The organism is Streptomyces sp. NBC_00158, assembly GCF_045160885.1.
In the GTDB taxonomy this organism is placed as follows: Bacteria; Actinomycetota; Actinomycetes; order Streptomycetales; family Streptomycetaceae; genus Streptomyces.
On the sequence record NZ_CP108162.1, the window covers coordinates 449550 to 497602 of the forward strand.

The 48053-nt window shown below is 70.3% G+C and carries 48 protein-coding genes and 7 pseudogenes; 37 read left to right on the plus strand and 18 right to left on the minus strand.

Annotated features, from left to right (window positions below):
• Positions 1-66: 66 nt before the first annotated feature.
• Positions 67-597: a GtrA family protein gene (locus tag OG553_RS37180; protein ID WP_331728569.1), complete on the plus strand. Its 531-nt coding sequence runs from the start codon at positions 67-69 to the stop codon at positions 595-597.
• Between the two features lie 61 nt (positions 598-658).
• Positions 659-1087, plus strand: coding sequence for a protein-tyrosine phosphatase family protein (locus OG553_RS37185; protein ID WP_331728572.1), 429 nt, complete (start codon positions 659-661; stop codon positions 1085-1087).
• Positions 1088-1090: 3 nt separating this feature from the next.
• Here the strand turns inward: OG553_RS37185 and OG553_RS37190 are convergent, their stop codons facing one another.
• Positions 1091-1696, minus strand: coding sequence for a helix-turn-helix domain-containing protein (locus OG553_RS37190; RefSeq protein WP_331728575.1), 606 nt, complete (start codon positions 1694-1696; stop codon positions 1091-1093).
• 163 nt (positions 1697-1859) lie between these two features.
• On the opposite strand from OG553_RS37190, the gene OG553_RS37195 reads away from it, so the two are divergent.
• Positions 1860-3062, plus strand: a complete 1203-nt coding sequence (locus OG553_RS37195) for an NAD(P)/FAD-dependent oxidoreductase (RefSeq protein WP_331728579.1) — start codon at positions 1860-1862, stop codon at positions 3060-3062.
• Between the two features lie 207 nt (positions 3063-3269).
• Here the strand turns inward: OG553_RS37195 and OG553_RS37200 are convergent.
• Positions 3270-3944 (minus strand): annotated as a pseudogene (locus OG553_RS37200) (zinc-binding dehydrogenase); the annotation flags it as partial.
• Between the two features lie 217 nt (positions 3945-4161).
• Here OG553_RS37200 and OG553_RS37205 point away from each other — a divergent pair.
• Both OG553_RS37205 and OG553_RS37210 read left to right on the plus strand, forming a co-directional pair.
• Positions 4162-4860, plus strand: a complete 699-nt coding sequence (locus OG553_RS37205) for a hypothetical protein (protein ID WP_331728582.1) — start codon at positions 4162-4164, stop codon at positions 4858-4860.
• A 53-nt stretch (positions 4861-4913) separates the two neighbouring features.
• Positions 4914-5846: pseudogene (locus OG553_RS37210) on the plus strand (IS5 family transposase).
• A gap of 4 nt (positions 5847-5850) precedes the next feature.
• Here the strand turns inward: OG553_RS37210 and OG553_RS37215 are convergent.
• Entirely contained in the window at positions 5851-6285 is a 435-nt protein-coding gene (locus OG553_RS37215) for a hypothetical protein (protein WP_331728584.1), read from the minus strand.
• 78 nt (positions 6286-6363) lie between these two features.
• Positions 6364-6598: pseudogene (locus OG553_RS37220) on the minus strand (IS630 family transposase); the annotation flags it as partial.
• 127 nt (positions 6599-6725) lie between these two features.
• On the opposite strand from OG553_RS37220, the gene OG553_RS37225 reads away from it, so the two are divergent.
• From OG553_RS37225 to OG553_RS37235, 3 genes and pseudogenes are all read left to right on the plus strand, one after another.
• Positions 6726-7370: an NAD(P)H-binding protein gene (locus OG553_RS37225; protein WP_331728587.1), complete on the plus strand. Its 645-nt coding sequence runs from the start codon at positions 6726-6728 to the stop codon at positions 7368-7370.
• Between the two features lie 45 nt (positions 7371-7415).
• Positions 7416-8635, plus strand: a pseudogene (locus tag OG553_RS37230) (multidrug effflux MFS transporter).
• A 451-nt stretch (positions 8636-9086) separates the two neighbouring features.
• The gene (locus OG553_RS37235; RefSeq protein WP_331728590.1) at positions 9087-9470 is read left to right on the plus strand and encodes a hypothetical protein; all 384 of its coding nucleotides are present in this window, start codon (positions 9087-9089) and stop codon (positions 9468-9470) included.
• A 35-nt stretch (positions 9471-9505) separates the two neighbouring features.
• Here OG553_RS37235 and OG553_RS37240 read toward each other — a convergent pair whose 3' ends face one another.
• Positions 9506-10834 carry a PQQ-binding-like beta-propeller repeat protein gene (locus OG553_RS37240; RefSeq protein WP_331728592.1) on the minus strand — a complete coding sequence of 443 codons (1329 nt, stop codon included), beginning with the start codon at positions 10832-10834 and terminating at the stop codon, positions 9506-9508.
• A 193-nt stretch (positions 10835-11027) separates the two neighbouring features.
• Here OG553_RS37240 and OG553_RS37245 point away from each other — a divergent pair, with 193 nt between their 5' ends.
• Positions 11028-11543, plus strand: a complete 516-nt coding sequence (locus OG553_RS37245; RefSeq protein WP_331728596.1) for an RICIN domain-containing protein — start codon at positions 11028-11030, stop codon at positions 11541-11543.
• Here the strand turns inward: OG553_RS37245 and OG553_RS37250 are convergent.
• A pseudogene (locus OG553_RS37250) lies at positions 11540-12632 on the minus strand (IS630 family transposase). The gene OG553_RS37245 and the pseudogene OG553_RS37250 overlap by 4 nt on opposite strands.
• A gap of 79 nt (positions 12633-12711) precedes the next feature.
• On the opposite strand from OG553_RS37250, the gene OG553_RS37255 reads away from it, so the two are divergent.
• Positions 12712-13143 carry a transposase gene (locus OG553_RS37255; protein ID WP_331728599.1) on the plus strand — a complete coding sequence of 144 codons (432 nt, stop codon included), beginning with the start codon at positions 12712-12714 and terminating at the stop codon, positions 13141-13143.
• A 1-nt stretch (position 13144) separates the two neighbouring features.
• Here OG553_RS37255 and OG553_RS37260 read toward each other — a convergent pair whose 3' ends face one another.
• From OG553_RS37260 to OG553_RS37275, 4 genes are all read right to left on the minus strand, one after another.
• Positions 13145-13672, minus strand: a complete 528-nt coding sequence (locus OG553_RS37260; RefSeq protein ID WP_331728602.1) for a hypothetical protein — start codon at positions 13670-13672, stop codon at positions 13145-13147.
• A gap of 755 nt (positions 13673-14427) precedes the next feature.
• Positions 14428-14784, minus strand: a complete 357-nt coding sequence (locus OG553_RS37265) for a DUF6354 family protein (protein ID WP_331728605.1) — start codon at positions 14782-14784, stop codon at positions 14428-14430.
• Positions 14785-15145: 361 nt separating this feature from the next.
• Positions 15146-15544 carry a hypothetical protein gene (locus tag OG553_RS37270; protein ID WP_331728607.1) on the minus strand — a complete coding sequence of 133 codons (399 nt, stop codon included), beginning with the start codon at positions 15542-15544 and terminating at the stop codon, positions 15146-15148.
• A 1022-nt stretch (positions 15545-16566) separates the two neighbouring features.
• Positions 16567-16815 (minus strand): hypothetical protein, encoded by a 249-nt coding sequence (locus OG553_RS37275; protein ID WP_331728609.1) that lies wholly within the window; start codon positions 16813-16815, stop codon positions 16567-16569.
• Between the two features lie 1048 nt (positions 16816-17863).
• On the opposite strand from OG553_RS37275, the gene mobF reads away from it, so the two are divergent.
• The 8 genes from mobF (at position 17864) to OG553_RS37315 (ending at position 24784) form a co-directional block, all read left to right on the plus strand.
• Positions 17864-19138, plus strand: coding sequence for a MobF family relaxase (gene mobF, locus OG553_RS37280; protein WP_405983256.1), 1275 nt, complete (start codon positions 17864-17866; stop codon positions 19136-19138).
• The gene (locus OG553_RS37285) at positions 19135-19461 is read left to right on the plus strand and encodes a hypothetical protein (protein ID WP_331728611.1); all 327 of its coding nucleotides are present in this window, start codon (positions 19135-19137) and stop codon (positions 19459-19461) included. Before mobF ends, OG553_RS37285 begins: the two co-directional genes overlap by 4 nt.
• A gap of 462 nt (positions 19462-19923) precedes the next feature.
• On the plus strand, positions 19924-20304 hold the full coding sequence (locus OG553_RS37290) for a hypothetical protein (RefSeq protein ID WP_331728613.1): 381 nt from the start codon (positions 19924-19926) through the stop codon (positions 20302-20304).
• Positions 20305-20502: 198 nt separating this feature from the next.
• Positions 20503-20958, plus strand: a complete 456-nt coding sequence (locus tag OG553_RS37295) for a hypothetical protein (RefSeq protein WP_405980855.1) — start codon at positions 20503-20505, stop codon at positions 20956-20958.
• Positions 20959-21030: 72 nt separating this feature from the next.
• On the plus strand, positions 21031-21864 hold the full coding sequence (locus OG553_RS37300) for a transposase family protein (RefSeq protein ID WP_331728617.1): 834 nt from the start codon (positions 21031-21033) through the stop codon (positions 21862-21864).
• Positions 21865-22843: 979 nt separating this feature from the next.
• The gene (locus tag OG553_RS37305) at positions 22844-23224 is read left to right on the plus strand and encodes a hypothetical protein (RefSeq protein WP_331728613.1); all 381 of its coding nucleotides are present in this window, start codon (positions 22844-22846) and stop codon (positions 23222-23224) included.
• Positions 23225-23422: 198 nt separating this feature from the next.
• Positions 23423-23878 (plus strand): hypothetical protein, encoded by a 456-nt coding sequence (locus tag OG553_RS37310; RefSeq protein ID WP_405980855.1) that lies wholly within the window; start codon positions 23423-23425, stop codon positions 23876-23878.
• Between the two features lie 72 nt (positions 23879-23950).
• Entirely contained in the window at positions 23951-24784 is an 834-nt protein-coding gene (locus OG553_RS37315) for a transposase family protein (protein WP_331728617.1), read from the plus strand.
• Between the two features lie 171 nt (positions 24785-24955).
• Here the strand turns inward: OG553_RS37315 and OG553_RS37320 are convergent, their stop codons facing one another.
• A complete protein-coding gene (locus OG553_RS37320) occupies positions 24956-25381 on the minus strand; it encodes a hypothetical protein (protein ID WP_331728619.1) in 426 nt (141 codons plus the stop codon).
• On the opposite strand from OG553_RS37320, the gene OG553_RS37325 reads away from it, so the two are divergent.
• Together OG553_RS37325 and OG553_RS37330 are read left to right on the plus strand one after the other, a co-directional pair.
• Positions 25346-25876, plus strand: coding sequence for a hypothetical protein (locus tag OG553_RS37325; RefSeq protein WP_405983257.1), 531 nt, complete (start codon positions 25346-25348; stop codon positions 25874-25876). The genes OG553_RS37320 and OG553_RS37325 overlap by 36 nt on opposite strands.
• A gap of 22 nt (positions 25877-25898) precedes the next feature.
• Entirely contained in the window at positions 25899-26057 is a 159-nt protein-coding gene (locus OG553_RS37330; RefSeq protein WP_199819257.1) for a hypothetical protein, read from the plus strand.
• A 324-nt stretch (positions 26058-26381) separates the two neighbouring features.
• Here the strand turns inward: OG553_RS37330 and OG553_RS37335 are convergent, their stop codons facing one another.
• A complete protein-coding gene (locus OG553_RS37335) occupies positions 26382-27107 on the minus strand; it encodes a hypothetical protein (RefSeq protein WP_331728624.1) in 726 nt (241 codons plus the stop codon).
• A gap of 156 nt (positions 27108-27263) precedes the next feature.
• Here OG553_RS37335 and OG553_RS37340 point away from each other — a divergent pair.
• The 4 genes and pseudogenes from OG553_RS37340 to OG553_RS37355 all read left to right on the plus strand — a co-directional run.
• Positions 27264-27551: pseudogene (locus OG553_RS37340) on the plus strand (HNH endonuclease); the annotation flags it as partial.
• A 366-nt stretch (positions 27552-27917) separates the two neighbouring features.
• The gene (locus OG553_RS37345) at positions 27918-28352 is read left to right on the plus strand and encodes a hypothetical protein (protein WP_030960581.1); all 435 of its coding nucleotides are present in this window, start codon (positions 27918-27920) and stop codon (positions 28350-28352) included.
• Between the two features lie 319 nt (positions 28353-28671).
• Positions 28672-29103: a hypothetical protein gene (locus OG553_RS37350; protein ID WP_331728628.1), complete on the plus strand. Its 432-nt coding sequence runs from the start codon at positions 28672-28674 to the stop codon at positions 29101-29103.
• 275 nt (positions 29104-29378) lie between these two features.
• Entirely contained in the window at positions 29379-29858 is a 480-nt protein-coding gene (locus OG553_RS37355) for a hypothetical protein (RefSeq protein WP_331728630.1), read from the plus strand.
• A 64-nt stretch (positions 29859-29922) separates the two neighbouring features.
• Here the strand turns inward: OG553_RS37355 and OG553_RS37360 are convergent, their stop codons facing one another.
• The gene (locus OG553_RS37360) at positions 29923-30138 is read right to left on the minus strand and encodes a DUF6207 family protein (RefSeq protein WP_331728632.1); all 216 of its coding nucleotides are present in this window, start codon (positions 30136-30138) and stop codon (positions 29923-29925) included.
• 276 nt (positions 30139-30414) lie between these two features.
• Between OG553_RS37360 and OG553_RS37365 the strand changes: the two genes are divergently transcribed.
• The 3 genes from OG553_RS37365 to OG553_RS37375 all read left to right on the plus strand — a co-directional run bounded on the left by OG553_RS37365 (position 30415) and on the right by OG553_RS37375 (position 32179).
• The gene (locus tag OG553_RS37365) at positions 30415-30630 is read left to right on the plus strand and encodes a hypothetical protein (RefSeq protein WP_331728635.1); all 216 of its coding nucleotides are present in this window, start codon (positions 30415-30417) and stop codon (positions 30628-30630) included.
• Positions 30631-31054: 424 nt separating this feature from the next.
• Positions 31055-31954, plus strand: coding sequence for a hypothetical protein (locus tag OG553_RS37370; protein ID WP_331728637.1), 900 nt, complete (start codon positions 31055-31057; stop codon positions 31952-31954).
• 24 nt (positions 31955-31978) lie between these two features.
• Positions 31979-32179: a hypothetical protein gene (locus OG553_RS37375; RefSeq protein WP_331728639.1), complete on the plus strand. Its 201-nt coding sequence runs from the start codon at positions 31979-31981 to the stop codon at positions 32177-32179.
• Here OG553_RS37375 and OG553_RS37380 read toward each other — a convergent pair.
• Complete coding sequence (locus OG553_RS37380) at positions 32166-32588, minus strand: hypothetical protein (protein WP_331728641.1); 423 nt, start codon at positions 32586-32588, stop codon at positions 32166-32168. The genes OG553_RS37375 and OG553_RS37380 overlap by 14 nt on opposite strands.
• A gap of 423 nt (positions 32589-33011) precedes the next feature.
• Here OG553_RS37380 and OG553_RS37385 point away from each other — a divergent pair, with 423 nt between their 5' ends.
• Positions 33012-33785: a hypothetical protein gene (locus OG553_RS37385; protein ID WP_331728643.1), complete on the plus strand. Its 774-nt coding sequence runs from the start codon at positions 33012-33014 to the stop codon at positions 33783-33785.
• Positions 33786-33845: 60 nt separating this feature from the next.
• Here the strand turns inward: OG553_RS37385 and OG553_RS37390 are convergent.
• A pseudogene (locus OG553_RS37390) lies at positions 33846-35123 on the minus strand (helicase associated domain-containing protein); the annotation flags it as partial.
• Between the two features lie 306 nt (positions 35124-35429).
• Here OG553_RS37390 and OG553_RS37395 point away from each other — a divergent pair.
• From OG553_RS37395 to OG553_RS37405, 3 genes are read left to right on the plus strand one after another with little or no spacing between them, the layout of a single operon-like run.
• The gene (locus OG553_RS37395) at positions 35430-37022 is read left to right on the plus strand and encodes a Mu transposase C-terminal domain-containing protein (protein WP_405983261.1); all 1593 of its coding nucleotides are present in this window, start codon (positions 35430-35432) and stop codon (positions 37020-37022) included.
• Entirely contained in the window at positions 37019-37768 is a 750-nt protein-coding gene (locus OG553_RS37400) for an ATP-binding protein (protein ID WP_331728647.1), read from the plus strand. The genes OG553_RS37395 and OG553_RS37400 overlap by 4 nt, the downstream gene beginning before the upstream one ends.
• Entirely contained in the window at positions 37765-38838 is a 1074-nt protein-coding gene (locus OG553_RS37405; RefSeq protein ID WP_331728648.1) for a hypothetical protein, read from the plus strand. The genes OG553_RS37400 and OG553_RS37405 overlap by 4 nt, the downstream gene beginning before the upstream one ends.
• A gap of 55 nt (positions 38839-38893) precedes the next feature.
• Here the strand turns inward: OG553_RS37405 and tpg are convergent, their stop codons facing one another.
• Complete coding sequence (gene tpg / locus OG553_RS37410) at positions 38894-39994, minus strand: telomere-protecting terminal protein Tpg (protein ID WP_405983258.1); 1101 nt, start codon at positions 39992-39994, stop codon at positions 38894-38896.
• Positions 39995-40032: 38 nt separating this feature from the next.
• Here tpg and OG553_RS37415 point away from each other — a divergent pair, with 38 nt between their 5' ends.
• From OG553_RS37415 to OG553_RS37435, 5 genes are all read left to right on the plus strand, one after another.
• Positions 40033-40449 carry a hypothetical protein gene (locus OG553_RS37415; RefSeq protein ID WP_331728652.1) on the plus strand — a complete coding sequence of 139 codons (417 nt, stop codon included), beginning with the start codon at positions 40033-40035 and terminating at the stop codon, positions 40447-40449.
• A gap of 149 nt (positions 40450-40598) precedes the next feature.
• Positions 40599-40949 carry a hypothetical protein gene (locus OG553_RS37420; RefSeq protein WP_206731265.1) on the plus strand — a complete coding sequence of 117 codons (351 nt, stop codon included), beginning with the start codon at positions 40599-40601 and terminating at the stop codon, positions 40947-40949.
• Positions 40950-41070: 121 nt separating this feature from the next.
• Positions 41071-41811, plus strand: coding sequence for an ATP-binding cassette domain-containing protein (locus OG553_RS37425; RefSeq protein WP_331728658.1), 741 nt, complete (start codon positions 41071-41073; stop codon positions 41809-41811).
• Between the two features lie 3 nt (positions 41812-41814).
• Positions 41815-43074 (plus strand): hypothetical protein, encoded by a 1260-nt coding sequence (locus OG553_RS37430; RefSeq protein ID WP_331728660.1) that lies wholly within the window; start codon positions 41815-41817, stop codon positions 43072-43074.
• Complete coding sequence (locus OG553_RS37435) at positions 43071-43661, plus strand: hypothetical protein (protein WP_331728662.1); 591 nt, start codon at positions 43071-43073, stop codon at positions 43659-43661. Before OG553_RS37430 ends, OG553_RS37435 begins: the two co-directional genes overlap by 4 nt.
• 301 nt (positions 43662-43962) lie before the next feature.
• Here the strand turns inward: OG553_RS37435 and OG553_RS37440 are convergent, their stop codons facing one another.
• Positions 43963-46629 carry a Helicase associated domain protein gene (locus OG553_RS37440; RefSeq protein WP_331728664.1) on the minus strand — a complete coding sequence of 889 codons (2667 nt, stop codon included), beginning with the start codon at positions 46627-46629 and terminating at the stop codon, positions 43963-43965.
• Complete coding sequence (locus OG553_RS37445) at positions 46626-47186, minus strand: hypothetical protein (RefSeq protein ID WP_331728666.1); 561 nt, start codon at positions 47184-47186, stop codon at positions 46626-46628. The genes OG553_RS37440 and OG553_RS37445 overlap by 4 nt, the downstream gene beginning before the upstream one ends.
• A gap of 234 nt (positions 47187-47420) precedes the next feature.
• Here OG553_RS37445 and OG553_RS37450 point away from each other — a divergent pair, with 234 nt between their 5' ends.
• Positions 47421-47732, plus strand: coding sequence for a hypothetical protein (locus OG553_RS37450; protein ID WP_331728668.1), 312 nt, complete (start codon positions 47421-47423; stop codon positions 47730-47732).
• The last annotated feature ends 321 nt before the right edge of the window (positions 47733-48053 follow it).

Genomic DNA, 48053 nt, shown 5'->3' on the forward strand with positions numbered 1-48053 from the left:
TTGCTTTCTTGATTAACGCAACGTAGCGTTTCTCTTGTCAGAAACGAATGTTCGGAGGGGTGGGTCATGGAGGCGGTAGTACTGAACCGGCGGCAGGAGATACCGGGCGCCTTCGCCTCGTTCGCCCGCTTCGTGCTCTGCGGCGGCGGAGTGGGGCTCGTCTCCAGCTTCGCCGTGGTGGTCCTCGGTTCCTGGATGCCCTGGGCCCTGGCCAACGCCGTCATCACCGCGGCTTCCACGCTCCTGGCCACCGAGCTGCACGCCCGGTTCACCTTCGGTGCGGGCGGCCGCGCGACCTGGCGCCAGCACGCGCAGTCGGCCGGATCCGCAGCCGCCGCATACGTCGTCACCTGCATGGCGATGCTGATGCTGCACCACCTGGCCGCGGCCCCCGGCGCGCTCCTCGAACAGGTCGTCTACCTCAGCGCCTCCGCGGTCGCCGGCGTCGCACGGTTCGCGGTCCTGCGCCTCGTGGTCTTCGCGCGCCACCGTCTGCGCGCGGCGCCGGTGCCCGTCCGCGCCGACCGCCCCGTGTCCGCGACCGTTGGGCGCGCCACGGTACCCGCCGGCCCGACGGCGCTCTGCCGCGCCGCCTGACCGCTGCGCCCGGTCCTGGGAACGGCGCTCTCACCCGCAACCGACTGGCTACGCTCGCACCGTGACTACCGCATGGGAACCCGCGACACCGGGCGTGATGACGCTTCCCTCCGGTCGGCTCGTCCGCGGCCGGGGGCTGAGCCGGCCACTCCCACGAGGCCCGCAGCCGGACTTCGCGCTTTACCTGCTGGGCCGTCGGCCACCGGAGGTCGCCTGGGGAAGCCGCTGGCTGCGCTGGCCCGACTTCTGGCTGCCGTCCGACCCCACCACGACCGCCGACGCGCTGCGCGAGGCATGGGCGCGCGCCGAAGCCGAACCCGTAGAGATCGCCTGCGGTGGTGGACGCGGACGGACCGGCACCGCGCTGGCATGCCTCGCCGTGCTCGACGGGGTACCCGGCCGTGAGGCCGTCGCCCACGTCCGGGAGCACTACGCCCCGCGCGCCGTCGAGACGCCCTGGCAACGCCGCTTCGTCACCCGCTTCCAGTAGCGGTCATCCGTCCCGGCCGGGGCGGTCCTCCCGTTCCGCCAGGGGGGTGGCGGCCCAGCCGTGTTCCAGCAGGGTGAACAGGTCGTGCACGGTCCGGGCCGGGTCTTCGCTCGCACGGGCGATGCCGGGTGCTTCCAGGGCGAAGCGTGCCAGGCCGGTGACGGCGGGGTCCTCCGGGGCGAGCCCGCCGGCCTCGGCGAGGGCGGCGGCCAGCGTGTTCTCGTGGCGCGACCACATGCGCCGGGCGTAGTCCCGCAGCGCCGGGGTGGATTCGACGAGGACGAACGTGGGGTCGTCGGTCCGCACGGCGGTCCGGGTGCGCACCATGTGGTCGCGCAGGGCGTGCAGCACGGACTGCCCCGGGGCCCGGTCGCGAACGGCGGCGACCAGGTCGCTCTCCATGTCCGCGTCGAGGTCGAAGACGAGGGCCTCCTTGCCGGGGAAGTGCTTGAAGAGCGTGCTCAGCGAGACGTCGGCCGCCTCCGCCACCTCGCGCACGCCGACGTTGTCGAAGCCCCGCTCCGTGAACAGCCGCACCGCGGCATCCGTCAAGGCCTGCCTCGTCTGGGCCTTCTTGCGTTCGCGGCGTCCTGCCGTCGTCCCGGTCATGTCCCCACCCTACCGCCCTGAGGGGATTCGATCGCAAAGGAGTCTCGATTGAAAATCGGAGCGATTGTACTTTTGGAGCGACTGTGCTTCTGTGAGTGCGGGGGGCCGAACGGCATCCGGACCCCCAGCACCCTCCCCAACCCTCGAACGGAGCGTGACCCCCATGCCCACCCCCGCCCGCATCGCGATCGTCGGCGCAGGCCTCGGAGGCCTCCTCTGCGCACGCGTCCTGCAACGGCACGGCGTCCCGGTCACCGTCTTCGAGCGCGAGAGCGCCCCCCACTCCCGCTCGCAGGGCGGCACCCTCGACATCCACGAAGGAACCGGCCAGGCGGCCCTGCGCGCGGCCGGCCTTTTCGACCGGTTCCTCGCCCTCGCCCGGCCCGAGAGCCAGGAGTGGCGCCTGTACGACCGCCACGCGAACCTGATACGCCACGACCGGGCCGGCGAGGGGGACCTGAGCAGGCCCGAGATCGACCGCGGCGAGCTGCGCGCGCTCCTGCTGGACTCCCTCGCCCCCGGTACCGTCCGCTGGGGCCACTCCGTACGGGCCGTCACCCCACAGCCCGGCGGTACCGCCCGCCCGCACCACCACGACCGCCCGGGCGGCGAAGACTTCGACCTGGTCATCGGCGCCGATGGCGCCTGGTCCCGGGTGCGCCCGGCGCTCTCCGACGCCCAACCCGCCTACTCCGGCGTCACGTTGGTGGAAGCCCACTTCGACGACGTCGACCACCGTCATCCCGGCATCGCCCGCCTGGTGGGCCGAGGCACCATGTCGGCCAAGGCGGGCCGCCGCAGCCTGGTGCTGCAGCGCAACAGCAACGGACACGTCCGCGCCTACGCCAACTTCCGCGGCCCCCAGGACTGGCACGCCGGCCTCGACCTCGCGGACACCCGGGCAGTACGCGCACGCCTGCTCGACCACTACCAGGGCTGGCACGAGAGCCTGCTGGACATCCTGCGCGACAACGAGGGCGGTTTCACCGACCGGCCCGTGTTCGTCCTCCCCGCGGACCACACCTGGCAGCGCGTCCCCGGCATCACCCTGCTCGGCGACGCCGCCCACCTCATGCCACCCGTCGGCGTCGGCGCCAACCTCGCCCTGCTCGACGGCGCCGAACTCGCCCGGGCCGTCATCGACCACCCCACCATCGACCAGGCCCTCGACGCCTACGAAGGCGTCATGCTGCCCCGCGCCGCCGACCACGCGAAGACCGCCCGGCACCTGCTGGCCACCCTCATGCCCGACACCGACTCCGACGACGCCGCCTTCCCCGACAGCCTCTGGCCGGCCGACGCCCTCCCCGCCCCGCGCCCCGCCCACGGCGACCGAGCTGCTGCCGGAGGCGGTCAGCACCCCTGACCCACCCGAGGCGACGCCGGCTGCTGAAGCGCTGTCGCCCGCGAGGGCGAGCGGTCCGCCGCCGGAGTCCGCCCGGTGGCCGGCGACGTGGCGGGCCACGGCCCCGGCTTCCGAGGGGGGCGGGGGCCGGGTGTCGACTCCGCGCAGTGCCAGGCCGGGTGGTGCCGTTGGGCGGCGTCGGCCGACGACGGCACATGCCCCGGTCCGTCATGGTTCGAGGAGCAGCCGGATCGGGTCGCCCTCCTTGCGTTCCAGGGCGTCCACGGCCCGCGCGGCCTCGGCCAGGGGGTAGATCCCGCTGATCGAGGCGGAGAGGTCCAGGCGGCGCATGCCCACCAGGCGGACCAGGTCGACGAGGTCCTCGGGCCTGGACCCGTAGTGGCCCAGCACCTGTTGCCGGAAGCGGCAGAACCAGAGGTCGTCCTTGATGGTGAAGGGCTGGTCGGTGAGGCCGACCAGGACCACCCGCCCGCGCTCGGAGAGGGCGGAGAGCGCCTGGTCCCGCGCGGCCGGGACTCCTGCGAAGTCGAAGGCCGCAGCGACGCCCCCCGCCCCGGCGGCGGAGCGCAGCAAGGTGCCGAACTCGGGGTCGGCCGGATCGAGGGCGGTGTCGGCGCCGAGCCGGAGGGCCCGCTCGCGGGCGGCGGCCAGCGGGTCCACCGCGATGACGGGGCAGGCCCCCACCATGCGGAGCAGCTGGACGGCGTGCGCGCCGAGTCCGCCGACGCCCCACACCGCGACGGCCTCCGCGGGCCGTACGTTCGCACAGGAGGTGATCGCCGCCCACGGGGTGGACACCGCGTCGGGAATGACGCACGCCTGCTCGAACGGGATCCCGGGCGGGAGCGGGACCACCGCGTCGGCCGCGGCGACGGTGTACTCGGTTGGCGCCATCGGCGTGACGGCCGCGCCGGTCCGCTGGACGGGCGTGGCCGCCGGAGTTCTCGGCCTCGGCCCGTGATCAGCGGATTGGGTCTGGCGCGGCGAGGAGATCGACTTGGATGTCGTCGGCCCAGGTGGGCGAAGAGCGTCATCAACTCGACCGTGTTCGGGGTGTCAGAGCGAAAGCCGCGCGGAACAGGCCAGTAGCTTCTGCCTCATGGATAAGAAGGACACGACCTTCGTCGACAAGGCCCTTGAGGACAAGGCCTTCGCGGACCGGCTCATGGGCGACAAGGCTCTCGCCGACGAGCTCATCGCCGCACTCCTCGCCGATGAGTCCCTCGGCGACGTGGACCTTGTCCAACTCGTGCAGGCACTCTTCGAGAAGAAGGGAATCCTGCAGGAGGGCATGGTCGGTCTGGCGGAAAGAGCGAACCACAACGACGACCTCTTCGACTTCAAGACTCTCGTCTGGGCGGTCCAGGCATCGACCATGCAGTTCCCGAAGCCCTTCGCAGAGGACATCCTCAGCCCCACCAGCGGGGTGTACGTCTTCACCGACCGAAACTGCCGGGGCAAGCACGCGGGGTTCGGCGGCGGCCGGCACGACATGGCCGACATCGCGAGGCAGATCGGCAACGATGCGATCTCCAGCCTGTCCATCGCCAAGGGGTGGGGCATCACTCTCTTCACGGGTGCGGGATTCTCCGGCGACAAGACGACCATTGCCCCTCGGCGCGACGGAGTCGGAGGGGATCGGTACAACCTGACCGACGGGTTCGACAACGCAGTCTCCTCCTTCATCATCACCGGTGTCCCCAGGGACCCCTCCCGCCAGAACCAGGTCACGTCCACGTACCACGGCTCAGCCACCGGATACACCCCAGCGGAGGGGCAGAAGGGCTACTCCGACTAGGACCTGTCCGGCCGATCATGTGACTACTTCGTGCCCGAGTCGTTCCTGTGGGCGTGGGGCGGGGTGATCTGAGTGATGCCGAGTGGGAACGGCTTCGGCCGTTCCTGCCGGTCAGCAACGGGCGTTGTGGCAGGTGGCGGGATCATCGGCAGGTGATCGACGGGATTCTGCATCGGGTGCGGACCGGGGTGCGGTGGCGTGATCTGCCCGAACGGTTCGGACCGTGGAAGACCGTCTACGAACGCCACCGCCTGTGGTCGGCCGACGGCACCTGGGAACGTCTGCTCCAGCAGGTTCAGGCCGCGGCCGACGCTGTCGGCGAGATCGACTGGGACATCTCGGTCGACTCCACGATCGTCCGCGCGCATCAGCATGCGGCCGGCGCCCGCACCGATCCGCCTCCGGTGCCGGGGCCAAAGGGGGCCGCAGGGATGGAACACCAGGCCGAGGCGCCGTGGCAGAGTCTCGTCGCCCGCCTGGTGGAGGTGGTGCTGGAGGTGAGGGCTTGGGCCGCTCGCGCGGCGGGTTCACCAGCAAGGTCCACCTGAGTGCAGACGGCCGGTGCCGCCCACTGTCATTGGGTCGTCACTCCAGGTCAGCGGGCAGACTGCACCCAGTTCAAGCCGGTCCTGGAGAAGATCCGAGTGCCCAGACCGGGCCTGGGACGGCCACGCAAGAAGCCCGACAGCCTTGCGGCCGACAAGGGTTACAGCAACGGTCCGATCCGCGAGTACCTGCGACGGCGGGGAATCCGCTACACCATCCCGGAGAAGACCGACAGCCAGGCCGCCCGCCTGGGCAAAGGCGCACGTGGCGGACGGCCACCCGGCTTCGATGAGGACCGTTACAAGAAGCGCAACACCGTCGAGCGGGCGATCAACCGTCTGAAGCAGTCCCGGGCGGTCGCCACTCGTTACGACAAACGCGGCTACGTCTTCCTCGGCACCGCCACCGCGGCGGCCGTCGCCATCTGGCTCCGGACCTGAGCTCCTACGCGACCCAGCAGTAGACGCTCTGGTTCTGGCGCCGGGCGCTAGTGACGAGGCCAGCCAGATCGCCCACCATCCTGTCTGCGGTCTCGGTGTCGATGACTTCGCCGTCCTCCGCACGCAGCTGAGCCCACGAGGCAGCGACGTCACGCAACCTGGAGCGTCCCGCGTCTGCGAGTGCAGTGGTCAGGCGAGGCGAGAACGCGAAGACGACGCACCCGTCGTTGTCTTGGCCAGCGATGATGCGAGGCTCACCGGCTTCGACGAGTTCCTCGAAGCTGCCGCCGGCCAGGAGGCACTCCCACTGGACCACGGCTTCTTCGGGATCGAAGTTGCCGAAGGAGAGCGACTCGAATGCCTGTCCCGGCCCGGACTGGAGGGCCAGATTCGCTGACGTGTCGTCCGGCGCCACGAAGAACTTCACGATGATGCTCACCCGGGCATCATGCCCGACTGCCTACAGCCATGATCGGCCGGACAAGTCCTGGTGACCTGAGTCAGAGATTCGGTGGCAGTAGGCCGCGACTTTGTCCAGGATCAGGTGCACCTCAAGGTCGGCAGGGACTGCCTTGTCCACCTTGGCGAGGACTTCTTGAACTCCGCTGCCCGGTGGCGGCGGTGGAGCGATCCGATGACCTTGCCGGTGGCGACTTCGAGGGCGGCGAACAGGGTCGTGGTGCCGGCCCGGACGCGGTGTGGCTGCGGCGTTCGGGAACGCCGGGCATCATCGGCAGGACCGGCTGGGACCGGGTTCAGGGCCGAACAACCCGACATCGAGCAGCGCTTCCAGCACGCCGCCGACGAGCGCGGCATCACCGCGGCCATCATCGCCGACGGCCAGCCCGTCCTCTGACCATCAGGAACAAGGAGCAACACATGAAGATCGTCCTGTTCGGTGCCAGCGGCAACATCGGCCGGCCCAGCACCGAGGAACTACTGCGTCGCGGCCACACCGTCACCGCGGTCACCCGAGCCGGCCACGTCGAAGGACTCAAGTACAAGGCCCTGACCATGAGCACCGGTGATGTCACAGACGCCGCCGCGGTCGCCGGCTTCGCCGCCTCCCACGACGCCGTACTGTCGGCCGTCGGCCCCCGGATCGGCCAGGAGAACGACCGCGCCACGATCGTCGGTGCCGCCCGTGCGCTGATCGACGGACTCCGCCGAGTCGGCGTCACCCGCCTGGTCACCATCGGCGGTGCCGGTAGCCTGCGCACGCCGACCGGCGCCCGGGTCATGGACGACCCGGACTTCCCCGCGCTGTGGAAGGCCAACGCCGAGGCCCAGTCCGAAGCGCTCGACCTCTACCGCGGCGTGCACGACCTCGACTGGACGTACGTGTCGCCCGCCGCGGTCATCGGAGCGGGCGAGCGGACCGGGACCTACCGCAGCGCCGGGGACACCCTGCTCACCGACGACGACGGCAACAGCCGCATCTCGTACGCCGACTACGCGATCGCCTTGGCCGACACGATCGAGAGCGGCACCGCGATCCGCCGCCGCATCACCGTGGCGTACTGAGCCATGAGCAACGACGCCGCCGGCCGGCAAACCCGATTCATCGTCATGCTCGTGGCCCTGGGACCACTGTCCATCGACGGCTACCTGCCCGGACTGCCGGACCTCGCCGACGACCTGCGCGCCAGCGCCGCGGCCACCCAGCTCACCATCACCGCCTGCCTGGCCGGGCTGGCCATCGGGCAGCTGATCGCCGGGCCGCTGAGCGACACCTACGGCCGGCGGCGTCCGTTGCTGGCGGCCTCGCCCTCTACCCGATCGCCAGCGCGCTCTGCGCGGTGGCGCCCGACCTCCGGACCTTCGTCGGCCTACGCCTGGTCCAGGGCATCGGAGGGGCGTTCGTCATCGTCATCGCCAACGCCATGGTCCGCGACCGCACCTCCGGAACCCGCACCGCACGTCTCTTCTCCGCACTGACCTTGATCACCGGCCTGGCGCCGGTGTTCGCGCCGGTCCTCGGCGGCCAGCTACTGCGCGTCACGGCCTGGCCGGGGATCTTCGTGAGCCTGGCCGTACTCGGCGCCGTGATGCTGGCGGCCTCCGCCGCAGGACTGCCGGAGACCCGGTCCTCCGCGTCACGCCAGCCGCTGCCGGCTGTCGTCGGGCAGCTGCTCAGCGACCAGGTCTTCACCGGGTACGTCCTGGCCAACGGCCTGGTCTTCGCGGCGATGTTCGCCTACATCTCCGGCTCGTCGTTCGTCCTGCAGGAAATCCACGGCCTGTCACCGCAGCAGTACAGCGCCGTGTTCGCCGTCAACGCCGCCGGACTCATTGCGGCCGCCCAGATCAGCGGCCGGCTGGTCGCCCGGGCCGGCGCCCGCGTGCTGCTGATCGCCGGTCTGCTGGGCGCGACAGCCGGTGGCACCACGGTCCTGGGCGCGGTGCTGACACGGGCGCCCCTGCCCGTGCTCCTGATCGGCCTGCTCGTCCTGGTCTCCAGCGTAGGCCTGGTCATGCCGAACGCCGCGGCCCAGGCCCTGGCCGACCACGGCGGACACGCCGGGTCGGCAGCCGCTCTGCTCGGCTTCAGCCAGTTCATGTTCGGCGGGGCACTTGCTCCGCTGGCCGGCGCGGGTGGCGCCACCGACGCTTTACCGATGGGAATCATCGTCGCCGTGCTGCCGGCGCTCGCTCTGCTCACACTAGGCGTCCTCACCCGGTCGATGCCCATCGGCGCTGCGCCCGGCCAGGCCGCGCCCGCAGAGCCTGCGGTGCCCGCGCACCGGCAGCAGCCGGCCCCCGCCCGGTCTTGCGGCCGGAGCCGGTGACGGGCCGCCTGCGGCAGCAGGTTGTCGGGGTGTGGGCGGAGGGGGAGCGGGCGCTCTGGTGGGGGACGCTCTGTGAGCCGGCCGGAGCAGCGCACCGGTGTCCGTGGCCAGTTGCCCGTCGTCCCGTACCGGGGCCCCCGGGGCCCCGCCCGGACCGGCGGGTGTCTGTTCCGGCCCGCTGTGGTGGCGTGGTGAGGTGTCAGGGGAGGAGGGGCTCGGTGGCTTCTGCGTCGTCGGGGTTCTTCAGCCAGATGTGTTGGCTGTAATTCCTGGGGACGGGTTTCCAGTTGGCGGTCAGGGTGGGGTTGCTGTCGGGATCGCCGCCGAGTCGTTCGAGGGTTCCCGCGCCTCGGCGCACCCGTCAATGCAGAACGGGGCCCGACGGCCGGGGCCATGCTTCACGTGGCCGGGTGGGCGGTTACGAGGGCTCGACCTGGTCGTTATGGCGGTCATGACCACCTTTCGAAAGATCGTCACGGGCGTTGCCACGGTCGCTGCGGCCTTCGGCGGCGTCTTCACGGCCGGACCGTCCGCAGTGGCCGACGGCAAGTGGTGCAACCACTCCGTCTGTATCGAGACCTACGACACCGGGACCTACTTGGGCAGGGTGGAGGTGTCGGTCACCAACACCAATCAGCCGAACCGGATCTCCGCACGCGTGTGGACCACCAACGGCTGGAGCGCCAACGCCAAGGCCGAGGACGTCGCCAAGTTCCGCACCTACCGGGACCAGGTGTATCCCCAGCGCCATTTCCCCGCGGGCACCCGACTGTGCGCGGAAGGCTTCCGGGGCGGTTCGAGCGTCGGACTGCCCTGTGTGACGCTCACCAGCTGACCTGGTCACGCAGCGCCCCGCCCCCCTGGCGGCCGTCAGGGGCGGACCGCGTGTACGCCCGCCTCGTTCACGAAGTACAGCAGCCCGTCGGCGACGATGGGCGGGAGGCCTGCAGTGCCCTCTCCCACTCCGACTCGCCAGAGGGCCTCGCCGGTGCCGGCGTCATGGCAGTACCAGTCCCGCAGGTAGGAGATGAACAGGAGGTTTCCGGGCGCCGCGTCCGCCCCGTAGGAGGATTCCCAGCGCTCGCCGCGCCAGCGTTGTCGCCCGGTGTCTGCGGCATGCGCACGCAGCCTCGTGCGGTCGTCGTCGAAGCTGACGTCCTCGTTCCAGCACAGGTACGCGCCTTCGCCGTCCGCGGCGATGAAGGGGCTTTCGTTGAGCGTGGTCGCGAAGGCGGGCGCGGTCCAGCGGCGCCTGCCCGACGCGGCGTCGAAGGCCTGCAGCTGCTGTTCGTCGCCCCGGCGCCGGCCGGGCGCGCTGACGTAGACGGCGTCGCCGTGCGCCACCGGCACCGAGGCGTGAGCCGCCGGTGCGGTCCAGCGGACGTCGCCGGTGCGCGGGTCGTAGGCCACCAGCTTCGAGCCGATGCCGACGTTGCCGTTGCGCCCGAAGAGCAGCCCGGCGGCGGAGGCGTCCAAGGTGCACCGGCCCCCCGGCTTCTCCGGCGGCGCCGACCACCGGACGGCGCCGGTGCGCGGGTCGAGCGCGGTGAGGCTCGCATCCGGCGGGTTGACGTACGCGAGGCCGTCGCGCACCTCGAGGACGGAGGCTTCGGTCTGCCACAGCAGGTTTCCGTTCTCCATGTCGAGTGCGTACAGGACGATGGGCGGCGGGTTGCGGTCCTCGTCGTAGGTGAACGGCTGGAAGCTGACCATCACGACGGAGCCGCCGGCCCACAGGTTCCCCGCGCTGGGTTCGCGCAGGCGGCCTCCCGGGAGCTGACGCCATATCTGCGCGCCGTCCGTGGTGCGCAGCGCGTGCACGGCGCCGCCGTCCGTGGCGACGAACACGGCCCGCGACGTCACGGCCGGTGCGCCGGGTTGGGCGCCGGCCAAGGGTGCGCGCCAGCGCTCGCGCCCGGTGGCCGCGTCGATCGCGTACAGCCCGTCCTTCTTCGACCTGACGTAGAGCACACCGTCGTGATGCACCGTCACGGCGTCGTTGATGCCCTTGACGCCGCCGTCCTCGTCCAGCAGGGGGAAGGTCCACAGTGGTGTGCGGGCCGGCGGCTTGGCCTTCTCCGCCGTGCCGCCGATGACGTCGCAGGCGGAGGCGCCGAGTACGCAGCCGCCGGCCGCACCGGTCGCCAGCCTCAGGACCTGGCGGCGGCCTACGTGCTGTTGTCCCCCTGGTGTACCCATCGGGGCAGGCTAAGCGACGGTCACGGACCGTGGCTACAGCCACCGACCGCCGGTGCCGGCGGCGGCGGCCGTTCCTGGCGGTCGGTGACGACCGAGGCATGAGATGCCTTGGGCGGCGGCTTCAAGATCAAGTATGGTCGGCCTCGATTTCGTCGAGAGTGGGCCGTGACCGGCCACATGGGGGGACTGCTTCGTGCGCCTGAACATCATCAAGTCGGTACGCCGCGCCCTGGGCGCAGCCGCCGGCGCCGTGCTCATCTCGGTCGCTCTGCCTGCCTCCCCCGCCGCCGCCGTGGACCTGTCCAAGTGGGACCTCGTACTCAACCTCAACAGCAGGCTGTGCCTGGAAGTGAGCGGCTGGTCCACCGCCAACGGTGCCGGAGTCAACCAGTGGGAATGCCACGGCGGCGCCAACCAGCAATGGCTCGCGGCTCCCCGCGGAAACGCCAGGCTCATCTACAACGGCCAGAGCGGCAAGTGCCTCGAGGTCAAGGGCTGGTCCACCGCCAACGGCGCGACCATCGACCAGTGGGACTGCCACGGCGGCGCCAACCAGCTGTGGCAGCTGCGCGCCACGAGCGACTACACCGTGGCCCTGTACAACGTGAACAGCGGCAAGTGCCTGGAAATCGGCGGCTGGCGCACCGACAACGGCGCCCCGGCCACCCAGTGGGACTGCCACTGGGGCAACAACCAGCGCTGGTACTAGTGACCTGAGTCAGAGATTCGTTGGCAGTAGGCGGCGACTTTGTCGAGGATCTCGTCGGCGGTCTTCGTCCAGACGAAGGGCCGGGGGTCGTCGTTCCAGTCGGCGAGCCAGGCCCGGATGTCGCGTTCGAGGGCCTGGACCGAGCGGTGGACGCCGCGCTTTAACTTCTTCTGGGTGAGCTCGGCGAACCACCGTTCCACCAGGTTCAGCCACGAAGCACTGGTCGGGGTGAAGTGCAGGCGGAACCGCGGATGCGCCAGCAGCCACTTCTTCACGTCCGGCGTCTTGTGGGTCGCGTAGTTGTCGAGGATCAGGTGAACCTGCAGGTCGGCCGGTACCTCCTTGTCGACCTTGGCCAGGAACTTCTTGAACTCGGCGGCCCGGTGACGTCGGTGCAGGGAGCCGATGACCTTGCCAGTTGCGACTTCGAGGGCGGCGAAGAGGGTGGTAGTGCCGGCGCGGATGTAGTCGTGGCTGCGACGTTCGGGAACGCCGGGCATCATCGGCAGGACCGGCTGGGACCGGGTTCAGGGCCTGGATCTGCGACTTCTCGTCCACGCAGAGGACCAGAGCCTTCTCGGGCGGATCCAGATACAGGCCGACGACGTCGCGGACCTTGTCGGTGAACAACGGATCCGTCGACAGCTTGAACGTCTGGGACCGGTGCGGTGCCAGGGCGAACGCCCGCCAGATCCGCGAGATACTCGACTGCGACATCCCCGTCGCCGCGGCCATCGACCGCGTCGACCAGTGGGTCGCGTTCCTCGGTGTCTCCTCGAGGGTCTTGACGATCACCCGCTCGACATCCGCATCGGTGATCTTCCGTGGCACACCCGGCCGGGGCTCGTCGTTCATGCCTTCCAGGCCGCGGTCGAGGAACCGGCGCCGCCAGGTCCGCACCGTCTCGGGAGCGATCCCCAGACGGCGCGACACCTCCGCGATCGAATGCCCCTGAGCGGACTCGAGCACGATCCGGGACCGTAACGCCAAGGCCTGCGCGGTCGAGCGACGGCGCACCCACCCCTCGAGCACGGCCCGCTGGGCATCGCTCACGGACAACGGCGGGATCTTCGGTCCAGGACGAGTCACACCCAACCAACGACAAACCTCTGACTCATGTCACTAGGCCGTTTCCTTCAGATCATCGGATCGTTGCTTGATGTGTGCGTTGGCTGATGCCCAGTGGGCGAGGATCGAGCCGCTGCTGCAGGATCGCACGCCGAAGCGGGGTGGGCGGTGGCGTGATCACCATCAGGTGATCGACGCGATCGCGTTCAAGTACCGCACCGGGACACCGTGGATGGACCTGCCCGAGCACTTCGGGTCGTGGAAGGGCGCCCACAACCAGCTTCGGATGTGGGCGGCCGACGGCGCCTGGGAGAAGGTCTTCACCGCCCTCCTCGCCCAGGCCGACGCCGAGGGTGACCTTGACTGGGTCGTCGCGGTCGACTCCACGATCGTCCGGGTCCGGTCCGGGTCGGCGGGCCCGGCCGCCCCGGCGGCGGCCGGGCGCCCGACACGGGCTGCCGGCGGCGGCGGAGAAACGGCGTGGCGAGGGCGACCTGCGCCAGGTTCACCCAGGACGGCGCCAGCCGTATGACTCAGTTCCCGATCGACGCCGCGAACGCCCCGGCGACAGCCTCGGCCTCGCTGATGCTGATCTTCCCGCGGTGACTGACCTCGACCTGATAGAACCCCTCGCCGGTCGGTACGCCGTCGACGGATACCGAGAACGAACACGTCTGCTGGGCGGCAGTCGTCGACATGCTTCCCGGGCTGCTCGCACCAAGGCTGCCCGTCGACACGATTGCACCCGCCTTGCCGTACACAGTCACCGAGGCGCCGGTCCGCAGGTCGTTGTAGCCTCCGACACCCCCGCAGTTGCCGCTGGCGGTCTGCACGACTGCCGTCCGCTCGCCCTTGATCACGACTGTGCCGGTGAGCGTGAACGTCTTCGGCTTGGCCGGCTTCTCCTCGGCGGTGACGGCCTGCACGGCCAGCGTCGAGCCGATACCGAACGCCAGCCCGGCCATAGCGGTCACGGCCGGGACGAGCCACGCGGGGCGCGGTGTGGGGGTAGGGGCGGGCTGTTCGGTGGGCATGGGTGGTATGACCTGCTCGTTGCTCACGGACGGGGCTCCTTGGGATGGTGCGCGGTTGGGTCTGTGCGGAGGCCCGGTCCGTAGGGTACGGGCAGCGGATTCCTCCGCCGCGGTGAGGGCCGTGTGCGGGCCGGTCCGGGCAGCTGAGCTGGCCGCTTCTCGGCTCAGGAGGGTGTCCGTACACCGTGGCCAGCTGCCGTCCCTTCCCGGGGAGGGCTCTCTGGAGTGATTCTTCTGTCTGGTTCGCCAAGCGTGAAGGCGACCTACACAGGGGCCGGCGCGGAACGCGACGACCTCATCCCCAGGGACGCGTGGCCGTGGACACGCGCGACGCTGACGTACCCAGGACTGGATCACCAGCCCGGACGCACCGGACCGGCTTGTCGCTGCGGCGCACGCCGCCCGCAACCCGGAGCCGCCTCCGCTGGTCGATCTCGCTCGACCGCGAGCGGGAGAACCGGCTGCGGCTGGAGCCTGGATCGCATCAACGCCCGCTACGGGCGGCGTCTCGCCGGGCCCGCTGGCGCCCGCCTCAAGGCCAGTTGACAGGACAGAGACGCCGGTCTGACCGGACGACTCCCGAGCCGTCCAATTGGCGACCGCCGCGCCGGCGGGAGCCGTGCGGGGCCCCAGCGGCGGCAGGCCCGGAAACGGAACTGTGCTCACGCTCTGGACGTGGAACGGAGACCCACGGACTGGGCTTGCCAGCCGGGTCGGTGCGGAAAGGCTGAGAGGGGTGAAGCTATGAGGGGTTGCGGCACGCTCCAGACCGGGGGCGCGGGTTACGAGGTGGGTGTGCGCAGGGCGCGGAGGGCGGCACGGGTGTAGTCCGCGGGGGAGGCGTCGGGGTGGTGGATGGCGGAGATGGCGGCCAGGACGGCGAGGTAGCGGGGGTCTTCGTCGATGGTGTCCTCGACGAGTTCGAAGGCGCGGGAGGTGAGGCGGACGAGGCTGGCGTGGGTGGTCTTCCCGCCATGGCCGCCGAGGTCGTGCTCGACGACGAGCCGGGCCCGGGAGTTCCCGACCTCCACCACCCGCAGCCGCCTGTCCCGCGCCCTCATGTCCGGCGCCAGATCCCGGTACGGCTGCCCTTCGGTGACCGTTCCTGCTATGTGTCTCCTCCAGCCCGCAGGGCCCACGTCCTGCCGGGCAGCACCCTATGCCCAGTCCTCCAACGGTCACCGTCGGGTCGGCGGCCGTCACCACGCGCTCCAGGGCGGCGCGGACGACCTCCCCCGGTCGTGATGACCAGGGCGGCGCTGCGGGCCCGTTCGGCGAGCGCCTCGGGCGGCGCCCCGGACCGCCGGGCAGCCCCACCCGGGGCCCCATCGGTTGGTCCAGGCATGGAGGGCCTGGACGTGGGGCTGGTTGTTCCAGTCGACCCCCCTCACACGCGGCACGGACAGTTTCAGCCACGACGGACGGCCCCGGGCGGAACGCATCCTGCCCGGGGCCATTCGCGATGGTCGAGCGCGGTCGAGATCCGCGATGGGGTGGGACTCAGCCGCAGCTGAGGCAGTCCCATGCACTCCAGTCCGCGCCGGGAGCGGTGCGGAGCAGACCCCAGGTCTGGGTGTTGGAGCCCTTGGCGTAGATCACGATGGCGTGGGGGGCGATGTCGGTCCGCTCCCTGATGCTGATCTTGCTCCAGACGGTTCCCCCGAGGGAGTACCAGCCGGACCACTGCCCATTGGTGGTCCAGCGGGTCCACACTGCGTAATCGGTGCCGACCAGGAACTGTTCCCGCTGGTCCCCCGGAAGCGTGTGGTTGGTGACGCCGTACTCGCAGATGTACTGGGCGCCCCCGGTGCTGCACGGGGCGGCCTGGGCCGGCGCGGCGGCGACGGCGAGTCCGGCCACGGCGGCGAACGCGAGGATGGCGGCCTTGATCTTTTTCACGGCTGGTGACGCTCCTTCGATGACATGCCGGGAAGCTGTCGGTCAGTCAACTCCCGTACGCGTGTTCACCCTAGTCGAGCGCCCCACCCCCTCCGGCACCGGGCCTCTCTGGCACTTCGTTCACGGACGGGTACCACCCCGCACGGAGCGACGAGGTTGCCGGAGACCTCGACGGCGTGCTGGGTTGTGCTTGATCGCGTTCGCGGGGGCTTGGTTGGTGAGGCACCTGGGCGCGCAGGTTTCACCCACCGGCAAGGCCAGCCATTGCCGCAAGGGGTGAGGCCCCGGCCGAGGGGCGGATGGCACGGCGCCTTCGCCCCCGGCTCCGCCCGGTGCCTGGGTCAGGCCCGGATCTCGGCGAGGAGCATGCGCAGGGTCAGGTTGTGTATTTCCGGGGGGGAGGGCGTTCATCGCGGCGGTGGCGTGCGCGATGCCGCCGCCCCGGTCGCCGGAGCGCCCGGAGGCGGGCCCCGAGCACCGTTTCGGGTGCGAGTAGCCCGTACCGGCATGGCGTGTTCGGGCAAGGCCCGGTGCCCATCCTGGGGGCAGTACCACCGGGCTGCCTACATCGTGAACGCGCGCTCCAAGGCGGCGCGCACGGCGTCGCCGGTCGTTGTCACCTGTGTCGCGCTGTGCTCCCGTTCGGCGGGCGCCTTGGCCGGTGCCGTGCAGTGCCCGGTGGCGGGCCCGGGTCCCACTGGTCGGTTCAGGCCGGGAGGGCCTGCGGTCCAGTGGATCCCCCTCGTCAGTGGCGCCCACAGCGCTTCGGGCAGCGCGACGACCAGCCGGCCTGTCAGTCCCGCACCAGCGTACGGGCCTGTCCCGCCCAGGGTCTGCCCGGCTTTCGGGTGTCGGCGGGGGCGGGGTCCCAGTCGTTCGGCAGGCCGCGGTGCTCCAGTTCGGCGCGCAGCCCCGGCGCCAGCGCGAGGGCTCGTGTGGGGCGGTTCAGCCCGGACTTCCGCCGCTCGTGCAGTCCGTCACGGATCCGGGCCTGCCCGGCGCCGCGCGCCCGGGAACCAGGGCTACCGCAGGATGTTTGCCCAGTGGCTCAGCGCCGAGGGCAGTTCCTCGGCGTTGACCCATGCCCGGAACAGCTGGATGCCCTGGGCCTCCGGTGTGCCGGTGTACACGGCGATTACCGCGCGGTCGTTCATGAAGGCCTCATCCCTGCACCCGTAGCTCTCGAACCACACGGATACGTACCCCTGTCGGTATGTCAGCGGTCCGACCTCGTACAGGTCTTTGGCCTCGGGGTCTCCATTTATGTCCATGTCACGGGAGCCTATGCGCCACCTCGCGTGCTGTGGAGCGGGATCGGCGAACTTGATCAAATCGCAGGACCGAGGCACCCGTCGCCGCTCACAGGCTTCGTGGACGGGCCGGTGCGGTGTTGGGGCCGGAGCAGGCCGAGCCGGAGCTGGGCCCGAGGTCCCGACGACGAGTCGGCTGGTGAGCCCGGTGCCGGCGTGCGGGCCGGTCCAGCCCCGGGTCTGCCCGGACTTCGCAGTGTCCGCCGGGGCGGGCTCCCGCTCCAACAGCAGTCCAGGGTGCTCCAGCTCGGCGCGCGGCCCCGGAGCGGGCACGGGCGGCCGTGTGGGGCGGTGCAGCCCGGACTCGCGTCGCTGTGCGGGGCCGGCTCGGCGCACGGCTGGTCGAGGCGGTCGTGCGTCCAGCGGTGGCCGCAGTCGGGGAAGTGGCACCAGGACTTGCCCGCGCTGGCGGTGAGGGTGGGTGCGTGGTCGGGGCGGATTCCCCACGGGATCGTGCACTGCGGTGTGGTGTCCGGGGCGGTGGAGGGAAGCGCGAGAGCACCGTGGGCCGGATCGCCAGGAGGCCGGCCCCGAACGCCGGTTGGGGTGCGGGTAGCCCGTGCCGATATGGCGTGCGCGGACGAGGCCCGGTGCCCATCCCGGGGGCAGTACCACCGGGCCGCCTACACCCCCAGGACGCGCTCCAGGGCGGAGCGGCCGACGTCCCCGGTTGTCGTCACCTGTGCCGTGCTGCGTGCGTGTTCAGCGAGCGCCTCGGGCGCCGCAGCGCAGAGCCCGGCGGCTGGCCCGGGGCCCCATCGGTCGGTCCAGGCCCGGAGCGCCTGGACGTGGGTCAGGATTCCAGTAGACCCCCCTCGTCAACGGCGCCCACAGCGCCTCGGGCAGGGCCAACGACGAGCCGGCCGGTGAGCCTGGTACCGGCGTGCGGGCCCGTCCTGCCCAGGGTCTGCCCGGACTTCGAGGTGTCGGCGTGGACGGGGTTCCGCTCCCTCGGCAGTCCGCGGTGCTCCGGTTCGGCCCGCGGCCCCCGGGGCTGGCATGAGCGTCGGTGTCGGGCGGTGCAGCCAGCCCGGCTTCCCGCGCCCGGGTCCGCGACGGTCTGATCGTCGCGGTGTTCCGGCACTACGAGTCCCGAGCCGCCGTTTCTCGTCCCCTGCTCCACGACCACGCCGTGGTGTCGATCCGGGCCCGCCGGCCGGACGGGACGTGGGGCAACCAGACAGCCGACGCACTGATGAAGCACATCGTCGCGGCCGACGCCCTCTACACCCTGCTCTTCATGGAGGAGGTCTCCGCCAGGCTCGGGTGGGCGTGGGAGCCGCGCGAGGTGACGCCCGGCCGCCGCCCGGTCATGGAGATCGCCGGGATCGACCAGAGGCTCATCGGCTGGCAGTCCACCCGCCGCCAGCAGATCGCCGACGCCCTGCCCGTCCTGACGGCCCAGTACGAGGAGCGTCAGGGGCACCCGCCGGGGGAGCGGGCCGCCTACGCGCTCGCCTGCCAGGCCGCCGACCAGACCCGCTCACCCAAGCGCACCCAACTGCGGTCGTTGGCCGCGCTGCGTGACGCCTGGCGGGAATCGGCGGCCCGAGCCTACGGAGCCGACGTCGTTGCCGGGCTGGCGGCGCGCGCCCGAGCAGCGGCCGCCGCGATATGGGCGCGGGTGCGCCCGGTCGTCGACGTCGCCCTGGCCGCCGCCGAGACCATCGCCGTGGTGTACGTGATGCGCGGCGCGTTCGCGCACCGCCACCTCCTCGCCGAAGCCCGCCGCCATCTCTCCTACGCCCTGCGCGGCCGACCCCACCAACCCGGCCTGGACGAACAAATCGTCCAGACGGCCATCGACGCCTACACCCGTCCAGTCGGCCGAGGCCGGATGATGACCGCCGACCTCCACGCCCTCTACCCCCGCGACACCGAAGACCAAGCCGTGCTCCGCCCACTGACCCGCAAAAGGTCCGCCACCCCGTACCAGCGGGCCCGTCTCGCCGCAGACGCGCTGACCGCCCGGGTCCACGCCGCACGCCGCGCGGACCGCCTGAACTCCCGGCCCCGGCCGCGCACCGTCGCCCTGAGCCTTCGCCCCGGGCGGAGGGTCGGCCGGGACCTGGAGCCGACGACGGACGTCGCCGCGGTGGAGCTGACCAGCCGGACGTTGGAGGCCGCAGCCGCCGAGATGGCCGCCCGGCTTCAGGCCGGGGTCCAGGAGCGAGCTGCCGGCCGCCGCCTCGCTCCCAAGTCCGCGGCGGCTCCGCCGCCGAGCGCCCAGCAGCCTGTCCAGCCCGCACCGGGCCGGACCACACCCACCGGAGGAGTCGCATGACCACCACGCCGTCCGCGGACCCGAGGATCGAAGCCGTCGCCGCCCGGCTGAAGGCCGCTTCCCAGGAGCGCGCCGAGGCGTACGTGCCGCCGACGGACTGGCAGCCGATCTGGAAGCGGCCCCGGAAGCCGAAGTCCATCAAGGCGAAGAAGGAGCAGTTGGCCAAGCAGCGCAAGCGGCTCAAGGCGGCGGGAGTCCGACGGTTCTACGGTGCCCAGGCGCGCCGGCCGCGGCCCCGGCAGAACCGCATCGGCAGCGCTGCCGCCCGCCGCGACGCCCGCGCCCTGTCCCGGATGCGGCACTCGAACGCCTGGCTGTGGTGACGAGGCCGGGCACCGTTCACCGAGTGGATCGCCCCGGAGTCGACACCGGGTGGATTCCATTGGGTGGGCTCCACTCAGGGGAGTCCACCCAGTGAGCCCCCGCCAACTTGAAGTCGCAGGTCAAGGGGCTGGTGTGACCGGTTCTGGGGGTGCTCACGCTGGTCGCGGGCGGAAGTCTTCGGGGAAGATCGTCCGTCAGCGGTTGACTTCGAGATTCGGAGTGACATGTCGGCGTGCGGTAAAGCTCGGTACATGGTTGGGATGCCTCCGTCGCACGCTGGGGGCCGGGGATGCAGACACGCGAACCGGCCCGGGGCGACCGTCGGAGTGGATCACTTGCGCCATGTGAGCGTGCTTCGAAATGTCGTCCGAAGGTTCGTTCAGGTGTCGCGATAGGTCTGAGGCGGCTCACACCCGATGTGACGCCTCTTTTCTGACACCCGAGCGAAAGCAGGGCATCTCGTGCTGAAGAAGTTTCTCGTGGCCGCCGCGGCAGCGGCGATGGTGATGGGGCCGGCCGCCGTGGCGCAGGCAGACGACATCGTGCGCGTCGTGGAGAACACGGTGACCATCCCCGTCGCCTCCGGCGGCTTCCCCGGCCGGGCGGCGGCCCAGGCCTCGTGCCCGCCCGGCGAAACCCGGACCGGCGGTGGCGCCAGCGTGATCGCGGGCAACTCGCACGCCGAGCGGTACCTGCTGCACTCGACCCAGCCGATCAGCGGAGAGGCATGGTGGGCGTTCGCTACGAACACGGACACCACCAACCCGGGAACTCTGAAGGTCTACGCCATCTGCGCGCGGGTGGTCAGCACCCCGACCCTCACCACGCCCATCAGCTCCTGACCCAGCCGCCCCCTCTGGTGGGGCGGTGGGAAGCCGCTGGCGACGCTCGGCTGGGTGCCCCAGCCGAGCGTCCTTGCGCAGGCGGCGGTTCAGTTCGACAGCGAGCCGACCGGGCTCCTACTCAACGGACACCGGCAGATTTCCACCCGTGCCTGGTTCCTGCTCGCTGTGACCGGACGGTCTTCTATGCTCCTGGGCATGCTGGATCCCGAGCTACTGGAACGGATCACCGCGCGGCGCGCGGAACTGGACGACCTCGAACAACAGCTGGCCAAGCAGCTCGCCGAGGTCCGGGCCGAGCGGGACGAACTCGCCGTCGCCGAACGTGTCCTTGGGAGGGTGAGCAAGCAGCTCGCCACCGAGCGTGCCTCGGCCGCGCCGACGCCCGGGCAGGTGGGCGGCCGGACGGTGATGCTGATCCCAGACCTCGAACCGGGCGTAGAAGAGACCATGCTCCCGTCGGACTACCAGCGCATCCTTGCTGCCGTGCGGCAGGCAGCTGGACCGGTCATGGCCCGCGAGGTCGGCGAGGTGGTGGGGGTGGACGTCAACGTGAAGGCCAAGCTGGAACCGCTACGCGGCAAGCTGGTCAGACTCGTCGACCGCGGCTGGCTGCGGAAACTGCCCGACGGCCGGTTCACCACCCGTCTGTGATCAGCAACACCTCGACTCGGAGCGGCTCGACACCAGAGTAACCAAGGTGTCCCCGGCAGCCGTTGGAATCATGTGACGAATGCCAAGGAACTCGCCGAGGACACTTGCCCGGCTGTCTACCAGTGCCGTCTGCCGCTGTCCACGCGCACCGTCAACCACCTCGCCGATCTGCTGCGGCGCCATCTGAAAGCGATTCGGTCCCGATGGCGGATCCTGCCGCCGGGGAAGATCGCCGTGATCGTCCTGGCCGTACTGCGCCACGACCAGCGCCTGGCCGACATGGCCGGCGGCAACGACGTGTCCGAATCCACCGTCCGCCGCTGGCGCGACGAGCTGATCGGACTGCTCGCCACCCGGGCGCCGCGCCTGGACCGCGCCCTGAAGAAGATCGCCAAGCTGGGCGGGGAGGTGGTCCTGATCGACGGCACCCTCGTCCGCACCCAGCGCCGCACCGGGAAGGCCGACCGGCGGAACTATTCCGGCAAGCACCGCAGCCACGGCCTGCACTTCCTCGCCCTGACCGACGAGAAGGGCCGGCTGATCTGGATATCCGCCGGCCGGCCCGGACGCACCCACGACAACACCGCCGCCCGCCACGACCGCATCCTGGCCCACCTGCGCGCCGCCGGCCTCGGGGCACTGGCCGACCTCGGCTTCCGCGGCCTGGACAACGACATCCTCGACCCCGTGATCGTCACCGGCTACGCCGCCAGCCGCACCCACAAGCTCACCCCAGGTGAGAAGGAAGCCAACCGCGTCCTCGCCGTCGGACGCGCGCCGGTCGAGCACGGCTTCGCCCACCTCAAGAACTGGCGGATCCTTACCAAGCTCCGCACCGACCCCGCCCGCGCCACCCAGCTCCTGCGAGCCCTGCTCGTCCTGACGAACCTCGAAGTCAACCGCTGACGGATGATCTTCTGCGCGGGCTTGCGCCCGCGACCAGCGTGAGCACCCCGAGAGCCGGTCACACCAGCCCTATGACCTGCGACTTCAAGTTGGCGAAGGCTCAGTGGGTGCCACCCTCGCGGTGGGCTCCACTCGGTGGAGTCCACCCATGCGGTGGATCACGCGGTGGAGTCCACCGCGGTGCGCACGCGATTGACGGTGGGCTCCACTCTCGGGCGCACCACGATGTCCCGCACCGCACCGGGTGCGCACCCTCCGTACCCTTGCCCAGCCACCCCCTTGTCCAGGTTCGGCCGACCCCCTTGTCCACCCTCCGCACCACCCCTTGACCAGGTTCCACCGATCCCCTTGACCGGGTGCGGCTCCACCCCTTGACCACGTTCTCCACTGGCACGTTTCTCCTTGACACAGCCGGTTGCGGCCGCCGATCAGGGCCTGGTCAAGGGGGTGTGTGATAGGGCCCCGCCAACGCGGAGGCGCACCTGATGCGGTGCACGGTGGTGCGCATCATGGCCCCGGTGCGGTGCGGTGCGGTGCGGTGCGGTGCGGTGCGGTGCGGTGCGGTGCGGTGCGGTGCGGTGCGGTGCGGTGCGGTGCGGTGCGGTGCGGTGAGCCCCCGCCAACTTGAAGTCGCAGGTCAAGGGGCTGGTGTGACCGGTTCTGGGGGTGCTCACGCTGGTCGCGGGCGGAAGTCTTCGGGGAAGATCGTCCGTCAGCGGTTGACTTCGAGATTCGGAGTGACATGTCGGCGTGCGGTAAAGCTCGGTACATGGTTGGGATGCCTCCGTCGCACGCTGGGGGCCGGGGATGCAGACACGCGAACCGGCCCGGGGCGACCGTCGGAGTGGATCACTTGCGCCATGTGAGCGTGCTTCGAAATGTCGTCCGAAGGTTCGTTCAGGTGTCGCGATAGGTCTGAGGCGGCTCACACCCGATGTGACGCCTCTTTTCTGACACCCGAGCGAAAGCAGGGCATCTCGTGCTGAAGAAGTTTCTCGTGGCCGCCGCGGCAGCGGCGATGGTGATGGGGCCGGCCGCCGTGGCGCAGGCAGACGACATCGTGCGCGTCGTGGAGAACACGGTGACCATCCCCGTCGCCTCCGGCGGCTTCCCCGGCCGGGCGGCGGCCCAGGCCTCGTGCCCGCCCGGCGAAACCCGGACCGGCGGTGGCGCCAGCGTGATCGCGGGCAACTCGCACGCCGAGCGGTACCTGCTGCACTCGACCCAGCCGATCAGCGGAGAGGCATGGTGGGCGTTCGCTACGAACACGGACACCACCAACCCGGGAACTCTGAAGGTCTACGCCATCTGCGCGCGGGTGGTCAGCACCCCGACCCTCACCACGCCCATCAGCTCCTGACCCAGCCGCCCCCTCTGGTGGGGCGGTGGGAAGCCGCTGGCGACGCTCGGCTGGGTGCCCCAGCCGAGCGTCCTTGCGCAGGCGGCGGTTCAGTTCGACAGCGAGCCGACCGGGCTCCTACTCAACGGACACCGGCAGATTTCCACCCGTGCCTGGTTCCTGCTCGCTGTGACCGGACGGTCTTCTATGCTCCTGGGCATGCTGGATCCCGAGCTACTGGAACGGATCACCGCGCGGCGCGCGGAACTGGACGACCTCGAACAACAGCTGGCCAAGCAGCTCGCCGAGGTCCGGGCCGAGCGGGACGAACTCGCCGTCGCCGAACGTGTCCTTGGGAGGGTGAGCAAGCAGCTCGCCACCGAGCGTGCCTCGGCCGCGCCGACGCCCGGGCAGGTGGGCGGCCGGACGGTGATGCTGATCCCAGACCTCGAACCGGGCGTAGAAGAGACCATGCTCCCGTCGGACTACCAGCGCATCCTTGCTGCCGTGCGGCAGGCAGCTGGACCGGTCATGGCCCGCGAGGTCGGCGAGGTGGTGGGGGTGGACGTCAACGTGAAGGCCAAGCTGGAACCGCTACGCGGCAAGCTGGTCAGACTCGTCGACCGCGGCTGGCTGCGGAAACTGCCCGACGGCCGGTTCACCACCCGTCTGTGATCAGCAACACCTCGACTCGGAGCGGCTCGACACCAGAGTAACCAAGGTGTCCCCGGCAGCCGTTGGAATCATGTGACGAATGCCAAGGAACTCGCCGAGGACACTTGCCCGGCTGTCTACCAGTGCCGTCTGCCGCTGTCCACGCGCACCGTCAACCACCTCGCCGATCTGCTGCGGCGCCATCTGAAAGCGATTCGGTCCCGATGGCGGATCCTGCCGCCGGGGAAGATCGCCGTGATCGTCCTGGCCGTACTGCGCCACGACCAGCGCCTGGCCGACATGGCCGGCGGCAACGACGTGTCCGAATCCACCGTCCGCCGCTGGCGCGACGAGCTGATCGGACTGCTCGCCACCCGGGCGCCGCGCCTGGACCGCGCCCTGAAGAAGATCGCCAAGCTGGGCGGGGAGGTGGTCCTGATCGACGGCACCCTCGTCCGCACCCAGCGCCGCACCGGGAAGGCCGACCGGCGGAACTATTCCGGCAAGCACCGCAGCCACGGCCTGCACTTCCTCGCCCTGACCGACGAGAAGGGCCGGCTGATCTGGATATCCGCCGGCCGGCCCGGACGCACCCACGACAACACCGCCGCCCGCCACGACCGCATCCTGGCCCACCTGCGCGCCGCCGGCCTCGGGGCACTGGCCGACCTCGGCTTCCGCGGCCTGGACAACGACATCCTCGACCCCGTGATCGTCACCGGCTACGCCGCCAGCCGCACCCACAAGCTCACCCCAGGTGAGAAGGAAGCCAACCGCGTCCTCGCCGTCGGACGCGCGCCGGTCGAGCACGGCTTCGCCCACCTCAAGAACTGGCGGATCCTTACCAAGCTCCGCACCGACCCCGCCCGCGCCACCCAGCTCCTGCGAGCCCTGCTCGTCCTGACGAACCTCGAAGTCAACCGCTGACGGATGATCTTCTGCGCGGGCTTGCGCCCGCGACCAGCGTGAGCACCCCGAGAGCCGGTCACACCAGCCCTATGACCTGCGACTTCAAGTTGGCGAAGGCTCGGTGGTGCGCCCATCGGGTGGAGGCCACCCGATGGGCGCGGTGCGCACCGTCGCCGTCCCCGCCGCGAACTACGCGATGGAGAGGCGCACCAGGTGGGCGCCGGCCGGTGCGGGGTGGGCGGCGAGGGCCTGACCCACTCCCACCGCCTCCAGCTGGTGTAGGACCTCGGCGACGTCCTCGTGGTCGTCGGTGAGGAACTGCAGGACGAAGTCGATGACGGCGCAGGCGATGCCCTCCGCCGCCTCCGGCCCGGCCTGCGCCCAGATTCGCAGGGTGGACACCAGGACCTGCCCGAGGGCTTCCAGGGCGAACATCTCCGTGGTCGGTTCGCCGGCCTCCGGGCCGGGCAGGGCGGTGACGGGGACGACGATCCGCCCGTCCTCGTCGCGTCGGACGTGCAGCTTGCGCTTCCCGCTCGTGCGGGCGGGGGAAGCGAGCTGCTCAACGAGTCGGTCGTCGTGACTGCGGAGCCCAAGGTTGAGGAGATCCTGCACGTGGTCCTGGCCGATCCCGACGTCGCCGCGCAGTGGGCGGCGGGCCGACTGGTCAAGGCCCCGGACGTGGTGCAGGGCTTCACCGGCCTCGGACCCCTTCCCAGTGCCAGCACGCCCTGGAAGGCGCCTGCGGCCCGGCCTGCAGAACCGGCGGTGAAACGCGGACGGACCCCGTCGCCGGACATGCAGGAGCGGGCGGGTCGGGCCCGCCGCGAGCGCGTGGGAGCGGCCCGCGCGGAGCTGGCCGAGGCCGAGACGGAGCGGCTGGAGGTTGGACTGGCCGCGGCACGGGAGACGGCCGACACCGCGGCGGCCGCCCTGGCGGCCGCCGACGAGGGGGTACGGGAAGCGAGGGCGCGGCTGGAGACGGCACGCGCGGCGAGCGCGGAGGCAGCGGCCCGCTCGCGGGAAGCTGCGGGAGCGGCGGCTGAGGCGCAGGCCCGGCAGCAGAAGGCGGCACGGAACGTCGAGAAGGTGACCAGCCCTGACGGGTGAACCACCAGGTAGGCTCGTAGGTATGGGAATTGACTGGGAGAACATACTCGGCGCAAGCGGTAACGGCCTCGACGATGCCTACGACAGCGCGGTCTCCGCGGCCGTCTACAGCGATGACCCGGGGGACGACCGTCAGCCACTCCCATTCGAAGAGCTCGATTGCACCGACGGCTTGCGCTGAACTGAGCGCACGCATGAAACGCCCCGGCAAGCCGGGGCGTTTCGCCGTCTCAGGGATCGTGTCAGGTCAGGGGTCAGTCAAGAGGCGGCCGGGCTCAACTCTGCGCTCCTTGGCCACGTCATCACCGCGCTGCAATGGCGCCGCCGAGCCGCAACCGACTGGACCGCCTACCTCCAGGCACGCCAGCGCGCACTCGGTGACAGATGACCATGGTCCGGGCCGTGATCGTTGCCGGCCTCGGTCCTCCCGGTCTCGCAGGCGGCGTGAGAGGAGAAGCCGCTTCGGCCGGCTCCGGTGCGGGCACAGAGGCAACGCAGCATGTTGCTAGCGCAGGACTGGGCAGTTGGCAGCCTCGTACTCAGCCGCGATGGTGAAGACGCTGGCACACCTCGGGCACTCGGCTTTGCCGAAGAGATGTGCGATTCCTTCAGCGAGTGCGACTTTCCCGTCTCGGACGGCAATGTCGTGCATCCACCGGCCGATGCCCGTGAGCTCCTCGCGGGGCCTCGGCCGCAGATCACGCCGGTCCACGTCGCCCAGATTCCAGTCCCGGATCGCCGAGTAGCGTCCGTGGTCGCCGATGGCAACGGTCACCTCCACCCCGCAGTGAGGGCATTGCAGGTCGTAGAAGTCATCCTCGAAGTCCCCCAGGACATTGGCCCAGTGGTACTGCTCCTCGACCGCGAGCAGTGCGCGGAAGGTAACCAGGTAATCGGATGGCCGCGACTGCAGGTGCCGGTCCAGGAGGGCGCCGAACTCGGCAATCACGTCGGCGCTCTCAGCCAGCAGTTCGTCACTGCCATGGTGGCTGGCCGCACGCTCCATGATCTCGCCTGCCAGGTGGCGTGCCTCCCTACTCTCCGATGCAAGGCGCACCAGTCGGGGCAGGGCAGCGACGCTGGCGGGCGACACCAGGTCGTGCTCAAGGATCAGCCGGTATCCCAGCTCCGTCCACGCTTCGGAGTCGTACTCACGCTCCACCCGAGCGAGAAGCTCAGGGACGCGATCTACGTCAAAGCGACAGTCGTACATCTGTGCCCAGTTCACCACCCAGGCATTGAACCGTCCCGGGAGCTTCGAGTCGACTTCGGACCCAACGGCTTCGTGAGGTGCACTGCCTGTTCCGCCGGACGCCGTACTCGTCGCCCAGGGGAGTTGCACCGCCATCGGGGGAATACCGCACGCTTCGAATGACGCACCCCGCCAGCTGGGGCCTCGGGGTGGACGGCCGCGCGCCGGGAGGCGTACGCCAACGATCTGGGCCAGGAGTCGAGTCTGGTCGCGGTCTCGGCTCGCTCGAACCGGTCGAAGGCGGATCAGGATCCGTCGCAGTGGCTGCCGCCGTCGCCGGATACGTTGTGCCGGTACGGGGCAGAGTGGACGGCGACGAAGCTGCGCTGGGGTCTGGCGGTGGACGAGCCGGAGAGGGACCGGCTGCTGGACATCGCAGCGGGTTGTGGTGACACGGAAGTGGAGTTCACCCCGGCCTCGTGACCGTGCCGTAGGCCTGATGTGCCCTCACCCCGTTGCCGGGTGGGGGCACAGCAGGTTGTGGCGGGGGAGTTCGCGGCGGGGTGAAGCGGACGCCCGGGAGCGTCGGGGCCGACGTGTGACCGTGGTCTCGTTGAAGGGGCTTGCGTGGCGTAGGGGCTGATGGTGCAACACGTGCGCGAATCCGACTGACGTGTGCCTTGACCTGCTGTTTTTGTAGACTTGCGCGGCTAACCCCTCGGCGTTCCAAAGTGCGGATCACACCTCCGGCCGGATCTCGAAGGAGGTCAGCTCGGTCCGGGTCACGTACCGCACTGGTGGGTCAGGCGGTCTGCTGGGGGTGCGTCGCCTGGTAGGAAGGTGCTGCCAGTGATCGTTTTCAAGGGGAGAGAGTGCAGGATGAGTGAGAACACTGACGCAGCTGCCAGGACTGAGAAGGCCGTTGACGAGAACGGGTTCGTGATTCTGAGGGAGTACGACGTTCAGGACCGTCTCATTCGCGACACTGCGAGCTTTGGGGAGATTTCCGCAATCACGACGTACCGCTACTCCGCCGACGGACGGAGTGTGACCAGTACGGACGATCAGGGAGTCGAGACTCTGACGGAGTTCGACGAGCAAGCCCGCGTCATCCGCGAGACTCGGGCGGGCCACCTGGTCGCGGCGTTCACCTACTGGCCGAACGGCAAGGTGGCCACCCACGCGGTGTACGACTGGCTCGACGACGGCACGAAAGGCGAGCTGCTCACCGAGTATGACGAGCAGGGCGGCATCACCAGCACACCGGACGGACGTCGCTTCTGACACTGCCCCGGGCCGGTTGCTGCTGGGGGTGTGGCCCGGCTGCTGCCGCAGGGCGCGGACAAGCGCACCGTGGACCTGGTCCGGTCCCGGCCGGACGCGATCGCCACGGTCGACCACGAGGAGCGGTTGTGGCGCCGGGTCTACCCGCCCACCGGCAGGGAGGGCCTGCCCCCGGTGGCGTTCGTGTTCGCGGACACCACCGCGGCGAAGGTCGCCAACACCATCGCCGTGCTGGGAGGAGTCAGGCCGCCGCTACTGGGCGCCGCGCCGGTACGACACCTACGAGCGGGGGATCACCGCCCTCGACTACGGCCAGGCGGTGCCCGTCGTGGTCACCACCCTGGAGCAGCTCCAGGAGCACGGCGCCGACGGGCCGGTGTGGAGGAGGCTCGGCCGAAAGAGCGAGCAGACGCTGACGGCCGCGCTCGACAACCCCGACGGCGACGCCCTCTACCGCGACCAGATGGCCCGCGCCGACGAACGGGCGGCACAGCGCCGGGTCGCCGAACGGGAGGCGCAGCGCCCGGTGTGCAGCCGGTGTGGGCAGAAGTTCACCGAAGACCGCTGGGAGGAGACCACCGCGCGCGGCGGTGCCTGGACTGCCGGGGACCTGACCGTCTGCGGCACCTGCCACGCCGACGACGTCGCCCGCGAACAGGCCGCCCGCCTCCAGGCTGCCGTGCCGCTGCCCCTCGAGGACGACCGGGAGCTGGCCCGGCCCGGCCGCGGCTTCTTCCGCCGCCGCGGCTGACCGCGACGCCCGCCGGGCAAGCCCAAGGGGAGCCTGGGCAAGCCACCCCCGGGCACCGGCTTGCCCACCCCCACAGGGCGGGCCGGGCGGCGTCATCGGTCACGCTCGGCCGCGTTGACCGGTCACGTTCCCGTGCTGGGCAAGCCCTCGCCATGGAGGGCTTGCCCAGCGTCCGGGCCACAGGACGGGACGCCTCCCAAGGTTGTGGAAGCACCGTTTGGGACGCGGCAGCCGGGAGCCGGCCGAGGCCGCCGCGTCGGCCGTACACCGGAGCCATGAGACGCAACAAGCAGTCCTACGCAGGGCTCGTGCCGAGCCTCCCGGGAGACATGTGGCACGCCCTTGCCTCCTTCCACCGGGCCCACGGCGAGCCCGTCGGCCGACTCGCACCCTTCGACCACCCCGACGCGTTCCTCTCCCTCACCCAGCCCGACGCCATCGCCTTCACCGCGCGAGTGGAACTGGCAGGCGGTCAGACGACGAGCCGGCTCCACAAACTGATCACGACGCTCACCCGCGACATCACCTACGAACTGGGCACTGCCACGCCCGGGACCGCGCTGGAGATCATGGTCGGCAAGCGCCACCAGATCGCCCTCCACGCCGGTCACGTCGACGGCCTCGCCCGGCTCCTGCGCGATGCCGTCGACAACATCAACGCGCATGGCTCCTCCGGAGGCGACGGATCGTGCCGCCACTGCCATGGCACCGGGCGGGCGTATCCCGTGTGGGGCGTGAAGGACGAAGAAGCCTGAGCATCAGGGCAAGCCTTAGGCGACCCTGGGCAAGCCCTTCACGAAGGGCTTGCCCAGGCTCCACTCACGGGCTGTGCCGTCCCGGGCGAAGGACGTCGGCGTAGATCCGGACCCGGACACCGGGCTCCCCGGGATCCCGGCGCACCGGGCCAACACCCGATGTGGCCCAGCGCTCTTCCAGCGCGGCCATGACGGCCCGGACGGTGTCCTCGTCCCCGCCGGTGATGTCCAGGACCACCAGGCCGGGCTCCGCGATGTGCTGCTCGTCGATCGGCTTCATGAGCCCTGCGACGGCGTTGGGCCCGGACCGGTTCGCCGGCGGCCCCGGGTCCACTTGCACGAGGGATCCCAGGCCGCGGGTGTCGCATGTCGGCACGCTCTGTCGGGGTGCGGCCCCCGTCGCGGCCCTGGTGGCCAGGGCCGCACCCCGTACGTCCGAACGTACTCCGGGGCCGAAGCCACCGGTGGGGCTTTTCTCTGGGGGCCGTGAACTGCCGCCTCACCCGTTCGCGCGCGGACAGGTGCCAGTGGGGTGCGACGGGAACAGGCTGGGCGCATGGTCGCGAAGCTGATCGTCTACCCGCCTGATGAGCAGGGCTGGCGCCGGGTCCGCTATGACGGCGTCGCCATCGGGGTCGCGCACCGCCCTGCCGACATCCGGGTCTTCCTCGCGGCCGCCGGACTGGAGAACGCCGACGATGTGGACCTCACCGACCCCGACTTCGTGGAGTGGCGAGGCGCCGGCCCGGAAGCCTGGGAGCCCTCCCGCTGACCCTCCGCGGAGGGTTGCACCGGAGGGCGGCTGGAGGGTTGTCTGCACGGGTGCACTAGGCGGGGGACCGCAGGTGTGACCGTGAGTGGGACCCCCCGAATCTGGTGATCTTGCATTCGTGCAGGTCAGATGCCGTGGGCAAGCCCCCTTCGGGAAACGACACCTCTTTCCCACGCGATAGCCGAGGGGAAGAGGTGTCGTCCATCCGGGCCGGGCCGGGGAGCTCAGGCCAGCTGCGCCCAGTCGACCTCGGGATGTGCGGGCAGGTCGTCTACGTGGCCGGCGGCGGTGAAGCGGAGGACGTCGACGGTGTCGGTCTCGGACGGCCTCTGGCCCGCTACCCGCCTGGGTCCGAAAGGGGCGCACGTAAACCGGCCCGAAAACCCGACCCTCCTCGTGAACGATCGGACCTAGGGTCCAGCACATGGAACCCGAACAGCTCAAGGTCTCGTCGCAACGGTGGATGTCCGGGGCGCTGGCCGCCTTCTCGCAGGGGCCGCAGTCATACGACTTCGCGGTCCATCATGCCGGGGTTGCGGCAGAGCACCTGCTCAAGGCATACCTCGCGAGCCTGCACCCGGCGTTGATCGTCGAAGGCAAGGACTTCAACTCGCTGCTTCATGCGACCGGCCACGGCACTCTTGCCTCCGTCGACCTCAGCCGAGCGAAGACCATCGGCGTCGTAGAGGCTCACGCGCGAGTGCACGGGCTTCTGCGGAAGCAGCTGCCTATCGACGCTAAGACCTTCCTGCCGGTCGCGGCCGCACGCAACGGTGTTGCACATCTCGGCATACACGACGTCGCTGAGGTTCAAACCGTCTTTACGACGTGCCTCCGGGTGATCGACCCCCTGCTAGTAGAGCTGCAGATTGACCCCAAGACCTACTGGGGCGACTACGGGCAGCTCCATGACATGTTGATCGCGAAGCATGTCGAGGAAGCCCTTATCGACCTGGAGAGCAAGCTCGTCAAAGCGCGAGCGATCTTCGCACAGCGCTACGGGCACCTGTCTCCGAAGGAGCGAGAGGTCGTGCTGGCCACGATCACTCGGCCGCAGCCGTCGCCTACCCACGGGGAACACGTCGAAGAAGCGCTATGCCCCGCTTGTGGGTCACGGGGCGGACTCATTGGAGAGACCCACGTCCTGGCCGGGGATGAATTCGTGACCTTCGCTCCCTACGCCTTCGCCTGCTCTGCCTGCAGCCTCGACCTCGATGGCGACGAGCAACTGGGAGATCTTGCTGAGGAGGTGCCCATCGACATGCCGATCGACGAGTACTACGCCGATTGGGAACCCGACGAGGACATGTACCGCGACAGGTGACACCGCCGGATCCTGGTACTCCCCATGGAGCCGGACGAGCTCCGGCGCCTGGTCCTCGCCGCCGTCGCCCCGTACATCGACCGCGACGTCCTCGCGCGGCAGATCGCCCGCGACTGGAGGACTTCGCCGGTCGGTGGGGAGCGGCAGGTGAGGAGCGGCCGTAGGGTCTGCGGCTCGGGCGGAGCCCGTAGTGCGGCCCTGGCCTGGCGGGTCAGCGGCTCCTGATGGTGCCGCGGACGAGGGCGTAGGGCATGACGCAGAAGGCGCCGAGGTTGGTGGCGACGATCAGGGTGAGGAACAGCCAGTAGGCGAAGCCGTGGCCGTTGGAGGACGCCAGGAGCCACCCGTACGTGAGGGCGGTGAGGATGCCGGTGAGGGCGATGCCAGCCGCCCAGCCCGTCTTGCTCAGCCCGAAGCCGAGGCCGATGTAGGCCCAGAACAGGGCGGGGCCAGCCACCGCCGCGATGGCCAGGAACACCGGGAAGTCGATGTCCCGGCCGCTCATGTAGTCCGTGAGCTCAGGTACCGAGATGAAGGTCATTAAGCCCATGTAGGCGACGGTGATGACGACGAAGACGGTGGTGAGCACGCGGGCGGTGCGGGTGGTGGGAGGGGTGTTCGCGGCGTCGGTCATGAGGTGGTGGGCTCCTTCTCCTACGGCGGGCAGGGCAGTCGGCCCCGCTCCGGTATAGCCGACGGGGACCACAGGGGTGCGTTCTTCGCGGCAAGGCTCCCCGGGGCCGGTGATGAACAAGCCACTCGAAGCGGTGACGCGGCAACGGCGACTGCAACGCACCCGCTCGGACGTGCACCACCGGCTCTGCAACACGTGAGCACGTTGCACCTCTGACCTGGAAGAACACCGGCCGAAGACCGGTCTGGGTCCAGCGTTGCAGCTCCGTGTTGCACCGCCGTCCGGTGCCAGGGGAAGGCCCCGGGGGTCACGACGCCCCGGGGCCTCCACTTCGCTGACCTCCCCGCTCAACGACGAGCCGGGCAACCTGTCACGCCTACCTTCGTGCTGCCTTTTGTCAGGGGGCGTCTCTACCCTGGCGTGATGACACGGTCTGAGTTCAAGTTCGCCTACCTGCAGCCGCTGTTCGCGGACGTGGAGCGACTGCGTGGAGAGGGTGCCTACCGGCAGCTGCCGGCACCGCAGCCGTCGAGCAGCCTCGCGACGGACGATGCACCGCTGGGCATGTACTCCGCGTCCACGCTCATCCGGAACTCCTACAGCGCGGGGGTAGCCCACGCCGATGCGCTTCGCAGGCTCGTGCACGCCGGAGAGGTAGACCCGCAGAGCCCGTGGACCCTGATGCGGGGGGCGCTGGAGAACTTCGCCACGGCCGTCTGGATTTTGGGCGGCAACGACCGCACCGAGCGCCGCCGACGCACCCTGGCCCTGTGGTGTGAGGACATGCGCAACCGGGCCCAGCACGAGGAGGACACGGACCACCAGCCAGGCCCCGGTGGCAAGACCGGTCGCGAGCGCCGCCAGGACATAGCCGACCTCGCCCTGTCCCTCGGCATTCCCACCGCCTCCCTCAGCAAGCCAGAGGCGGGGAAGGTCATCGAGGAAGCTGCCGAGGACGCCGGCCTGAAAGCCCGAGAGGTCACCGCCGCCTGGCGCGCGGCGTCAGGGTTCGCCCACGGCCGGTACTGGCCCAACCTCCGGGCATCCATGCCCATCGATGCCGCGCGCAGCGGCCCCGACCACTACCTGATGGCCTTGGTCATCGACGAGGACCAGCACCGCCCGCTGACACGGCATGCCAGGACGCTGCTCCACCGACTTCACGACAGGTACCAGGCCAGGGCCACAGCCCACTGACCACGCAGCGAAGCCCACCAGGCGCCGATGACTCGGGGCGCTTTCGCGCACAGGGCTCGGTCAGGCCCAGTCGACGCCCAGCTTCGCGAGGGCGGCGAGCTGGTCGGCGGTGAGCTTGTCGCGTCGGCTCTTGGTGTTGGAGACCCACACGCCCAGCTTCACGATCACCGGCTCCGCCTCGCCCTCGACCGCGATCTCCTCGCCGTGCGCGCGGGGCACCGGCCGGTCCGCGCCCTCCCGCTCCACCCACTGCGTGAGGGCCGTCAGGCCCCGCTGGAACGCCTGCTGCGCCTTGCTCGGCCCCTTTGCCCCGCGGCTGGTCGCAGGGGCGGGAGCGGGCGCTTGGTCGGGCTGCACGCCCAGCGCGGTCAGCCGTTCCTGCTGCTCGGGCAGCAGCCGCGCCCAGGTGGCCGGCTGCTTCTGCTGCTGGAGCCACCGTCCGATGTCGTCGCCGTCACACAGCACGCCGGGCGCGATGTCGGGCAGCTGTCCGTCGGCGTCGACCAGGTCGGCCAGGACGCGGTTGTGGCGCTGCCAGTCCAGGGGCCAGGGGCAGTTCCAGTCCTTGTCGATCGCGGCGAGCTGCGCGGCCCGGGTGGTGGCGGTGTCCTCGTCCTTCCCGAGTCCGGTCTTGGTGCCCTTGCGGCGGAGGTTGGCCATGTACTGGCCGATGGGCACCATCGCGTCGTCCTCGCCCCACATGGCGTCCTGACGGGGTGCAAGGTGCCCGGTGGCCCGCCGGTAGGAGCGGAGCACGGCGAGCTTGGCCTCCCACGCCTCCTCGCCCGGTTCCCACACCATCCCGGCCTCCGGCGCGTCCAGAAGGACCTTGCGCCGGTCCTCGAGCTCCCCGGCTCGCAGGGCCTTGCGCTGCTGGTGCACCCACCGCCCGAGCGGGAAGCTCTTGGTGACGCCGACCTCGGTCTCGGTGTCGTACGGGACGGCGTACAGGCCGGTGATTCCGTTCTCCGCCCGCCACCGCAGCAGGGCCTGGTAGCCCTCCAGCCACACCAGGCTCTCGGGCCGGTAGACGCGGGTGCGCAGGAACGCGGCGATCGTGGCCGCGTCCCGGGGCGAGGAGAAGTGCAGCAGCGCCGACTCGGCTGCCGCGTCGGCGCCGTCCTCCTGGTCTTCGCCCTCACCCCTGCCGCCGGCCCCGACGATCTGCCCGTCCTCGTCGCGGCGCAGATGAACCTTGCGCTGGCCGCTGGTGAGGGCGCGGGAGGCGAGCTGCTCGACCAGGCGCTCATCATGACTGCGCAGGCCCTGGAGTACGGCTACCAGCCCGGCATACGAGGCGGAGGCGACCATGTCGGTCGGGTCCTCGTTGGGTGCGATGTGCCGGTTTGGTGTCAGTGGGGGTTGACAGTGACGGCCCGTCAGTTGTGGGTGTTTGTGCTGGCTGTATGACCTGGAGGCAAGTCTCCAACTGACACGGAAGCGGTGCCTGGGGTGGTTTTCGCTGCCATGGGGCGGTACACCACCATGGTCTCCACTGCCACGGAAACGGTGCTTCTTATCCATGGCGGTGTATCGGCCGGGATGCTGGGGGCTGTGGAGGTCTTCCCGGCCGTGGGGTGTGTGGCGGTGGTGGAGCGGAGTGCGTTGCCGGAGGCCGCGCGGGTTGAGGTGCGTGGTGTGGCGGTGGGCCGGCTGCTGGAGTTGCGGGCGGCGGGCCGGCTCACGGCAGGCCACGTGCGGGTGGTTGCTGGAGCGCTGGGGGTGTCCGAGAGGACGGTGTGGCGCTGGCTCGCTGTGCCTGGCCCCGGCGTTGTCCCCGGCGCTCGGCTGGCGAGGGCGGACCGGTTCGTTGTGACGGACGAGGTGCGTGCGTTGCTGGCCTTGTGGGGCGGGAACGTCGCGGCGGTACAGCGTGAGCTGGCTGAGCGCGCCGCCGGGCAGTCCCCTCCGGGTACTGCCCCGTCGTTGACGACGTTGCATCGTGCGATCCGGCGGGATCTGAGTGCGGGGGAGCGGGCGGGGCTTGCTGGTGGTGAGCGTGCGGCCCGGAAGCATGATGTGTTCCTGGCCCGGCCTCGGGGCTGGCGGAATGAGGTGTGGGAGGCCGATCACGTTCAGGCCCCCGTTCTGGTCGAGGTGGAGGGCAGTGCCCGGCGTCCGTGGGTGACGTGGTTTGTGGACTGCGCGACGAACACGGTGATGGGGGTCGCGGTGACGCCCGGGTCTCCGTCGCGGGAGTCGGTGTTGGCCGCGCTGCGGGCGGCGGTGTTGCGCGAGGAGCGGTTCGGGCCGCAGGGCGGCCTGCCGGAGAGGGTCCGTGTGGATCGGGGCAAGGACTTCTTGTCGAGGACGGTCGCGGCGGCGTTCGGGGCGCTGGTGGTCGAGGTGGAGGACCTGCCCGCCTACACGCCGCACCTGAAGGGCACGGTGGAGGGCTTGAACCGGGCGGTGGAGTCGATGTTCCTTGCCGCGCTGCCCGGCTACGTGCGTCAGCCGCGTCCGGGCCGGCGCCCCGGCCGGCCGAAGGACGAGGTGCTGCTCGGCTTCGAGGACTTCACCGCCCGGCTGCTGGGCTGGGTGGAGTGGTGGAACACCGTGCACCAGCCGGCCCCGCTGGGAGGGAAGACCCCGCTGGGAGCCTGGGAGGCAGATCCGACTCCGGTGAGGGAGGTCAGCCCGGAGGAGTTGTGGACGTTCACGCTGGAGGACGACGGACGGATCCGTGTGGTCTCCACCCGCGGTGTGCGGTTCCGCAGGCGCGACTATGTGGGGCCGTGGATGACGGGCCTGGCGGGTACGGGGGTGCGGGTGCGGTTCATGCCGCACCACGATCACCGCATCGAGGTCTTCGACGCCACCACTGGCCGCTACCTGGGACCTGCGACTGTCGCGGACGAGGCGAGCCCGGAGCAGATCACCGCGGTGCGTACCGCCCGGGCCGCGCGCAGTCGGCGTCTGCGCAAGGACCTCGCCGCAGCTCAGCGCTGGCGCTATGCCGCGGTGACGCGGCCGGGTAAGCCGGAGCGGCTGGATGCGGTGTCCGCGGTCGAAGCGGCTGCCGAGTTGGCGGTGGCTGACCGGGCGGACATGTCGAGGCTGGCGCTGCCGGACCTGATCCCGCCGGCCGCGCCTCCGTCCGACTGGCGTACCCCGGCCTCCCTCGCGGCCCGTACCCGGCCGAAGCCGCCATCCGCGCCAGACGACAACGAGTCCGGCGGTAGACCGCAGGCCGGTGTCTGCGGTGACAGGGACGGCGCTGGCGGTGGTGTGCGGTGACCGCGCCGACGTACCAGTACGTCGACCTGCCCGACGCCTCCATCGTGACCACGAAGGCCCTGTTGACCGCGCGGGAGAACATCGCGGACACGGTCGCCGCGCGGGCGATGATGTGCATCCACGGCAACGCCGGCTTCGGCAAGACCCTGGCGGTCAACACCTGCCTGTACGAGCTGGAGGACACCCGCGGCGAGGAGGTCTGCCGGGTCACCTTCCGGGCCCGCCCCACCGCCCGCGCGGTCCGCTACGAGCTCTTCGAGACGCTCCGCCTGCCCGGTGAGCCGCCCCGCCACCCCTCCGAGTTCGACCGCCTGCTGAAGACCGCCCTGTCCGAGCGGCCCCGCACGTTCCTCGTCGACGAGGCGCAGTGGCTCAACGGCGAGGCCTTCGAGTACTTCCGCTACCTGTGGGACGAGCCCGCCACCCAGATCGCGATCGTCTTCGTCGGCGGCGCCGGCGCCCACACCGTGCTGCGCCGCGAGCCGATGCTGTCCTCCCGGATCTTCATCTGGCAGCAGTTCACCCGCCTCACCCCCGAAGAGGTCCTCGACGTCGTCCCGCTCTTCCACCCCGTCTGGGAGGACGCCGACCCGGCCGACATCACCTTCGCCGACGAACAGGCCGCTCACGGCAACTTCCGCGCCTGGGCGCAGCTGACCGCCCACGTGGGGACCGGAATGGAGCGCATGGACCGCCCGCGCCCGGACCGCGACCTGCTGCGCTGGGCCTTCAGCCGCCTCGCATGACGCCACCCGCCAAGCCCCGCCTGGCCGTCGTCCTCGATGCCGGGGACGACGCCGCGTTCACCCACACCGCCTTGGCCGCCCATGCCCCGCACGCCGGCCGCATCACCCTGCATCCCGCGCCGGGCACGACCAGCGACACCGCCCTGGCCGGGGACCTGCTCTTTGCCCTGGGCAAGCCGGCCCACCTTCCGGGCCGTTTCCCGCACGGCCACCCGCCGCTGTGGGAAGCGGCCTCGGCGTGGACGGCGGCTCTGGCTATGACCCGCCTGACCGTCTTGCGTGCCCATCTGCTCGACGAGCGCCGCCTCCAGCGCATCCTGGCCCTCCAGCGGCAGACCGGCATCCACCTCACCCTCGTCGTCCACCGCCCCCGCCTGACCGCCGCCCTCGACCGCGCGCTCTCCCCCGTCCCCCACACCCGCACCGTCACCCTGGCCCAAGCCCGCGCCCTCTACTTTGACGGGCGCCCACCCGCACCCGGCGGCACGGCACAGGCTGCGGTATCGCCTGCCGCCGGGCCGGGGCGGTGGCTCACCCTGCCCTCCCTGGACCGGCTTGTCTCCTACGACAGTCCGGGCCCGTGTACGGGCCCGTGCCTGCCCGGCTTGATCGACTGGAGACAACGGCCTGCCCCCGAGCCCCTCACCGCGACCCAAGCCGCCCAGGTCGTCCACCGGATCCACACCGCGACCGCCCACCCCCGCCTGGCCGCGGCCCTGGCCTCCACCCTGTTCACCGGCGCCTCCTTCCAACAGCTGGCCACCGCCCGCAGCGATGACTTCCACGACGCCCCCGCCCTCCTTGCCCTCCACGACCAAACCCGGTTCACCGACGGCTGCGCCACCCACCCCGTCCCTGCCTGGGCCGCCGTCTTCCTGCGCGCGGCCACCCACTACGCCCACTCCACTGCTGCCGCGCATCTGCTGGTCGAGCCGGGCGAGCGTCCCGCCCTGCTGCGCCTGGCCGAGACCGCCAGGCTCCGCCCGCCCCAGCCGCCCGACGCCCCGAACGCTCGCAGGTCCGGCAAGGCGGTGTGGGACTGGCGAGAGGTCCGGGAAGCACACGGGTAACGGCCGGCGCCGCCCGCCCCGTGACGCCGCAGCCGCAGACCGGGCACCTTTCGTCTTACTGGAGGCCGAACTCGATGAAGTCGATGTCCAGGAGGGTGACGTGCAGACCGTGGGCCCGCCGGCCGGCGTCGCGGAAGTAGAGGTGTCCCAGAGCTCGGCCGATGATCAGCTCGTGCTGCTTCTCGCTGGCGCCCGCGTCCAGGGCGGCGAAGATCTGCTGCGTCACCGTGGGGTTCAGACGCCCGGTGATGCGCCGCATGCGCGGGTCGTCGGAGCTTGCGGGACCGGCCTTGAACCCGAACCGGGCGCGGGTATGGACGACCACGCCGCCTTTCTCGGCCGCTGCGCGCCGGCGGGCACGGATCCGCGGCTGCCAGCGGGCCTGTACGAGTTCGGCGATCTTCTGGTCGTGGCGGGGGCTGGGGCGCCCCCGGCCGCCCGGTTTGCGGGTTATCCATCGCTGGACCGTCCGCTGGGACACGCCCAGGACGGCGGCGACCCGCAGGGTGGAGCCCCGCTCCCACCGCAGCAGGGCCTTCAGCCGATCCGCCGTGGTCGCAGGCAACGGCCGCGTGTACAGGAGCCGCTCCAGCCCATCACCTATGGCTCGCACCATCCCACCAGCCCCCTTCGACGGCACCGCATCCCACGCCCCAGCAGGTCCATCCTCGCCACCACCCCGCGACGGCGGGCGGTATCCGGCATACGGCTGACGCTGGCATCCCCGCTGCGATAGAGGTCTCCGACTTCCGCTGGCGGCGCGTCCAGGTGTGTTGCGCTCGCTGACACGAAGGCGGTGCCTGGCCTTGCCGAAGGCGAGCCATCCGACCTGGCTGCGGTCGGGCCAGGTGCCGAGGATTTCACGGAGGCCTGTGAACGCGGCGGTGTTCTCCACGAGGAGCAGCCAGGGTCGGGCCCGAGTCCGGACGCCAGCGGGGCGGGTGTGGGGCGGGCTCGTGATCGAGACAATGTGGTGACTGTCTGCAATCCCTCTGGCTTGTGGTTTTTGCACCTGGCCCGTGTTGCACGGGGTGTAAGGGGCAGGTGTGCAATTGAGCCACACTCGAACACCCGCCACGGAATGGGGTGTTCTGCGGATATGGTTCAGGGCGCCTTGGGGGGAGGCGCTTGTGCGAATGTTTCCTCCCTCCGTCATTCCCTCACACAGGGTCAACGAGAAGGGAAGGGGATCCGATGAGTACCCGGCGAAAGAAGGCAGCCGGTCTGATGGCCGGTGTTGTGCTCCTGGGAATCGGCGGCATCACGCCGGCGAACGCGGGCGTCACCGAGGGCCAGTTCGAGTCCCACATCGAATGGTGGACGGCCCCGACCGAGTCGCGCCGCTGGTATGACAGCAACAGCAGCTCGGACTACACCGGCATCTACTTCCAGGGGTGCCAGTCGGACGACTTCAGGGGCTACGACTACGCGTCACTGCGTCTGTGGAAGGACGTCCCCAGCGCCCCGGACCGGAGCAAGGGCACCAGGAACAACTACTGCGGGTGGGTCGACTACGGCGATCCCGACGATGCGGGCAACTACTACTTCCAGCTGGCGGACGTCGGCCAGGGCGACTTCATCAAGATCGATTACGTCAAGGTCGGCTGGTAGCCGCAGATCGAATCCGGAGTCGGGCCTGCCGGCTCCCAGGCGGCGCTCAGATACGGTGGCGCCCCAGACATGAGAGGGATCGAGTGAAGATCGGTTTAAGGTCGTGGGCCGGTGCGATGGCGGGGGCCGCGTTAGTGGGTGCGGTGTCCGTGGTTCCGGCACACGCCGGGGCGACGGAAGGTCAATTCGAGTCGTCCATCGGGTCGTGGCGGGCAGGTAACGAGTCGCGGCGCTGGTATGACAGCAACAGCAGCTCGGACTACACGGGCATCTACTTCGAGGGCTGCACGGCGGACGGCGGTGGCGGGTTCAACTACGCCGATCTGCGTCTGTGGAAGGACGTCCCCAGCGCCCCGGACCGGAGCAAGGGAACCCGGAGAAACTACTGCGGGTGGGTCGACTACGGCGACCCCGACGATGCGGGCAACTACTACTTCGCGCTGACGGACGTGTCCAGCGGCACGTACATCTCCGTCCGCTACGTGAAGGTCGGCTGGTAGTGCCGACGTTGAACACGTAGTACGAGGGTCCCGGTGGATTCAGCACCGGGACCCTCTGGTGTCCACTCTCCCATGAGCAAGGCCTTACCGCTGACAGCGGGAGGCGGATTGTGCGTTCCTCATGTCTCTGATCTTTGATCGCGTTTCCTTCCGCTACGGCCGGAATGCGCCCGTCTTCAGCGAGTTCAGTCTCCGGATTGACGCACGGGCGACGGTCCTCCTCGGCCCGAACGGAGCCGGCAAGTCCACGCTGATGGCCTTGGCCGCTTCTCACCTGTCGCCCTCGTCCGGGTCGGTCACTTTCGAGGGAAGTGCCGCGAAGGGCCGGCATCTGGCCGCCTACCGTGAACGCGTGGCGTGGATCCCCCAGCAGATCACCCCCATGCCCGGGCTGACCGTACGCGAACAGGTCGCCTATGCAGGATGGCTCAAGGGCATGCCGAAGGACTTGGCCTGGAACGCGTCAGAGGACGCGCTGCGCCGTGTCGACCTCACCCGCCTCGCGGGGCGCAAGAGCCACCAGGTGTCCGGTGGCCAGCTTCGGCGCATGGGAATCGCCGGGGCGCTGACCCACCGCAGCAAGCTGATCCTGATGGACGAGCCGACCGCCGGCCTCGACCCCACGCAGCGCCTGGTGTTCCGTGAACTGGTCGAGGACCTGGCCGACAGCGTGCAGGTGGTCGTCTCCACGCACCAGACGGAAGACCTGGCCGACTTGTACACACAGGTGGTGGTCCTCGCCCACGGGAAGATCTGCTTCCAGGGCGGCCCCGCCGACTTCCACGCCCTGGCGCCGGCCGCCACGCGCGGACGCGACCAGGCCGAGGCCGCCTACATGATGCTCGTCGGACGGGAGATCTGACCGATGCGCATCACCACTCTCCTGCGGTCCTCCTCCGCCGGACCCATGCTCGTCCTCCTCGCCGGGTACATCCTGCTGCTCCTGTCGGCCCCGATCACCGCAGGCACTGTCCCCGGGTACGGGCCGTCGGTGCTGGGCAACGCCTCGTACGCCATTCCGTTCGCCGCTGCCGCGTGCGCGGCGAGCGGAGCGTGGGAGGGCGCACGCCTGCGCCGAGGCGACGTCTTCGGGCAAGCCCCTTCCCGAAGCCGGCTCGCCATCGTGCTGCCGTTGCTGGCCCCGGTCTGGGTGATGGGCGTTGCCGGAATGCTCGTCGCGGCCGGTGTCGCGGTCTCGGCCGCGGGAACCCTTCCGTCTCTCTCCCACCTGGGCATGTTCGCGGTGTACGCGCTCCTGATGGCCGCCGCCACACTGGCCGGACACCTCCTGGGCGGCCGCCTTCCGCACCTCGCGGCCGCACCGCTGGCGATGGTCGCCGGGTTCTGCCTGACCGCGTTCCCCGGATCCTGGGACACCCCCTGGCCCCGCCACCTGGTCGCGGGCGCCTACGACAGCTGCTGCTCGGTCGGATCGGTGATCGACCCGGTGGCCGTGTGGGCGCCGCTCCTGTTCAGCGGCGGGATCATCACCGCATGCCTGCTCGCGATCGCCCAGGCCGATCGGTGGAAGCCGCTGGCCGCCCTCGTCGCCGCGTCCGCGGCCTCGGTGCTCCTGGTCGTGGACATGGGCTACAACCCGGTCGCAGACCGGAACCCCGACGCGCTGGTCTGTGACACCGCTGGCGTTCCGGAAGTGTGCCTGTGGCCCGAGACCCCGGGGCGCACGCGGATAGTGGCGACCACTCGCGCCTACACCAGCCGACTGAAGGGCGTCGGGCTTCCCGTGGTTCCCTCCCTCACCCAAAGCCGTGACCTCAAACCCGGACAGGCCGGTTTCGGAGGCAAGGGCCAGGTCCGCGAGCAGGACATCACCGCCAACCTCGCTAACACCCTCCTGCCCCCCGTACCCGAATGCGCCCGAACCAGCCACAAGTACCCTGCGTTCCCCGCGCGAGGGCCGCTCACCGCATGGCTGACGGCCATCGCCACCCAAGCACCCCCGGCGCCTGTCCAGGGCCGTGTCTCCCCCGACGATGCGAAGCTCGCCCAGCAGGTCCTCACGCTGCCTTCTGACCGTCAGCACGCCTGGTACGAGGCGAACCGGGCCGCGCTCACCGGATGCGACCAGAAGCCGGCCTTGAACCCTGAAGGAGCGGGCCGGTGAACTGGTGGGCCGCATCCCGCAACGTTCCTACGATCGTCACCGTCACCGTGGTGACGGCCGGCGCCGGCTTGGCGTTCGGGCAGAGCCGCATCCCCATCCCCGCGATGGTCGGCGGTGCCGGAAACTTCCTGTTCGCCGCGCTGATCACCGTCGTCCCCGCCGTGATCTGGCTCGCCTTCACGGGCCGCGCCCGCACGGCCACGGAAACCGTGGCCGTGCGGGCAGTCCACCGCTGGGATGTCTTCCTCGCCGGCGCATGCGCGGTCCTTACCCTGGCCATGGCCGTCCTCGGGCATTTTGCGGGAGCCGCCCCCGTGGCCCTGGCCATCGGCCGGAACACCGCCTTCTACCTCGGACTCGCGCTGCTCCTCGCCCCCCTCGCAGGCGCCCGGATCACACCGCCGGTCCTGACCGCCGTACCCCTGGTTCTTGCCGTGGGGGGATGGAAGAGCGGCGGTCGTGGCGCACAGCCGTGGGCCATCGTCCTGCACCCTGCGGCCAGCATGCCCGCCTTCCTGGCGGGCGTTGCGGTCCTCATCGCCGGGGCGACATTCAGCAGCCTCAAGCGCCCGCGCGTCACCCTATGACCGATCGATTCAGAACGAGTCGTCGTAAGCAGAGGATGCTGCAGGCGAGGTGGAGCAGTCCGAGGTGGAGCTCGGCTCGGATCTCGTAGCGGATCCGGATCCCAGTTCAGCAGGCACCGCAGGTCACTCTTTCGTCCTTGGCGAGCGAATTGGCCTGGCCCAAGGGGCGTAACCCTGGACACGTGGCAGTGCCTCACTGGCTTCCTGCCTCGGCTTCGCGGCCTGTGATGGGCCATGGCTCGAGACCCCGGAACGATTTCTATCCGGGGTCCCACACATGCCACCTCAGCGCCGGTCAGGCTCAGGCCCAGTCGATGCCCAGTTTCGCGAGGGCGGCGTGTTGGTCGGCGGTGAGCTTGTCGCGCCTGCTTTTGGTGTTGGAGATCCACACGCCGAGCTTCACGACGGTCGGTTCGGCCTCGCCCTCGACTGTGATCTCTTCTCCGTGGGTGCGGGGGACGGGCCGGTGGGTGCCTTCCCGCTCGACCCATTGTGTGAGGGCTGTCAGGCCACGTTGGAATGCCTGCTGCGCCTTGCTCGGTCGCTTCGCTCCGCGGCTGGCTGCGGGGGCGGGAGACGGCTTCTGGTCGGGCTGCACGCCCAGGACGGTCAGCCGTTCCTGCTGCTCAGGCAGCAGGCGCGCCCAGGTAGCCGGCTGCTTCTGCTGCTGGAGCCACCGTCCGATGTCGTCGCCGTCCAGGAGCACGCCCGGGGCGATGTCGGGCAGCTGGCCGTCGGCGTCGACCAGGTCCGCGAGGACGCGGTGGTGGCGCTGCCAGTCCAGCGGCCAGGGGCAGTCCCAGTCCTCGTCGATCGCGGTCAGCTGCGCCGCGCGCTCCGCCGCCCGGTCCGGGTCCTTGCCCAGGCCGTTCTTCGCGCCCTTCCTGCGGAGGTTGGCCATGTGCTGCCCGACGGGCACCATCTCGTCGTCCTCGCCCCACACGGCGTCCTGCCGGGGCGCCAGGTGCCCTGTGGCCCGTCGGTACGACCGCAGGGCGGCGAGCTTGGCCTCCCACGCTTCCTCGCCCGGCTCCCACACCATCCCGGCCTCCGGCGCGTCCAGGAGGACCCTGCGCCGGTCCTCCAGCTCCCCGGCCCGCAGGGCTTTGCGCTGCTGGTGGACCCACCGCCCGAGCGGGAACGCCTTGGTGACGCCGACTGCGACCTCGGTGTCGTACGGGACGGCGTGGACGCCGGTGATGCCGTTCTCCGCCCGCCACCGCAGCAGGGCCTGGTAGCCCTCCAGCCACACCAGGGATTCGGGCCGGTAGACGCGGGTGCGCAGGAACGCGGCGATGGTGGCGGCGTCGCGCGGGCTGGAGAAGTGGAGCAGGGCCGACTCGGCCGCGGCGTCGGCGCCGTCCTCCTGGTCCTCGCCGTCCCCCTCGCCGCCGGCCCCGACGAACCGCCCGTCCTCGTCGCGTCGGAGGTGCACCTTTCGCTTGCCGCTGGTGAGGGCGCGGGAGGCGAGCTGCTCGACCAGGCGCTCATCGTGGGAGCGCAGGCCCTGGAGGACGGCTACAAGCGGCTTGAAGCTCGCGGAGGCCACCATGTCGGTGGGGTCCTCGCCCGGCTCCAGGAACACCGGCACGATGATCCTGGCGATTTTGGTGCTGCCGTCGCGGTTGAGTCGCAGGGCGCGGCCGATGTTCTGGACGATCTCGACTTGGGAGCCGCGGGTGTCGGCGAAGCAGATCGCCTCCACCCCGCGCTCGCCGGTGATGTCGACGCCTTCGCCGAGGACGCGTACGGAGGCGAGGAACGCGCGGTGTACGCGCCGGTTGTCGGCGTCGATGCCGTTGGCGAACTGGCGCAGGATCTCGCGGCGCTCGGTGACGAGGTGGTCGCCGCACAGCCATGCCGACCAGACCCGGTCCGGGGGTACGTGGCGGCTGGCCTCAAGCTCGTAGAACTCGGCGTCGATCGAGGACTTCGGCAGCTTGGCCGCGGCCGCCAGATCGGCGTCGGAGGCGTCGGTGGCGTACAGCTCGGCAGCGGTCTCGGGCAGCTTGTCCGCGAACGCGGCTGCTTCCTCGACCTTCTGGTGGAAGGTCATGACCGTACGGAGGTTGTACGCCGCGGCGTGCTCGAGGAGCGCGGCCTGCAGCAGCGCCAGGCGCCGGCCCCGCTGCGCCTCCTCGGACTCGCCCAGGACGGGGGAGGGGTCGCGGATCTCCAGCACGTCGATCTCGAAACCGGCGAGGATCCCCCGCTCGATCGCCTCGGACAGCCCCAGCTCCGCGAGCCACGCGCCGTAGGTTCCGTCCGGATCGTCGGCCATGCTCGCGATCTCTGCCTCCTGGCCGCCGGTGCCCTTCTGCGGGCGTGCTGCGGCCAGGATGCGCGGGGTGGCGGTGAGGTAGAGCCGGAAGCCTGCGGGGATGCGGGTGTTGTCGTGGATCGCGGCCCACGGGCGGCCGAGGTCGCCGGCGGTGCCGTGGGCTTCGTCGACGATCGCGAGGTCGAAGCCCGCCATTTGCTGCCCGTAGAGCCGCGCCCCGCCCGCCAGTGCGGCTTCCAGGGGCCCGCGGACCTTCCGCTGGCCCTCGAGTGCGTCGATGTCCTCGCGGTCGACGAGGGAGGCGTAGGTGGCGAGCACGACGACCGGCCCTGAGGAGGCCCACAGGGCGAGCTGGATCGGGTTCGTTGTGGTCCGCACGCCCAGCTCGCCCAGCACGGGGTCGTTCTCCAGGGAGCAGACGGCGATCATCGGGGCACGGTGGCCCACCCGGCGCCACGCCTGGGCGGTCTGGGCGAGCAGGTCCAGGGTGGGCACGGTGACGAGGATCCGGCCGTCCGCGAAGGACTCCAGCGCGCACGCGGCGGCGGTGATCGTCTTGCCCGAGCCGGTCGCTGACACGATGGTGCCGCGGGCACCCTGCGGGGGCGCGGATGACCTTGCAGGGAATCCGACCCAATTCCGGAACGCGGATTTCTGGTCTACCTGATGTTCTCGGAGTGAGATCAAAAGGATTCTCCTGGTTCCGGCAGGACCTGTTCAACGGAGGTGATGTGGCTCGTCCGGTAGGTGCTGTCAGGTCGTCCGTAGGTGCGCCAGGCCCGGTAAGCGGCCTCGCTGAGTGAGCCTGCCATCAGGTGGACGACGAACTGGGCATCATCCGACGCGCGCTCGCCGGTGGGCCGGCCAGTGATCCGGTAGACCCGATGCCTGAGCAGTTCGAAGGACCCTTGAGCGTCGGGTTGCCCGGCGTGCGTCCGGTCTTCTTCAAGGCGCTGTAGCCGCTGTTCCTCATATCGGATCGCCCGAGGGTCGTTGGCTGGCTCGTAGACGGGCATCTGCTGTTCGGTCATGACGTGGGCAATGCGTCGCCATTGGTTGTGTTGGAAGGAGGCGATCCACTCCTCACTCAGGGCCAGTGGTTCGTCCGGCCCGGCACTCGCGACGGTCTCGCGTTCTTGCGCAAGTCGGACGTGCTCCATGACCTGGTTCAGGTCCAGGCCTGTCGCTCTTCTCAGCACACCATGGCGAGCCAACTCGTGGGGAAGGTATTCATAGACAGGCATCCAGTATCCCGTTCCCAGAGCAGCCACCGCATGTGGCCTATTTCTGCCAACGGTACATGATGCATCTGCTTTGATGCACGCACCAGTGCACCGCAATGTGGCGCATACTGTTGAACGCGCGGTGGCGACCGAGGCTCGAGACGGCCGACTCGCCATGCCGAACCGTGTATGAATCTGTCGGAGAGATCAGAAGGTGGCCCCATCGTGGCGAGGATAGACATTCACACTCACGTCATGCTTTCCCTCAAGTCGATCGCGAAGGAGTTCTCCGTTCAAGCGACGTTCGAGGAACTGCGCGACGAGGAGAACCGAGAGGCGATCGCACTGGCCCTCCTCGCCAACCAGGACGCCTGGAAGGGCCTGGACCCCGAGAAAGTGTCGCTCGGCGAGTTGATACGAGCGGCGTTGACCGATTCCGCGAACGCCGTTCAGCAGTCGTTCGGACCCGGCTCCCGATTCTGCGTCGTCCTCGAACTCCTCATGGGTACACCCAACGGAGAACGGATGGCCCACGTCTCCAGCCGTACAGAGATCGTCAGGGACTGACACGACAGGCCCCATACCCTGCGGGGGTGGGAGCGCAGCGGACACCCCAACGGCCGCCAGTCCCAGACCCCGTGAAACGGGGTCACCCCGCCTCGCGAAGCGAGGCGTTCGGGGGTGAAGCGAAGCGAAACCCCCGAACCAGTCCGAAGCGAAGCACAGGACTCCGGCCCGAAGGGCCGGCCCTGGCCCGGCGAAGCCGGGCCCCGCTGAGCGCAGCGAAGCGGCTCAGCGCTCCGGAGCGAAGCGGAGGAGCAGGCGCCGAAGGCGCCTTGGCCGAGCGCAGCGAGGCCGGTCTCTCCTGAGCGCGCAGCGCTCAGGTAC

Coding starts and splice junctions, on each gene's coding strand:
- OG553_RS37235 (WP_331728590.1), top strand. CDS start 9,087: ATGACCACCTTTCGAAAGATCGTCACGGGCGTTGCCACGGTCGCTGCG.
- OG553_RS37380 (WP_331728641.1), bottom strand. CDS start 32,588: ATGACCGACGCCGCGAACACCCCTCCCACCACCCGCACCGCCCGCGTG.
- OG553_RS37405 (WP_331728648.1), top strand. CDS start 37,765: ATGACGCCACCCGCCAAGCCCCGCCTGGCCGTCGTCCTCGATGCCGGG.
- OG553_RS37425 (WP_331728658.1), top strand. CDS start 41,071: ATGTCTCTGATCTTTGATCGCGTTTCCTTCCGCTACGGCCGGAATGCG.
- OG553_RS37360 (WP_331728632.1), bottom strand. CDS start 30,138: ATGAAGCCGATCGACGAGCAGCACATCGCGGAGCCCGGCCTGGTGGTC.
- OG553_RS37355 (WP_331728630.1), top strand. CDS start 29,379: ATGAGACGCAACAAGCAGTCCTACGCAGGGCTCGTGCCGAGCCTCCCG.
- OG553_RS37310 (WP_405980855.1), top strand. CDS start 23,423: ATGCTGGATCCCGAGCTACTGGAACGGATCACCGCGCGGCGCGCGGAA.
- tpg (WP_405983258.1), bottom strand. CDS start 39,994: ATGACGGAGGGAGGAAACATTCGCACAAGCGCCTCCCCCCAAGGCGCC.
- OG553_RS37205 (WP_331728582.1), top strand. CDS start 4,162: ATGGATAAGAAGGACACGACCTTCGTCGACAAGGCCCTTGAGGACAAG.
- OG553_RS37195 (WP_331728579.1), top strand. CDS start 1,860: ATGCCCACCCCCGCCCGCATCGCGATCGTCGGCGCAGGCCTCGGAGGC.
- OG553_RS37365 (WP_331728635.1), top strand. CDS start 30,415: ATGGTCGCGAAGCTGATCGTCTACCCGCCTGATGAGCAGGGCTGGCGC.
- OG553_RS37285 (WP_331728611.1), top strand. CDS start 19,135: ATGACCACCACGCCGTCCGCGGACCCGAGGATCGAAGCCGTCGCCGCC.
- OG553_RS37370 (WP_331728637.1), top strand. CDS start 31,055: ATGGAACCCGAACAGCTCAAGGTCTCGTCGCAACGGTGGATGTCCGGG.
- OG553_RS37190 (WP_331728575.1), bottom strand. CDS start 1,696: ATGACCGGGACGACGGCAGGACGCCGCGAACGCAAGAAGGCCCAGACG.
- OG553_RS37275 (WP_331728609.1), bottom strand. CDS start 16,815: ATGGACATAAATGGAGACCCCGAGGCCAAAGACCTGTACGAGGTCGGA.
- OG553_RS37295 (WP_405980855.1), top strand. CDS start 20,503: ATGCTGGATCCCGAGCTACTGGAACGGATCACCGCGCGGCGCGCGGAA.
- OG553_RS37375 (WP_331728639.1), top strand. CDS start 31,979: ATGGAGCCGGACGAGCTCCGGCGCCTGGTCCTCGCCGCCGTCGCCCCG.
- OG553_RS37225 (WP_331728587.1), top strand. CDS start 6,726: ATGAAGATCGTCCTGTTCGGTGCCAGCGGCAACATCGGCCGGCCCAGC.
- OG553_RS37445 (WP_331728666.1), bottom strand. CDS start 47,186: ATGCCTGTCTATGAATACCTTCCCCACGAGTTGGCTCGCCATGGTGTG.
- OG553_RS37180 (WP_331728569.1), top strand. CDS start 67: ATGGAGGCGGTAGTACTGAACCGGCGGCAGGAGATACCGGGCGCCTTC.
- OG553_RS37385 (WP_331728643.1), top strand. CDS start 33,012: ATGACACGGTCTGAGTTCAAGTTCGCCTACCTGCAGCCGCTGTTCGCG.
- OG553_RS37430 (WP_331728660.1), top strand. CDS start 41,815: ATGCGCATCACCACTCTCCTGCGGTCCTCCTCCGCCGGACCCATGCTC.
- OG553_RS37450 (WP_331728668.1), top strand. CDS start 47,421: ATGCTTTCCCTCAAGTCGATCGCGAAGGAGTTCTCCGTTCAAGCGACG.
- OG553_RS37240 (WP_331728592.1), bottom strand. CDS start 10,834: ATGGGTACACCAGGGGGACAACAGCACGTAGGCCGCCGCCAGGTCCTG.
- OG553_RS37330 (WP_199819257.1), top strand. CDS start 25,899: ATGGGAATTGACTGGGAGAACATACTCGGCGCAAGCGGTAACGGCCTC.
- OG553_RS37415 (WP_331728652.1), top strand. CDS start 40,033: ATGAGTACCCGGCGAAAGAAGGCAGCCGGTCTGATGGCCGGTGTTGTG.